Consider the following 57,671-nt stretch of genomic DNA (forward strand, 5'->3'; position numbering starts at 1 on the left):
ATTAGTGTCTGCATTAGCAGGACTAAAATGCTTTTTGTGGTTGTGTTGTGTCATATTTGACTAGGCTTCCTGAAAGGCGTTTCGTCAGTAATTGTGCAAGTGTAAGACAAACCCATCTTCAAGGTAAGTGTCCGCTCAGATTTAGACTATCCTTGAACCGTGCCATGCCTTTATTTATCGAGGTTTTGAGCCTGTCGTAAATAACCATTATTTTGACGCATTCTGAAATGTCGTCAAGCGGGGGTTTCCATAGTATCCATCCATGGTTTGTTTTTACCCTGGAGAGCGATATGTTTTACAAGTCAGATACAGTTGAAAGTTTCGATGCGGAATTATGGGCAGCGATGCAAAAAGAAGCCGTTCGTCAAGAAGAGCATATCGAGCTGATTGCTTCTGAGAACTACACAAGCCCACGCGTTATGCAGGCGCAAGGTTCAGTATTAACCAACAAATATGCTGAAGGCTACCCAGAAAAGCGTTACTACGGTGGTTGTGAATACGTTGACGTTGTAGAACAACTGGCGATTGATCGTGCCAAAGCATTGTTTGGCGCTGAGTATGTAAACGTACAGCCACACTCTGGCTCGCAAGCAAATGCTGCAGTATTCATGGCACTTTGTGCTCCAGGAGACACTGTGTTGGGTATGAGCCTGGCGCATGGTGGCCATTTAACTCACGGTGCCCACGTCAACTTTTCAGGCAAGATCTACAACGCAGTTCAGTACGGACTAAATGAAACCACTGGTGAAATTGATTACGACCAAGTTGAAGCGTTAGCGGTTGAACACAAGCCGAAAATGATTATCGCAGGCTTTTCTGCTTATTCTCGTATCGTCGACTGGGCGCGTTTCCGCGAGATTGCTGACAAAGTAGGTGCTTATTTATTTGTTGATATGGCGCATGTTGCTGGTCTGGTTGCAGCAGGCTTGTATCCGAACCCTGTTCCGTTCGCCGATGTTGTAACGACAACGACACATAAAACGCTTCGCGGCCCACGTGGTGGTTTGATTATCTCGCGTGATAATGAGCTAGAGAAGAAATTGAACTCCGCTGTTTTCCCTGGTGGTCAAGGTGGCCCATTGATGCACGTTATTGCTGCAAAAGCTGTAGCGTTCAAAGAAGCATTAAGCGACGAGTTCAAAAGCTACCAAGCACAAGTCGTGAAAAATGCTAATGCAATGGCTAAAGTCTTCGTGGCTCGTGGCTATGACGTTGTTTCAGGTGGAACGGATAATCACTTGTTCCTACTTAGTTTGATTAAGCAAGGGTTAACAGGTAAAGCCGCTGACGCAGCACTAGGCCGTGCAAACATCACGGTTAACAAAAATGCGGTACCTGGCGATCCACAATCACCTTTTGTTACATCAGGTCTACGCATTGGCTCACCAGTTATTACAACTCGTGGCTTCAAAGAAGAACAGTGCGAGCTGCTAGCGGGATGGATCGTTGATCTATTAGACGTACTAGAGCAGCCAGAAGCACTAGAAGAAAAAATCACCGCAGTGAAAGAGCAAGTAAAAGCGCTTTGCGCCGAATACCCAGTCTATCGCTAGTTTTACCACTTTGTGCAGCTCTATCAGAAAGTAGAGCTGCCACGATAAGGAGCTGACACAATGCAGCAATATTCCGGATTTGGCTTGTTAAAGCACAGTCTTAGCCATCATGAAAATTGGCAGCGAGTTTGGCGCAACCCAACACCGAAGAAAAAATATGATGTCATCATTATCGGTGGCGGTGGTCACGGCCTAGCAACGGCATATTACCTAGCGAAAGAGCATGGTATTACCAATGTAGCGGTCATTGAAAAAGGTTATCTAGGTGGTGGTAATACGGCACGTAACACCACCATTGTTCGTTCTAACTACTTGTGGGACGAATCCGCTCATTTATACGAGCATGCAATGAAACTATGGGAAGGTCTGTCTCAAGACCTGAACTACAACGTTATGTTCTCTCAGCGTGGCTGTTTGAACTTGGGTCATACATTGCAAGACATGCGTGACATTGAGCGCCGTGTGAATGCGAACCGTTTAAACGGCATCGACGGCGAAGTGTTGGATGCGAAGCAAGTAAGCGAAATTGTTCCAATCCTAGACTGCTCTGATAACGCGCGTTACCCAGTTATGGGCGCTTCTTGGCAGCCGCGTGCAGGCGTTGCTCGTCACGATGCGGTGGCATGGGGTTATGCTCGTGGTGCGGACATGCGTGGCGTGGATTTGATCCAGCAAACAGAAGTGGTGGATCTGATCATTGAAGACGGCACGATCCTAGGCGTTAAAACTGATCGTTACGGTGACATTATGGCGGACCGAGTAGGTTCTGTTGTCGCCGGTAACTCGTCTGTGGTTGCTGCAATGGCTGGGTTTGAATTGCCGTTAGAGTCACACCCGCTACAGGCGCTTGTTTCTGAACCGATCAAACCGATCCTAGATACAGTGGTGATGTCTAACCATGTACACGGATACGCGTCTCAATCAGACAAAGGTGATTTGGTTATCGGTGCGGGTATTGATAGCTACACAGGTTACGGTCAACGTGGTTCTTACCCAACGATCGAGCATACTGTGCAAGCTATAGTAGAGATGTTCCCGATCTTTAGTCGTGTTCGCATGAACCGCCAGTGGGGCGGTATCGTTGATACCTGTCCTGATGCATGTCCAATTATCTCTAAAACTCCGGTTAAGAATCTTTTCTTCAACTGTGGCTGGGGAACAGGTGGATTTAAAGCAACACCTGGGTCAGGTAATGTATTCGCTGCGTCGTTGGCGAAAGGTGAGATGCATGAGTTGGCAGAGCCATTCTCTATGTTCCGATTCCACAATGGCGCGCTGATTGATGAGCACGGCGCAGCTGGTGTAGCACACTAACGGGAGACTCGTTCATGTTTTATATTTATTGCCCTTACTGTGGTGAACACCGCGAAGAAGAAGAGTTCCATAACCACGGTCAAGCTCACATTGAGCGCCCGAAAGATCCTGACTCTTGTACTGATGAAGAGTGGGGTAACTACATGTTCTTCCGTAAAAACCCTAAAGGTCTACATCATGAGATCTGGGTACATGCGGCAGGCTGTCGTAAGTTCTTCAACGTTACTCGTCACACGGTAACGTATGAAATTAAAGAAGTTTACAAAATGGGTGAGCAACCGAAAGTGGTTGCAGAGTAAGGGAGCGGATCATGTCTCAGAAAAATCGTCTACAAAGCGGTGGCCGAATTGACCGTTCTAAGCCACTTACTTTTACTTACAATGGTAAGCAATATCAAGGCTTCGCCGGTGATACGTTAGCATCTGCTTTGCTTGCAAACGGCGTTGATCTAATCGGCCGTAGTTTCAAATACAGCCGTCCTCGCGGTATCGTTGCTGCGGGTGCTGAAGAGCCAAATGCCATTATGCAATTGGGCGCGACAGAAGCGACGCAAGTACCAAACGTTCGTGCAACGCAGCAAGAGCTTTTTGCAGGTCTTGTGTCAGGTTCAACGAATGGTTGGCCAAGTGTTGACACAGATATCATGGGGCTAGTGGGTAAAGTGGGTGGCAAGATGATGCCTCCAGGCTTTTACTACAAGACCTTCATGTACCCGCAATCGATGTGGGAAACGTACGAAAAAGTGATTCGTAAAGCGGCTGGTTTAGGTCGTTCTCCGCGTGAGTATGATGTCGATATTTACGACAAAATGAACCAGCATTGTGACGTTATGGTGGTTGGTGCAGGCCCTGCTGGTTTAACCGCAGCGTTAGCAGCAGCACGTGGCGGTGCGCGCGTAATCATTGCCGACGAGCAAAATGAATTCGGTGGCAGCTTATTAAGCAGCAAAGAAACGCTTGATGGCAAAGCGGCTTCTGCATGGGTAGCGGACGTCGTAAAAGAGCTTGAAGCTAATGAGAATGTCATTGTGCTTCCTCGCTCTACTGTGAACGGCTATCACGATCATAACTTCCTAACGATCCATGAGCGTCGCACCGAGCATCTTGCTGATCGCGCACCAAATGGTGCCGTTCGCGCGCGCTACCATCGGGTTCGTGCTAAATGGGTGGTTCTAGCGACGGGTGCCCATGAGCGTCCATTGGTATTCGGTAATAACGATGTACCAGGCTGCATGGTTGCAAATGCTGTTTCGACCTACATTTCTCGCTACGGTGTTGTGCCGGGTCGCGAATTGGTTCTTATGACAACGAATGACAGCGCATACCAAACGGCATTGGATTGGCATGATGCAGGTCGTAAGGTCCAAGCGATCGTTGATACACGTAAGAATCCAGCTGGCAAACTTATCGATGCGGCGCGCGAGCGTGGTATCACTGTAATGACGGGTTCCGCTGTCATTGATGTTCAAGGCAGTAAGCGTGTATCGGGTGTATCGGTTGCGCCAATTAGCGAAGATGGTACTAAGGTAACAGGTTCAGTTAAAAAACTAAGCGCTGATACGGTTGCGTCGTCAGGTGGCTGGAGTCCAGTTATTCACCTATCTTGCCATACAGGTTCTAAGCCTATTTGGAATGAAGAAGTGCTTGGCTTCCTACCTGGCAAAACAGTGCAGAAACAGCTGACTGCGGGTGCTATCAACGGCACGTTTACTACGGCTGGCGCGCTAGAAGAAGGTAAGAAAGCTGGCCTTGAGGCGCTAGAGAAGATGGGCAAAGACCTTCCAAGTATGGACGTTCCAGCAACGGAATCCGTGACATACGGCAAGTCTATGGCATTGTTCCATGTGCCGCACACGAAGCCAACGTCTCAAGCACCTAAGCAATTTGTAGACTACCAAAACGACGTAACGGCAGCAGGGATTGAACTTGCATGTCGCGAAGGTTTTGAGTCGATTGAACACGTTAAACGTTACACAGCAATGGGCTTTGGTACGGACCAAGGTAAATTGGGTAACATCAACGGTATGGCGGTAGCGGCAAAAGTTCTCAACCAGTCTATCCCTGAAACAGGTACAACGATCTTCCGTCCAAACTACACGCCAATTACATTTGGTGCGATAGCAGGTCGTGACTGTAAAGAGCTGTTTGATCCAGAGCGTTACAGTGCGATGCACAAGTGGCATTTGGAGCATGGCGCGAAGTTTGAGGATGTGGGCCAATGGAAACGTCCTTGGTACTTCCCTAAAGCGGGCGAATCCATGCAGCAGGCACTAGACCGCGAGTGCTTAGCAACACGTGAGTCGGTTGGTATTCTTGACGCTTCGACGTTAGGTAAGATCGATATTCAAGGTAAAGATGCGCGTGAATTCTTAGGCCGTGTGTATTCTAACGCTTGGGCTAAACTCGGGGTAGGTCGTTGTCGATACGGATTAATGCTTAAAGAAGACGGTATGATCTTCGATGACGGTGTAACGTCTTGCCTAGCGGAAAACCATTTCCTAATGACGACAACGTCTGGTGGGGCTGCAACCGTCCTAAATTGGTTAGAGCTATACCATCAAACTGAGTGGCCAGAACTGGATGTGTACTTCACATCGGTTACGGACCATTGGGCAACAATGACAATCTCTGGTCCAAACAGCCGTAAGCTGCTTGAGGAGCTAACCGACGCTGATGTGTCTAAAGAAAGCTTCAGCTTCATGGATTGGAAGCCTATGACAGTCGCTGGTGTGCCAGCTCGTGTATTCCGTATCTCGTTTACTGGTGAGCTGTCTTTCGAGATCAACGTACAAGCGAACTATGGCTTACATGTTTGGGAAAAACTGTTCGAACATGGTGAGAAGTACAACTTAACGCCTTACGGTACTGAAACTATGCACATCTTGCGTGCAGAGAAAGGGTTCATTATTGCAGGTCAAGACACAGATGGTTCTGTTCACCCGTACGATCTAGGTATGGGATGGGCGGTTTCGATGAACAAACCGTTTAGTTTTATCGGTAAGCGTGGTATGCAGCGTGAAGACTGTGTTCGTGCTGAGCGTAAGCAAATGGTGGGCATCAAAACTCTGGATCCAAACGTCGTACTGCCTGAAGGCGCTCAAGCTGTATTTGATCCAACTGCATCGATTCCAATGCCAATGGTGGGTCATATTTCTTCGAGCTACTGGAGTGCAACGCTGGGTCGTTCCATTGCATTAGGCTTTGTTAAGGGTGGCTTAGAGAAGATGGGTGAGAAAGTGTACTACCCACTTGCCGATGGCCGCGTTGTTGAAGCAGAGATCTGCAGCCCAATTTTCCTAGATCCAAAAGGGGAGCGTCAAAATGTCTGATGTTAATAGCGAAGCGCCAACTGTAGCCCTAATGGATCAGTTGCCAGATGCTTCAATTCAAGGCCAATCGCCATTGTTTCATGCCGACCTAGCGACTGTTGCTAAAAAAGGTCCGAAAACAGGTGGTGTCGTATTCAAAGAACAAGCATTAATGGGGCAAATCACCCTACGCTTGAATGCAGAAAATGCTGAGCAGTTGAAAGCGGCTGAAAAGGTATTGGGTGTGTCTCTGCCAACTCAACCTCTAACATCTGTTGAAAGTGGAGACGTTTCAGTTCGCTGGATCTCTCCTGACGAATGGTTGATCATCGTTCCGGGTTTGAAAGCCTTTGACGTTGAGTCTGCCTTACATGCAGCGCTAAGCGGTCACTACCAAGTGGTTAACGTTAGCGGTGGATGGACAGTGTTTATGCTGTCAGGCAAAAATGCCCGTGATGTGCTGCAAAAATCTGCACCCGTTGACGTTCATCCAGCGGCTTTCCCAGTGGGTAAAGTGGTCACGACTGTCTTTGCGAAAAGCAGTGCCATCATTCGTCGCGCTGGAGATGATCAGTATGAACTAGTCGTACGTCGTAGTTTTGCTGATTACTTGTGGTTATGGCTTCAAGATGCGAGCCGTGAATACGGCTTGGTTGTTGAAGCGTAAGCTCAATTTTCTACCCCTAGGGCTGGTCAATTAGATCAGCCCTCTTTTCTTGTGAGAATGTCCGATGAAATCAACTACAAAACCATGGATTTTTACGGCGAGCTGCCCGAGTGTTATTGGTACGGTAGATGTTGTAACGCGCTTTATGGCGGAATCAGGTAACTATGTCGATGAAATCCACTCATTTGATGACCGCGAGGCGAATCGATTTTTTATCCGCATAGAATTTTTTCCGCAGTCTACCGATTTTAGTGCGGACGAATTTCGCGCAGAGTTTGGACCGCGAGCGAAGCAGTTTGATATGGATTGGGAGCTGACAGCGCCAAATCATCGTCCGCGTGTGGCGATTATGGTGTCGAAATACGATCACTGTTTGAACGATTTACTCTACCGTTACCGTACGGGTCAGTTAAATATTGAAGTTCCTGTTATCATTTCCAATCACCCTGATTTGGAATCGTTGGCGCAATGGCACAATATTCCTTATCACCATTTGCCGATCACCGCAGATACGAAACCACAGCAAGAAGCGCAAGTACGTGAGTTAATTGAACAGTACGACGCTGAATTGGTTGTGTTAGCGCGCTATATGCAAGTGCTGTCGTCTGAAATGTGTCAGTACTTAGATGGTCGTGCGATCAATATTCATCACTCTTTGTTGCCTGGATTCAAAGGGGCTCGTCCTTATCACCAAGCTTGGGAAAAGGGTGTGAAGATGGTTGGAGCAACGGCTCATTATGTCAACGATGACCTAGATGAAGGTCCAATTATCTCTCAAGGCATTCAAACCGTCGACCATGCGCATTATCCCGAAGATTTAGTCGCAAAGGGGCAAGATGTCGAACGTGTAACCCTGTTTAATGCAGTGAAGAATCACGTAGAAAAGCGCGTCTTTTTGAATGGCAAGCGCACCGTGGTCTTCGGTCGCTAAAACGAAGTAGCGCTTCGGCGCTACTTTAATCAGGTCCTCCCCCCAAGGTAGTCCCGTCGTTTTATCGCCGAATTTGATATCCAAAATTTGCTGGATCCAAATTTGCGTGCAAGTACTTGTATTTATCATGGAATACGAGTATTTGTTTCCTAATGTTAAATTATGTTTCTAATAGGAAACTTTTTCTGGAGGCGTCATGTCTATCAGCGTGTTTGATCTTTTTAAAATCGGCATCGGTCCCTCAAGCTCCCATACAGTCGGTCCGATGGCCGCTGCAGCAGATTTTGCTGAGGCATTATCGACTAGTAAGCTTACGGTAGATGTGGTTCGTGTCTCTGTTGAGCTATATGGTTCACTTAGTGCAACAGGTAAAGGTCATGGTACAGATCACGCCATCATCATGGGATTAATGGGAGAACGCCCACACAGTATTGACCCTGAATGTGTGAATGCTCGGATAGAATCGTTGCTAGCAAATCAGCGGCTAATGTTGGCGCCAGAGCGAGAAATTGAGTTCATATGGGATCGTGATATGCAGTTGCTAGAAGAGGCACTACCGTATCACCCTAATGCGATGCGCTTAACGGCATACGATGCGTCGGGCTCTATTTTGTACCATAACACTTACTACTCTATTGGTGGTGGTTTTGTCATTGATGAATCAGAAGCGACAGCGGATGCTCACCTAGTACCACAAGTGGATGTGCCATATAACTTCAACAATGCCGTTGAGTTGCTGAACTTATGTAAAGAAAATGGCTTAAGCATTAGCCAACTTATGATGGAAAACGAGAAAGTTCTCCGTAGTGAGCGAGAAGTTCGAGATGGTCTTATGGACATTTGGGCTGCCATGAAAGACTGTATCGCCACAGGCTTGCATAAAGAAGGTGTATTGCCAGGTGGCCTCAATGTTCGACGTCGAGCTATGAGTCTCCATAAGTCACTAATTCGTGCGACACGCCCGAACATTATCAGCTCCACGCTTAGTGCAATGGATTGGGTAAATTTGTACGCACTGGCGGTGAATGAAGAAAATGCTGGTGGTGGTCGTATGGTGACTGCGCCAACGAATGGTGCGGCAGGCATTATTCCCGCTGTATTAATGTATTACATGGAGTTTACACCGAATCCCTGTGAAGAGAACGTTGTCGATTTCTTATTGGCAGCCGCAGCGATTGGTGCGCTATGTAAGAAAAATGCCTCTATTTCTGGTGCAGAAGTAGGGTGCCAAGGCGAAGTAGGTTCTGCGTGCGCAATGGCGGCAGCGGGGCTCGCCGAAATCATGGGAGCTTCCCCACAACAAGTAGAAAATGCAGCAGAAATAGGCTTGGAGCATAATTTAGGTCTGACGTGTGATCCGGTTGGCGGTCTCGTTCAAGTCCCATGCATTGAGCGAAATGCGATTGCAGCAATGAAAGCGATCAACGCAACGCAAATGGCATTGCGCGGTGATGGTGAACACTTTATCTCCCTAGATAAAGTGATTCGTACCATGCGAGACACAGGTAAGGACATGCAAGATAAGTATAAAGAGACCTCTCGTGGTGGCTTAGCCGTCAACGCGATCGAGTGTTAAAAGCTTTCTAGCAGACAATTAAAAAAGCCTCTTTTACTTTTGTAAAAGAGGCTTTTTGTTGAACGAGTCATCGTATTTGATTCGCCATCCGATACGTTCGCTAACATATAGCTAGTATGGTTTTAGCTTCAACAATTTTATCTAGCTAAGCGCTCGAGCGCTTCCAGCAGCCATTTTTTTTCGCTGTCATCGTTTAGGCGTTCGGCGGCCATTTTGTTTTCATAAGCCACGACGCGGTCACATAGAGTTTTGAAAAAAGTTTGGCCTTCGCTAGTCATAAACAGTGCATATGAGCGACGATCATTTTTTGCAGGCCGCCGTTCCAGTAGGTTTTTACTTTCTAGTTTATCGACGGCAGCCACCATTGCAGAGCGGTCATTACCTAACGCTTGAGCAACAGCGGTTTGAGTAAGGCCAGGGTTACGTTCTACTATCGCGAGTACGGCGAAGAGCCCGGGGCTAATACCCAAGTCAGCGCAGACTTCTCCGAATTTGTTAAAAAAGTTCATTTGAGCACGGCGCAAACGGTAGCCTAAAAATTCATTTAGAACACCAAAATCAACGTCTTGGTCATTACCCTTATTGGCGTCTTGCATGCGTGTCTTCCTAATTCTATGGCCTTGAGTATGGCGCGTTATTGTAATACAAGGAATTAAGTTGGTGAATCGTATAACAGTTAATGTTTTAACTAATCTGGGAATTAGGGGCCAACAGGCCCCTTTTTATTTCGCTTTATGGTCAGTGAGTACATCAACCTATGGCGTGTACTAGCCCCAGTGTGATTCCTGGGAAAATGAGCAACAGCGCGACCCGTACAAAGTCGGACAATAAGAATGGGACCACACCTTTGAAACACTCTTTTAAAGGCAAGGTTTTATCAAATGATTTGATGATAAATATATTCATTCCTACGGGCGGAGTAATCAGTCCCACCTCCACAACAACGAGTGCAATGATGCCGAACCAAATCCCTAAATCTTCAGTAGGCATGCCAAAGTCCATCGACATTATGATAGGGAAGTAAATCGGTATGGTTAGCAGAATCATCGCTAAACTATCGAGGAAACAACCCATGATCAAATACGTGATGAGCATGAGGACTAGAATCGTGTAAGGCGATAGGCCTGAATTTGTCAGAATATCGACACCGACATCAGGTAGTTTCGACAGCGCGATGAAGACACTGAATAGGTCGGCTCCAAGCACAATAAAAAAGATCATTGCTGAGGATACAGCGGTCTTGATTAAGCTGCTGAGAAACCCTTCAAGTCGCATTTTACCATGTGTGATCGCTAGGATTGCTGTCAGCACAACACCGACTGAAGCTGCTTCTGTCGGTGTGAAAATACCGAGGTAAATACCACCCAATACAATTAGAAATATTAGGGTTATGTGCCAGACATCGCGGGTTGATTTAAGCTTTTGAGCCCATGTTGTCTTTTCACCACGAGGACCTGTGTTAGGGAATAAACGCACATAGATCGCAATGGTGAGCATGTATCCACCTGCGGCTAAAAAGCCAGGGATAAATGCAGCGATGAACATTTTCGAAATATTTTGCTCAGTCAACACCGCAAAAATGATTAATACCATAGAAGGTGGTATTAGAATGCCAAGTGTGCCACCCGCAGCCAAAGCGCCTGCGGCTAAACTACCGGAGTATTTTAAGCGACGCATTTCAGGTAAAGCGACTTTACCCATTGTTGAGGCAGTGGCTAGAGAGGATCCACAAATCGCACCAAACGCTGCACAGCCCGCAACGGCGGCCATGGCGATGCCGCCTTTTTGGCGACCTACCCACGTATTACAGGTTCGGAACAGCTCGGTAGTGATGCCTGATCGAGTGGCGAGTTCGCCCATTAACAAAAACAGTGGAACAACGGATAGGTCGTACGTCGAAAATTTTGCGACAGGCGTTGTTCCTAAGTATTCCAATAGTGCTGGTAGTCCGCCAATCGAAACATAGCCAATGGAGCCACATAGCATCATTGCCAAAGCGATTGGAATACGGATGCTCATAAGGACGAGGAGCACCCCCATCAGCAGAAATGCGAGTTCAATATTACTCATCGTATTCTCCCGAATCGCGTGAAAGCAGCTGTGTGACGCCACACAATGCACATAAACTAAAGCTAATCACGCCCACAACATAAACCCACCAAATAGGTAGCGCGAGAATCATGGTTTGTTCGTAATAATCTTTGGATTCAATGCCACTAAGTGTCATTCGATAAGCGAACACAGCGGTGGCAAATGTAAATAAAAAATGCCCGACATTATCCAATAGTCTGATCGTTGCAGGGCGGCAGCCGGAGGTAAAAAGGTCCACGATGACGTGTCCACGGCGAAGATAACATTCAGGTAAGAATAGAAATACCGCAATGGCTAATCCCACTTCGGTTAACTCGTAATTACCTTCAATAGAGTGGCCGAAGAATGTTCTGCCGAGAATGCTGGCGACCGTAATGATCGCCAGCGTCAGCATGATTAGACCTCCAGCGAGAGCAAAGATTTGAGATAATCGTCTCAGTGCTCTCGATACTACTTGTGCCATTAATATAGTCATGCCAAATTACCTGAGTGACTTACATTGCTTCGTATTTATTAACTAAATTACGAGCTTTGTCCAGCAAGCGTTGACCGTCGTAATCGTCGTCATTCATATCTTCTACCCACTCGTCGACAATCGGAGCAAGCTTGGCTTTCCAGCGGTCATACTCGGCGCCTTCGATAGTGTCAAAGGTATTGCCTTCACCTACTGCGTGTTGGCGACCAACATACTCGTAGTTATCCCAAAGTGTTCCTAAGTGGCCAGCAAGAGACAACCCAGAGTTGTCATCAATAACTTTTTTGAGATCGTCAGGTAGGTCTGCATACACATCTTTGTTCATCGCAAAAATGAATGTGTTGGTATATAGGCCGCGGTCTCCTTTGAACTCTGTATGGTAATCAACTAATTCATCGATTTTCATCGGTAAAACGACTTCGTACGGTAACACTGCAACATCAAGTACACCCTTCGAAATAGCGCTTGGCATTTCTGTTACTGGCATAAAGGTGGTGTTGGCACCCAATGAGCGGAATGCGTCATTCATGATTTTATTCGGCGCGCGTACTTTCATACCGTCAAGGTCTTCAAGAGTCTTGATTTCTTTACTACGTGAATGAAGAGAGCCTGGAGCGTGGGTGTGCATGGACAGCAAATGAACGTCTTTCATTTCATCTTGCATTTCAGTTTCGGCGTATTCTTGCAGCGCCATACTAGTCGCTTTAGCGGAACCAGGAATGAATGGCAGCTCAAATACAGTCGATTTCGGGAAGCGACCTGGGGTGTAACCTGTGACAGTCCATGTGATATCAACGATACCTTTACGAACTTGGTCAAACAATTGATTCGGTTTACCGCCCAATTGCATTGCAGGGTAAATCTCAATTTCAATACGGCCATTTGATTCTGCTTCTACTTTTTCGACCCATGGCTCAATAAATTGGCTGTGAGCCATCGCCATTGGCGGAAGCATATGATGTAGCTTAAACGTGTATTCCGCGTCTGCCATGGCATTAGCAGACAGAATTGCACCAGCGATTAGGGAAAGACTTTTACGACCTACATATTTCATTATACGAGACTTTTTTTAACTGCGTTTGCGTTGAAACAGTATAAGTCTATTTCTGCATAAACTGTTTAGCATTTCAACAAACTTGGACATAGAATTTTTAAACGACCTTATTGTAAAAAGAGAACGCGGGTTTACTCATCGGCAGTGTGGCCGAGAAAATCGCTTCTATATTAGTAAAATTATTTGAAAATATAATTGTTGTGGTGTACAACAAAAAGAGAGTTTGAGATTAACTCAATTGTACTGAGTGGTAACGCGCCTCACAAAACTAACAATAGAAGGTGAATTATGAGTAAGGTGATTTCTTTAGAGCAAGCAGCGGACCTTATCAAGGATGGCGATAGCGTCGCTTGGTCAACGGTTGGCATGTCATATTTTCCCGAAGCGGTTGCAGACAAGTTAGAGCAACGTTTCTTAGCGACCGGGCATCCGCAAAACCTCACTCTAATCCATGACTGTGGATGTGGCGATGGTAAAGATGCTGGTATGTCTCACTTAGCTCATCCAGGGTTAGTGAAGCGCCTGATCTCTGGTCATACGGGGCAAGCTCCAAAGATGGCTGGCCTTGTTTCACAGGATGCGATTGAGGCTTACTTGCTGCCGCAGGGCGTACTCACGACTATGTGGCGTCAAATTGCAGGGAACAAGCCCGGCGTTATTACTAAGGTTGGAATGGGTACATATGTCGATCCCTTGGTTAGCGGCGGTAAAGTCACATCATTGGCGACAGAGGATCTAGTCAAGCGAATCCAAATCGAAGAGGAAGAATGGTTATTGTACAAAACCTTTCCTTTAGATGTGGTTGTCATTCGTGCGACAACGGCTGATGAAAACGGCAACCTTTCGGTAGAAGAAGAGGCTATGTTGGCCGAGATACTTCCGATGGCCCAAGCTGCTCGCAATCGTGGCGGTATTGTAATTGCGCAAGTGAAATATCTAGCAGAAGCAAAAACTTTGGCGCCTAAAGACGTTAAGGTGCCAGGGGTGATTGTTGATTACGTTACCGTCGCACCGCCAGAGCAGCACATGCAAACAATCGTGACCGATTACAACCCAGCGTTGGCAGGTAATTCTCGAGTGCCGTTGAATGCCATTCCTCCTGTTAAATTCGGTGAGCGTAAAGTGATAGCGCGTCGAGCAGCAATGGAGCTGAAAGCCAATGCAATTGTGAACCTCGGCATTGGTATGCCGGATGGTGTGGCGTCTATTGCGGCCGAAGAAAATGTCGCAGATAAGTTTATGTTGACGACAGAGTTGGGAACCTACGGTGGTATTCCCGCATCAGGTGGCGACTTTGGTGCAGCGTGGAATCCAGAAGCCATTATCGAGCATGAAGCACAGTTTGATTTCTATGATGGTGGTGGTCTTGATATTGCGTTTTTAGGGCTAGCGCAGGCGGATCAGTCCGGCAATTTAAACGTTAGTAAATTTGGGCCTAAGGTCGTAGGGCCAGGTGGATTTATTAATATTTCGCAGAGCGCAAAGAAAATTGTGTTCTGTGGCACGTTGGTGAACGGAGCTAAGTTGGCAATTAAAGATGGTCAACTCACTGTATTAGAAGAAGGGCGTACACGTAAGTTTGTGAAGCAGGTTGACCATATCACCTTTAGTGGTGAATTTGCTCAGGCCAATAATAAGCCAGTTTTGTTCATTACCGAACGTTGTGTATTGGAGCTGCGTCCAGAAGGGATGGTGTTGACAGAGATAGCGCCGGGTCTTGATTTAGAGAAAGATGTTCTAAGTATGATCGATTTTACTCCCATCATTGCTGACGATCTAAAAACCATGCCTCAAGAAATATTCCAAGAAGTTTGGGGTGGACTAAACGCGTACATGAACGTTTAAGCATCACTCAAACAGAACAACAATAATGGAGTAGTCATTTATGTCTATCAAAAACGTCGAGATCCCTTACGGTGCGTATTGGAGCACCCCATTTACCAAGTGGCAGGGCACTTTGCAGTACCTTCATTCAATGAAGTTTGCCGCGCACGTTGCGAAACAAGAATTAGCGAAACGCGAAATTGACCCTAAGGTATTTGATTCAGGTGTCTTGGGTATGACCATTAACCAGTATCAATCGTTTAACGGTGCTCCGTGGCCGTTATTTGATATTGGTGCAACGCACACGCCAGGTCACGCTGTGAATCAAGTGTGTGCGACCAGTGCGCGAGGCTTGTTTGCTGCGTCATCTGAAGTGATGTGTGGCATGGCAAATGTTTCATTGCTCCTGACCGCAGACCGTTGTTCGAATGGCCCGCATCTCTTCTATCCAAATCCAAAAGGGATTGGTGGTTCAGGTGAATCGGAAGATCAAGTGACCTACAACATGATGAACGATTGTGTAGGTGGTCACTCCATGATGCAAACAGGTGAAAATGTTGCACGGCGTTTTGATATTTCTCGTCAAGAGCTCGACGCGGTCACGTTGCGTCGATACGAGCAGTACCAAGAGGCGTTAAAAGATGATCAGGCTTTTCAAAAGCGTTACATGACTTTGCCGCTGTTCGTACCAACACCAAACTTTAAAAAGGAAGCCGCGGTTCTGACAGGGGATGAGGGAGTTTTTCCGACCACAGCCGAAGGTCTTGCTAAATTGAAGCCTGTTGTTGAGGGTGGAGTGATTACTTATGGCAACCAAACCCATCCTGCTGACGGCAATGCGGCCGTTATCGTGTGTCATAGCGATCAAGCGGCAGCCTTGTCCAGTGATGCTTCAATTAAAGTTGAGATACTAGGATTCGGTCAGGCTCGTGATGACTTGGCCTATATGCCAGCAGCGCCTATCGAAGCATCCAAACGAGCGATGCAGATGGCAGGTATCGATATTTCACAAATCGATGCAATCAAAACGCATAACCCGTTTGCAGTGAACGATGTTGCGCTGGCAAAAGCGTTCGATATCGATGTCATGCAAATGAATAACTATGGTTGTTCGTTAATTTGGGGGCATCCTCAAGGCCCAACAGGTATGCGTGCCATTATAGAAATGGTGGAAGAGCTCGCATTGCGAGGCGGAGGCTACGGCTTATTTACGGGCTGTGCAGCAGGTGACACAGGAATGGCAGTCGTGATTCGGGTATCCGATCGTTAAGGTTCGTTCATTAGTGCATTGGCCACACTTTGTGTGGCTTTTTTTTAAATTTTCACGATCGTTGGGTTTGACATTTGTTTAGTTGTACAACTATTATGAATTCATACTAATAGCCCATAAACATAACAATAGAGGCATGCATATAATGACCTACCAATACATTCAATTTACAAGCGAGGGTGGCATTGGTCATCTTAGACTTAACCGCCCAGAAAAGAAGAACGCGATCAATGACGCGTTGTGCTTAGAAATAGAACACGCCCTAATTAATCTATCTGATGACGTTAATGTCATCGTTTTTTCGGGTTCGGGTCCAGAGTTTTGTTCTGGGCTAGACCTGAGTGAGCATAAAGCTCGTGAACCATTTGAAGTGGTTAAGCACTCCAATATGTGGCACCGCGTATTCGGACTTATCCAAAATTCAGGCATTCCAGTTGTTGCTGCTATGCAAGGTGCAGTGATTGGTGGCGGACTGGAATTAGCTATCTGTGCGCATGTGCGAGTGACCGACACGAGTACATACTACCGCTTACCAGAAGGGCGCCACGGCATCTTCGTTGGCGGCGGTGCGTCGGTTAATGTTGCGCGAGTGATTGGCACAAGTCGCATGACGGAAATGATGTTGACAGGCCGCATTGTTGACGCTGAAGAAGGTTACCGTATTGGTTTAGCACACTACGTAGAAGAAGAAGGTAAAGCGCTTGAAAAGGCGATGGAGCTAGCGGCTGGCATTGCGAAAAACAGTAAATATTCGAACTGGGCTATGACTACTGGGTTACAGCGTATTAGCAGTATGGCGGCGGACGACGGCTTATATACTGAATCACTGATTTGTGGCATCACCCAAACCAGCGACGAAGTGAAAGCTCGTATAGAAGGTTTTTTAAATCGTAAGAAAAGTTCTTAAGTCATAGGAGTATCGAATATGCAGATTCAAGACCGTCATTTTGTTGTTACAGGATCCGCTTCAGGTATTGGTGAAGCCGTTGCACGTCGCTTGCACCGCCTTGGGGCCAGTGTCTCCTTAGCGGATATTAATGAGCAAGGTTTGCAGCGCGTTGCAGAAAGTTTGGGCGAACGAGTTCAGTACGCAGTGACAGATATTTCCGATGAAGCGTCAGTGCAAGCATCGCTCGATAAAGCTGTCGCGACCTTTGGTGAAATTAATGGCCTTGTTAACTGTGCTGGGATTCCAGGCGCAGAGCGTGTGGTTGGACGTGAGGGTCCTCATTCTCTCGCAGGGTTCGAGCATGCGCTAAAAGTCAATTTGCTTGGCACGTTCAATATGGTTCGGTTAGCAGCAGACAAAATGCAGCACAATGAGCAGCAGCTTAACCTAGAACGTGGCGTTATTATTAACACTGCATCCGTGGCAGCGTTTGATGGTCAAATTGGGCAGGCAGGTTATGCTGCATCCAAAGGTGGCGTGGTTGCAATGACACTGCCGATTGCTCGTGAATTAGCGCGTTTTGGTATTCGTGTCATGACGATCGCGCCGGGAATCTTTAAAACACCCATGATGGATGTGCTTCCAGAGGAAGTTCAGCAGTCGCTAGGGGCGTCGGTACCTTTCCCTCCTCGTTTGGGAGAGCCTGATGAGTTTGCACAACTAGCCCAACAAATTATCGAAAACAGCATGCTAAACGGAGAAGTCATTCGTTTAGATGGTGCCATTCGTATGGCTGCGAAGTAGAAGAGGGTGACGATGAGTTATTTGGCCCCTTATAGAGATATGCAGAGCCTGATGCGCCAAGCACACCAAGCGCTTGGATTATCTCAATTCTCCTCACTAGATGATTACGACCTGGATCTGGCCGACGCCATCATAGATGAAGCAAATAAGTTCGCCAGTCAAGTGCTAGCGCCGCTCAACCAAGTCGGTGATACCGTGGGGTGTCGTCTGGAAGACGGTCAGGTACTGACTCCGCCAGGTTGGAAAGAAGCGTACCAACAGTTCTGTGAAGCTGGATGGTTAGGGTTGGCGTTACCTGAAGAGTATGGGGGCCAAGGCCTGCCGAAGTACATTGCGCAACCTGTAAATGAAATGTGGCAGTCCAGCAACCTCGCATTTGTCATGTTCGCTGCGCTCGCTCAAGGCGGCACAGAAATTCTGCAGAAATTTGCTAATGATGACATTAAGGACCGTTATTTAAGCCGAATTGTGAGCGGTGAATGGACCGTTGCGATGGCGCTCACTGAACCCAATGCTGGCTCAGATTTAGGCGTGTTGACGACGAAGGCACTGCGTCAATCGGATGGTACTTATCAAATCAAAGGCCAGAAAATCTATATTACCTACGGTGAGCACGATATGGCTGAGAACATCGTCCATTTAGTTCTCGCTCGGACGCCCGACGCGCCTTCTGGTAGTCGAGGTTTGTCCTTATTTGCCGTGCCCAAATACCGCGTCCAAGACGACGGGCAGCTCAGTGAGTTTAACGATATTCGTTGTACGGGAATTGAACATAAAACTGGCCTGCACGGAAGCCCGACGTGTTCTATCAGTTACGGTGATAAGGACGCATGCATCGGCGAGTTGATTGGTGAAGAGAATCAGGGACTGAAAGCCATGTTCATATTGATGAACGAGGCTCGTCTCAGTTGTGGATTACAAGGTGTTGCGCTTGGGGAGTTAGCATTTCAAAAGTCTCTTACTTACGCGCATGAGCGTGTGCAAGGCTCCATTGCTGGACAAGGTCGTGTTGCTATTATTGAACACCCCGATGTACGACGTATGTTATTGGATATGCGCTCCCAAACCTACGCTCTTAGAGCGCTAGGTTATCGTATAGCGGCTATGATAGATGCCAAAGAAAACTCAGATGATCATCAGCATGTTAGCCGTGTTGCACAGCAGATCGCATTGTTAACGCCTATATTTAAAGGGTTTGCCACCGAGCAAGCTAATCTTACCGCAGGCTCTGCTATTCAAGTATTTGGAGGCATGGGATTTGTCGAAGAAACGGGCATTGCTCAGGTGATGAGAGATGCACGCATTACGACCATTTATGAAGGCACGACGGGTATTCAAGCGAAAGATTTGCTTCACCGAAAAGTGCGTTTGGATCAAGGCGCGGCGCTTGATGAGCTGCTAGCGAGTATGCGTACGGATGCTTCTTTAGCTCAAAGTAATGCAGACTTGGGCCTCTTGGCAGAGCGTTTCGAAGGTGTCTTGAATACCTTGGAAAAAGTGCAGCGACACATTTTGTCAGACCAAGCTGATATCACTGAATTAGATGCTGTTGCCGTGCCTTATTTGATGGCATTGGGCGGCATCTGTAGTGCCTGGCAACTGCTTACGAGCGCTTATCGTGCTGCAGAGCAACAAGATCAAGACAAAGAGTATTTTGGTAATGTGATGCTGTTAGCGTCATTTTATTTTAATAACCAGTTACCTAAATTCGAGGCTTCCCTCCATACCGTCTTACAAAGTGGATCTGAGGTTAGCCAATACCGATTCTAAACGAACTTTAATCAACTGAACCTAACCTTCTTTGAACCTATAAAAATAAGAAGTCTCAGGAGTACAAAATGACAAACGAATTCCATCCTATAAAAGTCACAAGCCATGCTGTATTGGTTGAAGACCGTGAGAATGGTGAGCAACTCATACACAGTGAAACCCCACTTAGTGATTACGCTCGATGCCTGACAGATCAGCTTGCTCACTGGGTTTCTAAAACGCCTGACGTTGTGTTTATTGCACAACGAAATGAACAGGATGAATGGGTCAAATACACCTACGCGGAAACCTACCAAAAAGTGAAGCAATTGGCTTCATGGTTACTGACGCAGCCTGTCTCAGAAGATCGCCCAATCGCATTTCTGTGTGGTAATAGCATTGAGCACCTTTTACTCGCATTGGCTGGATACTATATTGGAGTGCCTCATTCACCGGTTTCGCCCGCGTATTCTTTAGTCGCGAAAGACTATTCTAAGCTCAAGCACGTGATTGACTTGCTAAGTCCTGGTTTGGTGGTCGTAGATACCTTAGCGCCATACGAAACGGCGATCAGTGCGGTCTGCGATGAACAGACTCAAGTTGCCGTCATGAAAGGTACGACCGTACCTGAAAAGATTGCTAATCCGACGATAGCGTTTGATGAGTTTTGGGAACACGATGTTGATGAATCAATAGAAGCGCTTAACCAGAAAGTGAGCGGTGATACAGTTGCCAAAATACTGTTTACCTCTGGTACCACAGGTATGCCAAAAGGCGTTATGAATACGCAGCGTATGTTGTGTGCGAATGCAGTAATGATTCGCGATACCATGACATTTCTGAAAGACCAGCCGCCAGTCATGGTGGATTGGCTTCCGTGGAACCACACCTTTGGTGGCAACCATAATATTAGTATCGCGCTCTATAACGGCGGCACTCTATATCTGGATGATGGCAAGCCAACGGAAGCACACTTTGGCAAAACCTTGCGTAATCTCGCTGAAGTGGCTCCGACCGTCTATTTTAACGTGCCAAAAGGGTTTGAACTGCTGGTCGCTAAGTTGGAAAAAGATGAAGAGCTAGCGAAGAAATTCTTCTCTCGGTTGCAATTCACCTTCTTCGCAGCGGCGGGGATGGCACAGCATATTTGGGATGCACTGGATGCGCTAGCGATCAAATATACGGGCAAAAAAATTCCAATGCTTACAGGATTAGGAGCGACTGAAACAGCGCCGTCTGCCATGTTTGCATCGGTTGAAGAAAGTGCGTCCGGCGTGATTGGTACACCCGCACCAGGGGTTACACTGAAGCTAGTACCAAACTCAGGCAAATTGGAAGTGCGTGTCAAAGCGGTCACTGTCATGCCTGGCTACTGGCGCCAACCAGAATTGTCTAAGAAGGCATTTGATGAAGAAGGGTTCTATTGTTTGGGCGATGCAGTGGCTTACTTGGACCCCGCTGATCCAAATCGTGGCTTCCGCTTTGACGGTCGAGTATCTGAAGACTTTAAACTGGACAGTGGTACCTGGGTCAGCGCTGGAACATTGCGTGCGCGCTTTATTAGTGAATTCGCGCCACTGGTGCAAGACGTTGTGCTATGTGGTGCTGACCGTAGTGACATCAGTGCACTTGTATTTCCAGATATGTACCAATGCCAGCAACTTGTCGAAGGGCCGCTAACACCTGAGGAGCTGGTGAATCACCCTGTTGTACGCGCGACTTTTGAACAAAAACTTAAAGAGTTTGAAGCCAAGGGTACGGGCAGTTCTACGGTTGTGAAGCGTATTTTGTTGCAGCATGTAGCACCGAGTTTGGACGCTCATGAAGTCACCGATAAAGGGTCTTTAAACCAGCGAAATGTCCAACAAAATCGTGCGGATCAGGTTGAGATGCTCTATTCAGTGCCACAATCTGTCAGTGTAATTAGCGTTTAATGTTATTGAAGGAAGTCAGTATTCACGCGAATCTTATTGTGTATTTGGCGGTAATTGTTACAGAAAAGAATACTTAGGTGACGAACATGAAAATATTAGTTGGTGTAAAGCGCGTAATTGATTACAACGTTAAAGTTCGCGTAAAAGCAGACAACAGTGATGTAGACCTTAGCAATACTAAAATGGCGATCAATCCGTTTTGTGAAATTGCAGTTGAGGAAGCGATCCGACTAAAAGAGGCTGGCATTGCTAGTGAAGTGATCGCTGTGAGTGTCGGCACCAGCGCTTGCCAAGAGCAACTGCGCACAGCGCTGGCCTTGGGTGCAGACCGAGCTATTTTAGTTGAGAGTGATGCTGCGGTTGAACCACTGAATGTCGCGAAAGCATTTGCTAAGGTGATGGAACAGGAGCAGGCTGACCTAGTGATTTTGGGTAAGCAATCCATAGACTCGGACAACAACCAAGTGGGTCAGATGCTCGCGGCGTTAACTAAACGACCTCAAGGTACGTTTGCTTCCAAGGTTGATGTAGAAGGGCAGTCTGTTGCTGTGACACGTGAGATCGATGGCGGTCTGCGTACCGTTAAGCTAGCGTTACCTGCTATTGTTACTACGGATCTTCGACTAAATGAGCCGCGCTTCGCCAAGCTTCCTGACATCATGAAAGCTAAGCGTAAGCCGCTTGATACGACATCATTCGCGGATCTGGGGGTTAAAGCGAAGCAACATATTCAGCTTGATAAAGTTGAAGCGCCTGCGGCGCGTCAAGGTGGCGTGAAAGTCGCTTCGGTTGACGAGCTGATTCAAAAACTAAAAGATGAAGCAAAGGTGATTTAAATGGCTACTTTATTGATTGCAGAACATAACGGACAAGAATTGGCGCCTGCAACGTTGAGTGCTTTAACGGCTGCGCAACAGTTAGGCAGTGATATCACCATCTTAGTGGCAGGTAACGATGCACAAGCCGCAGCAGACCATGCTGCACAGTGTGAGGGGGTGAGTCGCGTATTACTGGCTCAGGGGGACAGCCTTGCCCATGATTTGGCTGAAAACTTGAGTGAGCTAATTGTTTCTCATGCCTCTGGTTTTTCCCACATCATGGCGCCTTCAAGCTCTGTCAGCAAAGATACTATGCCACGCGTCGCTGCGTTACTGGATGTGGGGCAATTGTCCGATATTATTGAAGTTGTGAACGACTCGCAATTTAAGCGACCTATCTACGCTGGTAACGCGATCGCGACGGTAACCTCAAGTGACGCTACCAAAATCATTACAGTGCGCGCGGCTGCGTTTGACAAAGCCGCAGCCAGTGGCGGATCAGCAACGGTCGAATCCATTGACGCTCCAGCAGATGCAGGGGTATCCAGTTGGGTAAGCGATGAGCTAACCAAATCAGAGCGACCAGAATTGACTGCGGCAGAGCGCATTGTCTCTGGCGGTCGAGGCGTCGGTAGTAGTGAGAACTTTGCGTTACTCGAAGCGCTAGCAGATAAACTAGGGGCGGCAGTTGGTGCTTCTCGTGCTGCAGTTGACTCTGGTTTCGTTCCAAATGACATGCAAGTTGGGCAAACAGGCAAAATCGTTGCGCCGGATCTATACATGGCGTTCGGTATTTCTGGAGCGATCCAGCATTTAGCGGGCATGAAGGATTCGAAGGTAATCGTTGCGGTGAATAAAGATGAAGAAGCGCCAATTTTTCAAGTTGCCGATTACGGTTTAGTTGGCGACTTGTTTGACGTCTTACCAGAGCTAACGGAAAAATTATAAGCAGAACTAAGGAGTGCCATTATGCGTGAATCGATGGAGTTTGATGTTGTCATCGTAGGGGCTGGGCCTTCTGGGTTATCAAGCGCAATTCGTTTAAAGCAATTAAACGCTGACTTGAACGTTTGTGTGCTTGAAAAGGGCTCAGAAGTCGGCGCGCATATTTTGTCAGGTGCCGTTGTTGAACCTAGAGCGTTAGAAGAGCTGTTCGAAAACTGGCAAGAGCTTGGAGCACCTTTGAACACGCCTGTCAGTAAGGATCAAGTTTTTCTGTTAAAAGATGGGCAGTTGAGCAAGGAGCTGCCGCATGCTTTGGTCCCTAACTCCATGCGCAATGATGGCAACTATATTGTTAGTCTTGGTAACTTATGTCGCTGGCTTGCTGAACAGGCAGAGGGCTTAGGAGTTGAAGTATTCCCAGGTTTTGCGGCGGCAGAGATTCTTTATCATGACGACGGTAGCGTTAAAGGTGTTGCGACGGGGGACATGGGAGTGTCTGCTTCTGGCGAGCAGCTTTCTACCTATATGGAAGGCATGGAGTTGCATGCTAAATACACGGTATTTTCAGAAGGTTGTCGCGGTCATCTCGGTAAACAGCTGATTAAAAAATTTGCTCTGGACTCAGGTGCCGACCCACAGCACTATGCGCTTGGCATAAAGGAGCTATGGCAAATCCCTGCAGAGAAGCATCAGCCAGGTTTGGTATTACATGGTGCTGGTTGGCCACTGGAAGAGGCGAGTGGCGGCTTCTTTTTGTACCACGGTGATAATCAGCAGGTCGTAGTCGGATTGATCGTCGATCTAAACTATAAAAATCCTTGGCTCAGTCCTTATGAGGAATTTCAGCGACTTAAACATCATCCCGTGATTGCACAATACCTTGAAGGTGGGGAGCGTGTTTCCTACGGTGCGCGAGCGATTACAAAAGGTGGTTGGAATGCGCTACCAACTATGTCCATGCCTGGCGCAATGTTGATCGGCTGTGATGCCGGAACCCTCAATGTCGCAAAAATTAAGGGTACGCACACTGCGATGAAATCCGGTATGTTAGCAGCGGAAGCGATGGCTAAAGTATTTGCGGATGCATCGTTACCCTTGGGCGAGACGTTTAACGAGTTGTTTGATCGCTCATGGTTGCGTAGTGAGCTATATGGCACTCGTAATTTTGCGCCTGCGATGCATAAATTTGGCACCTTTTGGGGTGGCGCATTTAATTTTATAGATCAAAATATTTTGGGTGGAAGAATGCCGGTGACGCTGCATGACACGTCGCTGGATCATGCTCAGATGGCAAACGCCTCTGCATCCCCAAAAATTGACTATCCAAAGCCTGATGGGAAGTTAAGCTTTGATCGCTTATCGTCGGTTTTCCTTTCTAATACCAATCATGAAGAGGATCAGCCTTGCCATTTAACGTTAGCGGATAGCAGTATCCCAACGGGCAGCAATTTAGAGAAGTTTGCTGAGCCTGCACAGCGTTATTGCCCAGCAGGTGTTTATGAGATTATCGAGCAAACTGACGGTCCAAAATTTCAGATCAATGCGCAAAACTGCTTGCACTGTAAAACGTGTGATATTAAAGATCCAGCACAGAATATTACCTGGGTAACTCCAGAAGGGACTGGCGGCCCCAATTACCCAAATATGTAATGTCTTTACCTTGATCGCTTCAAAAGCCAGCGTAAATGCTGGCTTTTTTGTGGTGCTAGCTCATGGTTTGGTCATGACGTCTAATACATCCCAGCATGCGCCAAGTGTGTGATAGTCCACTTTCCCCATGGGTGATTTCTCATTGCTGATTTTGGCACCCTTGCGGGATACGACTCGGTACCAGGCGCCATGTTGATGGTCAATTAAGTGGTCCCAGCTGTATTGCCATAGCCTCTTATACCAGTCCAAATACTCTGTGTTTTGGGTGAGATCATATAAACGGTACGCTGCGGCAATGGCCTCAGCTTGTACCCAAAAGTACTTTTGGTCATCAGCGAATTCACCGCTTGGTGCAAAGCCGTATACTAATCCTCCAAATTGCGAGTCCCAACCTTTCATCATTGCTTGATCAAACAGACTTTTTGCGCGTTCTCGATACCAGTTGTCGGGGCTAAGTTGATCTAGTTGCAGTAGTAACTTGGTCCATTCGACTTGGTGTCCAGGTTGAAACCCCCAAGGTTTGAATAAATCATCAGGCTTATCGATGTTGTATTGCCAGTCAGGTTGCCAATCTTGTGTGTAATGTTCCCAGACAAGGCCATCTGAGGCATCGCATAATTCTCCCGCAAAACGCCTAGCAAGTTGCTGAGCACGAGTTAGAAAACGTTCATCGCCAGTGGCTTGATAAGCGGCGATAAAAGCCTCGCACATATGCATGTTGGCATTTTGTCCTCGGTAAGGTGCGAGTTCTGATAAGGTTGCATCACACTCGTCGGCGTAGGCTTGGTAATTGGGCTGGTAAAAATGACATTCGAGCAAATCGTAGAGGTGATTAAGCTTCTCTGTGGCATCGGTTAACCCTGCCATATGAGCGTGAGCGTAGGCAAGCACAACAAAGGCTTGACCGTAGGCCATAGCGGTGTTGTCTGACGTATCACCTAGCATCCAAGCATAATGGCCAGTTTCACTGCGATAGTGATGGGTTTCTAAGTAACGTAATGCGTGGAGCGCCCACTGCTGATAGTGCGAACCGTACCCACGTCGATAGGCTTCAGCGTAATTAAAAACGAAGCGTGCAGAAGACACAAGGTGGCGAGATGTTGTGTCGAATACGTACCCATCGTCAAGAAAGTTTTGAAAGAACCCTCCTTGTGGATCTTTGGCAACGTCTTCATAGAATGACAAAATTGATTGTGTGTGCTGAGTAAGGAACTCAGGGGAAGTAAATGCTTGAGCCATAAAGTGAATCCTTATATAAGCCGTAATGTTTTACTGTATATCTTGTGACATATGCAACCTGCGGTATACGTCCTTCAGCAAAGATGTAATAGAATGATCAGCGTCGATACTGTTGTTATCGTTGACAAAGCTTTGACGATATAATTATCTATCATTATTCTGGTCAGTAGCTTCATTGGATGACGATTAGAGGTACCCATTCGGCTTGGACTGGCATTAAGTTTAAAACGTGCAAGGACTCACTGTGTCTTTTTTTGATGGACTATCCTCTTTATTTATATCAGACGTATCCAATATTTCATTGGTTCAAGGCCAATATGATAGTTGGCTGGTTGTGCTTTCGGTCCTGGTGGCGGCCAGTGCATCATTCTTTGCCTTACGGCTAGCTGAAACTGCCCGAAATATAACACTTGATCGGTATCGGTATGTGGCTCAGTTTTCTGGAGCTGTTATTCTCGCTGGTGGAATCTGGAGCATGCATTTCATAGGCATGCTCGCGTTTACTATGCCGCATCCTATGGCTTACGATCTAAGTCTTACCATTCTGTCTTTATTTCCCGCATTGATTGCAGGCTTCATCGTCATTAAGTCTCTTGCCCGCAATGAGAGCACCTTTCCTGCGATACTCCGAAGTGGCATTTTTGTTGGCGTTGGAATCGGCGCAATGCATTACATTGGTATGGCAGCAATGGATATGCCGCTAACGCTTAAATACAATCCCTATCTATTTCTAATATCGATTTTTGTCGCCGTATGCCTCGCCGTAGTGGCGCTGGTCTCACGCTCAGCGATGCGGAAGTACTTTCCTAATATGTCATCCATTAGAATCAAGATGATCGCCGCTGTGATCATGGGCTGTGCGATCGCGGGGATGCATTACACAGGAATGGCCGCTGCCTACTTTATAGACTCTGCCCCTAATTCTACCGTCCATATTGATGTTGATGATCGTTATATCGGGTATGTCGTTGCGGCCTTCTCGATGATTATCTTTGTGATGGCTGTGAGTGTTAGTGCACAGCTGCGCTATCGTCAGATGTTGGTCGATATTAGATCCAGTGAAGGCCGGCTTAAGGCAATTCTAGAGACGGCAACAGATGGTCTTTTGACGATTAATGGGTGTGGCATCATTCAAGAAGTGAATCCTGCAGCGCTAAGAATATTTGGTTGGAGTCAAGCTGAGCTCTTGGGACAGAGCATAAAGGTATTGATGTTGGATGAATCAGATCCTAACTACGACAGTTTGCTATCTGACTATTTCAATCCTGCAAAATCGACCGTGCTAGGTCATACAAATGAAACTTGGGTGAAACATAAGTCGGGTCGTTTGTTTCCCATTCAGTTAGGGGTAGGGCGAATCGAATCAGATGATGGTGAACCCCTTTATATCGCTTATGTGTCCGACATAAGTGCCCGTAAAGAAATGGAAGAGCGGGTTTTAAAAAGTGAAGAGCGCCTAAGTTCACTGATTAGAAATATGCCTGGTGTTTCGTTCCGTTGTATGCTGGATCAAAACTGGACGCCGCTTTTTGTCAGTGAAGCTATCCATGAATTACATGGCTACAGCGCGTCGGAGTTTTTAGAGCAGGGGCATGATTTCGGCGGATGGATTCACCCCGATGATAAATAATATGTCCAAGAGTTTTTTGATGATGCGGTAGGGACAAAGAGTACTTACTCCCTAGAGTATCGAACGTTGCATCGTGATGGACGCACAGTGTGGGTTTTGGAGAGTGGCACCATCGTTTACGACGACTCTCAGGAGCCGCAATGGATAGATGGCGTAATGCTGGATATTTCAGATCGTAAAGCGATGGAGCAAGCGTTACGAGAGGCAAAGGTTCAAGCAGAAGACGCGGCCGAATCGAAGGCATCGTTTTTGGCAAATATGAGCCATGAAATTCGCACACCTATGAATGCCATTATCGGCTTTAGCGATATCTTACTGGATTCGGATCTGCCGATCGATGCGCAAAAGCACTTAGAAACAATCAATCGATCAGCGCAGTCATTATTGCACCTGCTGAATGATATTTTGGACAGCGCTAAGTTAGATAAAAGTAAACTTGAAATAGACTGTGTGCCTTTCCGGATTTCGACCTGTGTTGATACTGTTGTGTCTACCTTGTGGCTCCAGGCAAAAAATAAAGGCATCGCTCTTAACCTTAAAATGGATCACGAATTACCTACCGTTGTTATGGGCGCAGAAGACAGAATCCGCCAAGTGCTGATGAATTTGGTCGGTAATGCGATTAAGTTTACCGAGCAGGGAGCGGTTGACCTTCATTTGATGGCAACCCCCAATAAAAATGGGTGGTTGCGTTTTGGGGTGTCTGATACGGGAATAGGGATTGAGGAGCATCGTCTTGCGGCGATCTTTGAGCCGTTTACTCAGGCCGATGCATCAATGAGTCGACGTTTTGGGGGATCCGGATTAGGAACAACAATCTCGAAGCAGCTAGTAGAGCTGATGGGCGGTGAAATACACGCGACTAGCGAGGTTGGGCGGGGCAGCTATTTTTACTTTGACTTGCCCCTCAATACTGCGGATGAGTCAGAGCTTGTGATCAGCGATGTGACTTTGAAACTTCCTTCTCAGCGTGTCTTGGTTGCAGATGATATAGAAGAAAATATCGAACTACTAACGTTACTGCTAGCTAAACAGGGGCATGTCGTGTTGCAGGCGAAGGATGGACAAGCTGCTATCGATACTTATCAAGCTGAACACCCTGATATCGTGCTAATGGACATTCAAATGCCAATAATGGATGGGTTAGAAGCGAGTCGTCAGATACGCCAATATGAGCGGGCGCACGAGTTGTCAGAAGTTCCCATCATTGCACTAACCGCGAGTGTATTGTTAGAAGACAGGATGCAAGCAAAAGCAGCTGGCATGTCTGGCTTTGCGAATAAACCAGTGAACTTTGCCCAGTTAACACAAGAAATGGCACGGGCACTAAAGTTAGACGCGAGCGAGTTTGTGATCACTGAATCACGTGAGACTAACACTTCATACAAAGTGCTAAATATCCAGAAAGGTATCGAGCTGTGGGGAGATTACACTGTCTACATAGAGGAAGTGGCTAAGTTTTACCAAAAATATGACGTGATGATCGAAGAGCTGAATGTGGAGGTGGAGCAAGCTGATTGGCATCAACTGGAGCAGCGGGCGCATGCCTTACGAGGGCTAACCGGAAATCTAGCGTTATTACCTCTGTTACAGTTGTTTAATCAAATGGATCATGTGGCTAAGCTTCAAGATAAAAGGGGAGCACAGGCGTTGGTTCAGCAAATACAGGATTGTTGGCAACTGCTGGGTGTGGATATCGAGCAAATACAAAGTACAGACTATCATCAAGAAGAGTTAATGCCAGTGGGTGACGTCTTGAGTGATTCTGATATGGCCACGCTATTAGAACAGTGGGCACAATCAATCGAACGTGGGGAAGTCGACGATATGCTGGCACAGGAAATACGACAGGGTGCAAATGCAACGTTAGCTCCGTTGATCCGAAAAGCGTTGATTGCCATCGATGATTTTGAGTTCGAGGCCGCTCTAGTGAATATTCGCGATGCGCAAGAATTCCTGTCTGGAGGACAATAGGATGTCATTATTAATCAAACAGTTACCAAGAATTCTTGTGGTTGATGATGAGCCTGCAAACCTTAAGGTGCTGCGTCAGATATTACAGGATGATTATCGGTTATCTTTCGCGCGTTCAGGTATGGCCGCATTGGAGTTGTTAGCAAAAGAGGTTGTTGATCTGGTCCTGCTGGATGTCATGATGCCAGGAATGACGGGCTTTGAAGTGTGTCAGAAAATTAAAAATACGGAATCACTTGCGAACATCCCCGTGATATTTGTGACGGCGCTAAAAGACACCATAGATGAGGAAAACGGTTTCGAAACCGGTGCAGTTGACTATATCACTAAGCCGATTGTTCCGACGATTGTGAAAGCGAGGGTTAAGGCACATCTATCTCTAGTGCAGGCCGATGTTTTACGTGCGACTCAAGTCGATCTTATTCAGCGCTTAGGCCGTGCAGCAGAATACAAAGATAATGAGACGGGGATGCACGTACAGCGTATGAGTCGCTATTCCTATGTTCTTGCAATAGCGGCTGGGATTGATAAAGAGGCAGCAAGTGAATTACAGCTGGCGGCACAAATGCATGATTTAGGAAAAATAGCGATTCCAGATCATATTCTGCTTAAGCCGGGCCGTTTGGATCCGGATGAATTTGCGCAAATGAAAGCGCATGCTCAGATCGGCGCCGATATACTTGCCCGCCCTAAATCACAATTAGTTGCCTTGGCTCGCTCCATTGCCATAACGCATCATGAAAAGTGGGATGGCACAGGTTATCCAAATGGCCTGAAGGGAGAAGAGATTCCAATCGAAGGGCGCATTGCTGCCGTGGCGGATGTTTTTGATGCCTTGACGAGCGAACGGCCCTATAAAAAAGCATGGTCTGTTGAAGAAGCAATTGCGTTGTTGGAAGAGCAATCAGGTCAACATTTTGATCCTGAATTGGTGACCCTATTTGTTCGAGAATTACCAAAGATATTAGCGATTAAAGCTCAATTTGCAGAAGAGATGGGGACGAGAGATTAACGCTTAGATCACCACCTTAGGCCGTTTGTTCGTAGGATTCATGCTGTTAAACCAAAAAAGCCCCTTTATGTTTAAGTTAAAGGGGCTTTCTTGATTGGATCTTCGCTACTACGACGTTACGCGCTTATCTTGGCTGATAAACGTTCAGCTGCTAATTTAGCTGCAGGCTCGAATGTCTCGGAACCTTTTGCTAATTGCTCTGATAAGATCTTTTTCATGCGTCGTGACCAAAACTTGGTGATATGGTTTTCCACAATATCCGCCACGTCAGATTCAGATCCGGCACTCACATTGTTTTGAGCAATGTGGTTAATCATCGTTACGATGCTTTCTTCTTCAGTATGAAACATAGTGCTCTCTCAATACCTACTTATTTAACAGCATCAGCGGAAGACGCTGCGCCACGCAAGAACTTATTTTGACGTTCGTGGTTGTCTTGGAAGTTCTTCTGCCATTCGGATGGCTGAGACACTTTCTCAACTTGCACTGCCGTAACCTTGTACTCAGGACAGTTTGTTGCCCAGTCTGAGTTGTTGGTCGTGATCACATTTGCACCACTACCAGGATGGTGGAACGTGGTGTACACCACGCCTGGCTGCATGCGTTCAGCAACCCGAGCACGAAGAACGGTTTGCCCTGCGCGACTGGTAATGCCTAGCCAATCACCTGTCTTGATACCGCGTTCTTCAGCATCGTGTGGATGGATATCTAGGATATCTTCGTCGTGCCACGCTTGGTTGTCTGTACGACGTGTTTGAGCACCTACGTTGTATTGGCTCAAAATACGGCCGGTTGTTAGCAACAGAGGGAAGCGGCTGTTTGCGCGTTCCGTTGTTGGTACAAATTCCGTTACAGCAAACAGTGCTTTTCCTTCGTCACCGATAGGGAAACTTTCAGTGTGCATGATCGGTGAGCCCATAGGGAACTCATCATTACATGGCCACTGTAAGCTACCGTGTTTTTCTAGCATTTCGTAGCTAACGTTGGCGAAGCTTGGCGTTAATTGCGCAATCTCATCCATGATCTCGGATGGATGTGAGTAGTTCATTGGATAGCCTAAAGCATTTGAAAGCTCGACGGTTACTTCCCAATCTTCTTTACCTGCCACAGGTGGCATCACTTTACGAACGCGGTTGATACGACGTTCTGCGTTGGTGAAGGTACCGTTTTTCTCTAGGAAAGTAGAACCTGGTAGCAATACATGAGCGAATTTCGCTGTTTCGTTCAAGAAAATGTCTTGTACGATCAAGCAATCAAGCGCAGATAGGGCCGCTTCAACGTGTTGTGTGTTCGGGTCAGACTGAGCGATGTCTTCGCCTTGGACGTACATAGCTCGGAATTCACCAGACAAGGCCGCATCAAACATGTTCGGGATACGCAGTCCTGGTTCATCATCCAGCGTAACGCCCCATACTTTCTCGAAGCGAGCACGAGCAACGGAGTCAGACACGTGTTGGTAACCCGGTAGCTCATGTGGGAAAGAACCCATGTCACAGGAACCCTGAACATTGTTCTGACCGCGTAGAGGGTTAACGCCCACTCCTTCGCGTCCCATATTCCCCGTGGCTAAAGCGAGGTTAGCGATGCCCATTACCATGGTTGAACCTTGGCTATGTTCGGTAACACCTAAACCGTAATAGATTGCAGCGTTTTTGGCGGTCGCAAACATACGTGCCGCTTCGCGTACTTTTTCGGCTTTAACGCCAGTAATGTCTTCTACGTTTTCAGGTGCATGACGCTCTTCAATAATGAACTCGCGCCATTTCGCGTAGGCATTGCCTTCACAACGTGCCGCGATAAACTCTTTGTCTTCGTAGCCTTCTGTCACGACTACATGTGCTAAGGCGTTTACCAACGCAACGTTGGTTCCTGGGCGAAGTGGCAAGTGTGTTGCTGTACCCAAGTGAGGCGTGCTCAAAAGATCAATCTCACGCGGATCCGCTACGATCAAGCTTGCGCCTTCACGAAGACGGCGACGCATTAGCGAGCCGAATACAGGGTGAGCATCGGTTGGGTTCGCACCGATAACAAGTATGCAGTCAGAGAACATGACTGAGTCAAATGTTTGTGTACCAGCAGACTCACCGAGTGTTTGTTTTAGGCCGTAGCCAGTTGGGCTATGGCAGACTCGGGCACAGGTATCGGTGTTATTGTTACCAAAGGCTGCACGAATTAATTTCTGAACCAAGTAGGTTTCTTCGTTGGTACAACGAGAAGAGGTGATACCGCCGATACTTTCACGACCGTATTGTGCTTGGATGTCTTTCAAGCGTTTTGCTGCAAAACCGATCGCCTCTTCCCAGCTGACTTCTTTCCAAGGCTGGTCGATGGAATCACGAATCATTGGCGCTTTGATACGGTCTTTATGTGTTGCATAACCGAATGCGAAACGACCTTTAACACACGAGTGACCGTGGTTGGCGTCGCCTTCTTTTGCTGGCACCATTCGTACTAGCTGATCGCCCTTCATTTCTGCTTTGAAGGAACAACCGACACCACAGTATGCACATGTCGTTGTGACGCTGTGTTCAGGTGTGCCCATGTCAATGACAGAGTTTTCCATCAGTGTCGCAGTTGGACACGCTTGTACGCACGCACCACATGAGACACAGTCAGAATCTAGGAATTGGTCGTTTTGACCCGCAGCAACTTTAGAGTCGAAGCCGCGGCCATCGATGGTCAGTGCAAACGTGCCTTGTACTTCTTCACATGCGCGGACACAACGTGAACAAACGATACATTTGCTCGCATCGAAGGTGAAATAAGGATTTGATTGGTCTTTCGGAGCGTCTAGATGGTTATTGCCATCAAATCCGTAACGTACTTCGCGAAGACCGACTGCACCGGCCATGTCCTGTAGCTCACAGTCACCGTTTGCTGGACAAGTCAGACAGTCAAGCGGGTGATCGGAAATATACAACTCCATGATGTTACGACGAAGCTTCGCAAGCTTGTCGTTTTGCGTGGTCACTTTCATACCCGCATCAACAGGTGTTGTGCAGGAAGCAGGTGTCCCACGGCGGCCTTCAATTTGAACCGCACAAATTCGACAAGAACCAAAGGCTTCGAGGTTATCGCTGGCACATAATTTTGGAATGTTGATGTCATGAAGTGCGGCTGCACGCATCACTGATGTACCTTCTGGTACGGTGATTTCCACACCATCGATTTCCAGTGTCACCATCTTCTCACTCAGAGAAGCGGGTGTACCGTAGTCTTTATTTGGGTCAAAATGTTGCAACATAATCAGACCTCCTTCGCTTGGGTCGCTGAAGCCGCGTTCTTAACGAAGTCCTCAGTAAAGTGTTTCATGGCGCTTTGTACCGGGAAGGGGGTCATACCGCCCATAGCACAAAGAGAACCGTCTAGCATGGTCTCACATAGGTCAGACAACAACTCCATATTGGCGTCGACGTTCTTACCTTCGCGAATACGGTCAATGACCTCGACACCACGGGTAGAACCAATACGACATGGCGTACATTTACCGCAAGACTCAGCAACACAGAACTCCATAGAGAAGCGTGCTTGCTCACTCATATCAACCGTGTCATCAAACATGACCACACCGCCGTGACCCAATACGGCATCTTTTTGGCTAAACTCTTCATACCCTAATGGTGTATCCCACTGACTTTCGTGCAGATAGGCTCCTAAAGGACCGCCAACTTGCACAGCACGTAACGGACGACCACTGCGTGTGCCACCACCGAATTCAAACATTAGTTCATTCAGTGTAGGTCCGAATGCTAATTCCACCAAACCACCGTACTTAACATTACCCGCGACTTGGAATGGTAAAGTGCCGCGAGAGCGACCAACACCGACATCGGCATAGGCTTTCGCGCCTTTGTCCAAAATGAATGGCACAGCCGCTAAAGACAATACGTTGTTAACCACGGTAGGTTGACCGAATAGGCCGACAATCGCTGGCAATGGTGGCTTCGCGCGCACTAGGCCGCGTTTGCCTTCTAAACTCTCAAGTAGTGACGTTTCTTCACCACAGATGTAGGCACCGGCTCCCATGCGTACTTCTAGATCGAAGTGGTTACCGCTGCCTAGGATGTCAGCACCTAATAGATTGTTTTCGTATGCGGTATTGATCGCTTTATTCAAGTTTTCGATTGAAAGCGGGTATTCAGAACGACAGTATATGTAACCCTGCGTTGCGCCAACCGCTAAACCTGCAATGGTCATACCCTCAATCAGCATGTAAGGATCACATTCCATGACTAAGCGGTCTGCGAATGTACCGGAGTCACCTTCGTCGGCGTTACAAACGATGTATTTTTGATTCTTCGGGGATTCTACATCCAGCACGGTTTGCCACTTGATGCCAGTTGGGAAGGCTGCACCACCACGGCCCCGTAGGCCTGACTCTTTTACGGCATCAACGATTTGTTGAGAGGAAAGTTTGATGGCGTTTTCTAGACCTTTAAAACCGTCGTTTGCTTGGTAATCTTCAAGCGAAACTGGATCTGTGATACCGAGACGAGAGAAGGTAAAGCGCTCTTGGCGTTTTAGGTAAGGGATTTCTTCTACTAAGCCCAGTGCTAAATCATGTTCAACATTGCCTTTCCAAAACTCTGCGGCAAATAAGGATTCAACATCACTATCTTTAACTGGGCCAAAACCGTATCGACCTTCAGCTGTATCGACTTCAACCAGTGGTTCGATCCAGTACAAACCGCGCGTGCCGTTGCGACGCACGTCGACGTCGATTTTATGCTCTTCAGCAACGATTTCAATGAGACGAGCAAGGCGATCTGCACCGCGTGCTTTGGCAGTCGTGTCTGAAGGAACGTGAATGCGAAATGTCATGACAGAATCTCCACTCGATCAGTTTTAAGCCCTTCTACTAACTCGTCAAATCGTGTTGCATCGACGTCTGCATGAATGTCGTTACCCACGCGGATAGAAGGACCGCAGGAACAGTTACCTAAACAGTAGACCGGCTCTAAAGTGATGTTACGGTCGGCCGTCGTTTGGTGATAATCCACCTCGAGAACAGATTTGGCGTGTGCTTCGAGTGCGCGGGATCCTTGCGCTTGACAAGCTTCTGCACGGCAGATTTCGACAACATGTCGACCTGGTTGATGCGTGCGAAAATGGTGATAGAAGCTGATCACACCGTGAACTTCTGCACGAGTTAACTTTAGCGCCTGAGCGATCAAGGAAACCGCTTCTTCAGGGACGTAAGAAAAGCGGTCCTGAATAGCGTGAAGTATAGGTAATAGAGCTCCTGGTTTACACTTGAGCTCATCAATGATGGCCTGGGCAGTTACTGGCTCCCATGCAACTGCTTTAGATGTAGTCATTGTATTTCCTCCTATCGCCCAGTGACAAAGTTGTCAGTAAAATCTGGCGGAAGTGTTGCTTATTATTGTAACGGTTGAAATCGAGTAGGGCAGAGTTGTACGTGTACAGTTCTCACGAAGAGCCTTAACTGCCGCTATCAAAAGTTTAAAACTGAAGCGCACATTAGCATAGGTACATTGCTCTAATTTATCTTATTGCGACACATTCAAGTGCTTTGACGCATATGTTTTTAAAATCGCTACTAAGAAATGTGGCCTAACTTTTATATGAAGCACTGCTGCAAATCAACACTTGTGCAAAATCTTCTGCCAATCCCATTCCAACTCTACAGATATGAATAAAAACATTACAAAAGTATAAATTTCGTCGCAATCGCAACCTGTACTGACGCTTGTGTGCAAGATCGCTTGGGGGAGCTGGTTTCTAATTGGCTTTATCGCTAATAATGTAGAGTGATAGTCGATATGGGTTGTATTCACATGACTTATATTGGGTGGTAGTCTACTTAAGTGGTTATGTAAGAAAACTTCTGCTTAAACTCGAACAAAAATAAGTACGGCATCATTATGAAAATTGGAATACCGAAAGAGATAGAAGACGGCGAGTTGCGGGTGGCGATGACCCCAGCTGTTGCGGAAAGGGTCAAAAAGCTAGGTTTCGACTTGGTGATTGAGAGTGGCGCAGGAGCGGCGGCGTCTTATTCAGACGAGGCGTATATAGCTGCGGGCGTTGAAGTCACCAGTGATACCAAAGCACTGTGGCACGATTCAGACGTGTTGATCAAAGTTCGCCCACCTATTGAACACCCAGAGCTAGGCTTTTATGGCATTGAGCTTTTGGGTCAAAATCAGACGTTAATTAGTACCCTTTATCCAGCGCAGAACTCAGTGAAGCTAAATCAATTAGCAGAACGAGGCACAAATGCTGTCGCTTTGGATGCCGTACCACGTATTTCACGTGCGCAAAAGATGGACGTATTGAGCTCGATGGCAAACATCGCAGGTTATCGTGCGGTCGTTGAAGCAGCACAACATTTCGGACGTTTCTTCACGGGACAAATCACCGCAGCAGGTAAAGTACCGCCAGCGAAAGTGCTTGTTATCGGTGCCGGCGTTGCAGGTCTTGCCGCCATTGGTGCGGCGAAAAGCATGGGTGCCATTGTACGCGCATTCGATACGCGCCCTGAAGTAAAAGAACAAGTCGAAAGTATGGATGCGGAATTCCTAGAGTTGGATTTCGATGACGAAGACGGTAGTGGCGAAGGTGGTTACGCCAAGGTCATGAGTCCTGAGTTCATTGCCGCAGAAATGGCGTTATTCGCTGAACAAGCCAAAGACGTCGACATTATCATAACGACAGCCCTTATTCCGGGTAAACCTGCCCCAGAACTGATCACCGAAGAGATGGTCCGTACCATGAAACCGGGCAGTGTGATCGTGGACTTGGCGGCTGAAACAGGCGGTAACTGCAAGCTGACCCAAGCCAACGACGTAGTGAATGTTCACGGTGTGACACTGATTGGCTATACCAACTTGCCAAGCCGAATGGCGGCGCAATCTAGTCAGTTGTTCGCCACCAACATTTACCACCTGCTCACTGAGTTGTGTCCAAACAAAGACGGTCAGATTGACCTGAATATGGAAGATGAAGTCATCCGTGGTGCCACCGTTGTGAAACAGGGCAACATCACTTGGCCACCACCGGCGCCACGTTTATCTGCGGCGCCAAAGACTGATGTAAGTGAGCCGCTACCGGAGGCCAAAGAGTCTGCGAAGAAAGAAGAGAAGAAGCCAAGTGCCTTTGGTTTCCTTGTGCCAGTATTGATCGTAGGTGCCTTGCTAATGGGGGTGGGCAGTGTTGCGCCTGCTGAATTTATGGGGCATTTAACCGTGTTTGTATTGTCGTGCTTCGTCGGTTATATGGTGGTGTGGGGTGTCAGTCACTCTTTGCATACGCCGCTCATGAGTGTGACCAATGCCATCAGCAGTATCATCGTCGTTGGTGCGTTAACTCAGATTTCGAACGACAGTGTAATCGTTTCGATTTTAGCGGCCTTGGCCATCTTTATCACCAGCATCAACATCGTCGGTGGCTTTGCCGTGACGCATCGCATGCTGAAAATGTTCCGTAAGTAGGAGACGACAATGAACTTTGGAGTAATGACGGCTGCCTACATCGGAGCCAGCGCCTTATTCATCATGGCACTGGGTGGCTTAAGCCACCAAGAAAGCGCACGCCGCGGTAATATCTACGGCATCCTAGGGATGGCGCTAGCGATGGTTGTGACCATTGCGGGTGCAGTGACTGATAATTATGGCCTTTTGCTACTCGGCTTGGTGCCGGGCGGTATCATTGGTTATGTCTTAGCCAAACGTGTAGAAATGACATCGATGCCTGAACTGGTGGCGATTCTACACAGCTTAGTAGGCTTAGCTGCCGTGTTCGTTGGTTTTGCCAACGCGTTAGGTCACGGTGAATCCGCTTCTGTTGTGGCGCAGCGTATTCATGATGTGGAAACCTCGTTAGGTATTTTCATCGGTGCGGTGACGTTTACTGGCTCTTTAGTTGCTTATCTTAAATTAAGCGGCAAAGTATCGGGTAACCCACTGCAACTACCTGGTCGTCACATGATCAACCTTGCGATCGTATTAGTGTCCTTGTACCTAATCGTTCAATTCGCAGCGGTAGGCGCAGCGGATGGTATGGTTTACCTATACATCATCACTATCCTAGCGTTGGTATTCGGTGCTCACCTAGTCGTAGCAATCGGTGGTGCAGATATGCCAGTGGTTGTCTCGATGCTGAACTCGTACTCGGGATGGGCTGCAGCGGCCATGGGCTTCATGCTTGGTAATGACCTATTGATCGTAGTGGGGGCGCTCGTTGGTAGCTCTGGTGCGATCCTGTCTTACATCATGTGTCGTGCGATGAACCGTAAATTCTTGAACGTTATCCTTGGTGGTATCGGTACTAAGAAGAAAAAATCTGCTCCTGCAGTGGGTGCTGCCGCTGAAGAGCAAGGCGAAATCGTTGAAATTCAGTCTGAAGAAGCAGCACACATGCTTGAGTCAGCGAAAGAAGTCATGATCATCCCAGGTTACGGTATGGCCGTTGCGCAAGCACAGCACACGGTATTCGAGATCACTAAGAAACTGCGTGAAAAAGGGGTAAATGTACGCTTCGGTATTCACCCCGTAGCGGGCCGTATGCCGGGTCACATGAACGTATTGCTGGCCGAAGCCAAAGTGCCTTATGACATCGTGTACGAAATGGATGAAATCAACGATGATTTCCCGAAAATAGACGTGTCCGTAGTCATCGGTGCGAACGATATCGTCAACCCAGCTGCAAACGACGTAGAAGACAGCCCAATTGCGGGGATGCCTGTACTTGAGCCATGGAAAGGTAAGCACACCATCGTACTGAAACGTGGTATGAGCCGTGGTTACGCAGGTGTAGAAAACCCACTGTTCTTCAAAGACAACACTCGCATGTTGTTCGGCGATGCGAAACAAACGGTAGATGCCCTGTTGAAGCATTTGTCAGCTGATTAGTTAGCTGGCGATATAAAGAAGCCCGAGGCATCCCCTTACGCCTCGGGCTTTTTCTGTTTTGAGTGGTTGGTGTTAACTTTCTAAATACGCACGCCATCCACCGAATTCAGTGATGTCCTTGGCGTCCTCCAATGCGTACCCCTCACAGATAAAACCACTGACAAAACTGCCATCTTCTAGTTGCAACTTCCCAATCCCTAATGGCGCAGGAATGCCTGCAACAAAGCTGCCAAATTCTGCACTGGGAACACGCCAAACTTCGACTTCGATAGCTGTACCGTTTTGTTTGTCGTAGCTCATACCGGGGCGCATAGGTGGGCCTCCGGCCAATGCATACAAGCGATACACGGGGGCACTGAAGGTTTTCTGTTTGAGCGTTGCCCCTCGCTCAACCAATTGCCAGTTAAGTGGCTGACCTTCTAAGTGAGCGCCGCAAACCGCCACATCAATCGTCGTTGCGTTGCCCACCGGAGTGGAGGTATTTGGCGTTGCGTTTTCTGCCAGCGCGCCTTTAGGTAGTGGAAGAGCTTGCTGAATACGGTTGGCGATCGACAATAGCATTCTGTCACTGAAGGTCGGACCGACTAACGTAATACCAAACGGCATGCCTTGTTGGGTGAACAGGGTAGGTACCGCAATCGAAGCGAGGTCAATTAAGTTCATAAAATTGGTGTAATAACCAAGCTCACTGTTGCGTTTGATCGGCTCTGCCAACATTTCCTCAATGGTAAAGTGGCGGCCAGCCGTTGGCGTTAACAGGCAGTCCACTTCGGCTAATTGCGCTAGGCACACTTGCTGCAAATCTTTGATTCGATACTGAGCCTTGAAGTAATCGGTAGCGGGCGGTTTGCCCCCTGGTGCGATAATCTCTCGCACGACTGGAAACACGGCTTCTGGGTTCGTATCGATCAAAGGTTGCGCGGCAATATAGCGCTCCGATACCCATGGGCCTTCATAGAGCAGCTTAGCAATTTCGTCGAACGGAGCATAGTCAATGTCTTTGAATTCAAATCCCGCATCCGCCAGCTTTTGAAGGGTCTCTTGGTAGGCTTGGGCATAATGTTCATCGCCAAAAAACTTCAACTGAGACGGAGGAATCACGCCAACCGTTAGCGGACCTTGTCTTAGACCATATTGGCGCGCTTGATTGCCGAAGGGGTTGTGTCGGCTGTAGCCATCGCGAGGGTCAAATCCTTCCGCCACCGCCAGTGCGGTATTGGCGTCATCGGTGTTGTAAGTAAACAACGAGATGCAGTCTAAGCTGCGACACGCCGGCACCAAACCGGTCGCGGATAAGAGACCAATACTGGGTTTCACACCAATCAGATTATTAAAGCACGCTGGAACACGCCCAGATCCAGCGGTATCGGTACCTAAACTAAAGCTCGCCAATCCGAGCGCCACAGCAACTGCAGACCCAGCGCTGGACCCGCCGCTCAGATAATCGAAATCAAAGGCGTTGTGGCATGCACCATAAGGCGAGCGTGTGCCATTCAAGCCGGTTGCAAACTGATCCAGATTGGTTTTGCCCACCGGGATCGCACCAGCGTCGATGAGCTGTTGAACCACTTGTGCCGACTCACTGGGCGTGTAAGCAAACTCAGGGCAGGCGGCCGTTGTCGGAATTCCAGCTAGGTCGATGTTGTCTTTAATTGCAAACGGAATGCCCCATAGGGGATGGCTGGCAGGGTCTTTATCCTGTAAAGCCTCCAGCCACACCGCTTGTTCCTTTTCGCTAAGTAGGTGAATCCAGATATTGTGTGATTCATAAGCCTTAGCGCGTTCGCGAATATCAGACATCAGCTCTGCGGGTGTAAAACGTTGTGATTGATAGGCGGCTCGCAGCGCTTCAAACCCCATATCTAAGGTGCCTTTTAGTGGTGCAATAATACTCATGCTGACTCTCCTGTTACGGGTTCCTCAAGGACGACGACGGCCTGTCCGGCACTGACTCGACTGCCATTTTTTAACAACACATCTGAAACCACGCCATCGCTTGGCGCATGCAGTGGGATTTCCATTTTCATCGATTCTAAAATCACCAAGAGTTGGCCGGCTTTCACATGCTCTCCGGATGACACCTGGGTTTGCCAAACGCTGCCAGACACGGGGCTATCGACCACGACTGCGTCTTCGCTCCATGTCACATCGGTCTCGGTGTGCTCGGCTTCGTCTTGGTCGAAATGGAACTGGCCGTTGGCATGCCAGCGAGCGAGTTCATCCGCAAACGCTTGGTTACGAGTGGTCTTGAATTGATCAATATCGCTTTGATGACGGTCAACAAACGCTTCGTATTCCGATAGTGAGAAGCTACTTTCCTCGATGCGTATTGGGTAGTTGTCATGGGGGAAGTCCTTGCGAATCTGCTGCAGCTCATCATGGCTGACTTCGTAAAAACGAATCTGATCAAAGAAACGTAACAACCAAGGTTTGTTGAAAGCGGATGTTTGGCGATAGCGATTCCACATTTGCAGCGTCCGCCCTACAAATTGATATCCCCCTGGGCCTTCCATGCCGTAGACACATAAATATGAGCCGCCGATACCGACGGAGTTTTCCGCGGTCCATGTTCGCGCAGGGTTGTATTTGGTCGTCACTAAACGATGGCGAGGATCGACGGGTGTCGCAACGGGGGCACCCAAGTAGACATCCCCCAGTCCCATGACTAAGTAGCTGGCGTTGAAGACGATGTCTTTCACTTGGTCGATGCTGTCCAAACCATTAATTCGACGAATAAACTCAAGGTTACTCGGGCACCAAGGGGCGTTGGATCGTACCGATTGGGCGTACTTATCAATCGCTTCTTGGCAGGCTCTATCATCCCAAGAAAGCGGCAGGTAGACAGTACGCGACGGTACGCTCAGCTCGGCCAATTTCTCGCCTAACGCACGCTCAGCGTGTTCGAGCAGCTCAAGCAATGCTGTGTGTCGGGTCTGCTGGCTATCGTAGTGGATTTGCAGAGATCGAATCCCAGGCGTGAGTTCTTTCATACCCGCAAACGGATGCTGTTCCAGCCACTGCATCAAAGCATGAGCACGGAAACGCAGACGGATGTCGAGCACTTGCTCGCCGTATTCCACGAGCAGGAAGTGATCGCCTGCCGCGCGATACACGATGTCGTCACCGAATTGCTCTGCGGACAGTGTTTTCAAAATAGGAGACGTAATACCGCAGCTTTCTACAGTTAACTCTGGTGAAGAGAGCGTTGCGATCGACGCGCTTTGCTCGGCTTCTAAGGCCACGGCATCATCCAGTGTCACTGGCACGAAACGTACGGTATCGCCGGCGCGCAGTTGGCCGAGCTTCCACAGGTCTGCGGTGATCACCGTTGCAGGGCAGACGAAGCCCCCCAATGATGGGCCATCAGGGCCGAGAATCACCGGCATGTCGCCAGTGAAATCGACGCTGCCAAAGGCGTAGGCGTTATCATGAATATTCGAAGGGTGTAACCCTGCTTCGCCACCGTTTTGGCGCGCCCACTTAGGTTTCGGACCAATCAAACGTACGCCTGTGCGGCTGGAGTTGTAGTGGATTTCCCAATCGGTAGTGAAGAACATGTCGATGTCTTCATCGGTAAAAAAGTCTGGGCAGCCATGCGGCCCGTAGATCACGCGTAGCGTATGGTGATGCGCGAGTTCTGGAATCAAGGCGCTGGGTAATTGCGTGCCAGCCGCGGGTGCCTTGGTATCTAGAGTGGTCAGGACATCGCCCGTTTGCAGCGCGCGTCCATTGTGCCCGCCGAACTGCCCCAGTGTGAAGGTCGATTTTGATCCAAGGTAGTCAGGGCAGTTAAAGCCTCCGGCCACGGCGAGATAAGCGCGTGCGCCGCTTTCTTTTATGCGGCCCAGCGTCAAGGTCTGACCGGGCTTTACCATGACGACCTCGTGGCGAGGCAGCGCGACGTCATCGAGCTTCGCATCAATGCTAGCGCCCGCGAGTGTGATCGCTGTTTCGAAGCTGAATTTTAGGGTTGGGCCTTGCAAGGTAATTTCCATGGTAGCGGCATCGTCGCTGTTTTCCAGTAGGCGATTCGCCAAGCGACTATGGTAACGATCAAACGGCCCAGACGGCGGTACGCCCACGTTCCAATGATGTTGACGACCTGGGAAATCTTGTAATGTGGTTTGTGTCCCGCCGCTTAATACGTCAATGCGTTTTGGTGAGTAAACAAAGCTGTTGAGATAGCGCGTGCTGACTTCACCATTAAGTAACGTTTTATCTTCGAGCAGTTGTTTTAGGTAATCAAGGTTGGTTTGGGTACCGTATAACGTGCAGTGTTCCAGTGTGGATTGAAGGAGCGCAAGCGCTGCGGTGCGATCTGTATCATGCACAATGACTTTGGCGATCATTGGGTCGAAATACGGGGAGATCTCGATGCCACTTTCTACCCAATGGTCGATGCGGATGCGTTGCTCTGATGCGGGGGCATCCGACTCGGTATAGCTTGCTGGCAAGTTTACATAGCTCAATAAACCTGGGCTTGGCTGAAAATCTTTGTAAGGGTCTTCGGCGTACAGTCGTACTTGGATTGAGTGGCCTTTAGGGGTCAACGTCTCGCGCTTTTCATTGAGGTTCAGCGCTTCGCCCGCCGCTAAGCGTACCATCCATTCAACTAGATCAACGCCGTATACTTCTTCGGTGACACCATGCTCTACTTGTAAGCGAGTATTCACTTCCAAAAAGTAAAACAGATCCGTATCCATGTCGTAGATAAATTCGACGGTGCCAGCGTTGCGATAACTGACCGACGCCAATAAAGATTCGGCGGTCTGGTGAAGTTGTTTACGTACGGCGTCGGTTAGATTCGGTGCGGGACATTCTTCAACCACTTTTTGATTACGACGTTGGCTGGAGCAGTCGCGCTCGCCCAGTGCGAGAGCGGAGCCTTGTCCATCCGCAAAGACTTGGACTTCGATGTGTCGCGCACGCGCGATAAATTTTTCTAAAAATACGCCATCGTCGGCAAAGTTGCTGGCGCCTAGGCGTTTGACCGAGGCAAAGTTCTCTTGTAGCTCTTTGTCATCGTGACACAGATGCATCCCGATACCACCCCCTCCAGCGGTACTTTTCAGCATCACGGGGTAGCCAATTTTTTGCGCGATGTCGAGCGCACTGTCGAGGTCAGTGAGAAGCTCAGATCCGGGCAATAATGGCACTTCGGCTTGTTCGGCGAGCGCTCTTGCGCGATGTTTTAAACCAAACGCCAACATGTGTTCATCCGTCGGGCCGATGAAGGCGATGCCTTCGGCTTCGCAGCGGCGTACGAAATTCGCGTTTTCACTTAAAAAACCATAACCAGGGTGGATCGCTTGAGCGCCGGACGCTTTCGCGATGCGCAGTATTGTGTCGACATTTAAATAGGTGTCACTCGCCGCACCTTCGCCTAATGGGTAGGCTTCATCGGCTAATTTTACGTGACGGCTTTTGGCGTCGGATTCGGCGTAGACTGCGACCGCTTTGATGTTCATGCGTTGGAGCGTACGAATGATTCGGGCAGCGATTGCTCCACGGTTAGCGATTAAGACAGTGTGAAACATGATTCAACCTTCACCGGGTCGTCCCGGTCTCATAAATACGACAGTGGTCGTCCACTGAATTGACTAGAAAAGTCGAGGGTGAGTGTTACGCTTCCCAGACCAAAACATCGATTGGTGTTGGGTTGTAGCCATTACAAGGGTTATTCAATTGCGGGCAATTGGAAATCAGCACAATCAGATCCATTTCAGCTTTCATTTCTACGTATTTGCCAGGCGCTGAGATGCCGTCTTCAAACGTGAGCCCGCCTGTTTCCGTGACAGGAACGTTCATAAAGAAGTTAATGTTGTGGCTGATATCGCGCTTGTCCAAGCCAAACTCTGGGTTCTCTGCGATGGCGAGCATCCAGCTATCACGGCAAGCGTGCATACAACGCTTTTCAAGGTCGTAACGGACGGTATTGCTCTCGGTGGCGCAGGCACCGCCAAGGGTGTCATGTCGGCCACAGGTATCAGCCACAATTTCCAACATGATGTTGTTTTCGTTGGAGCGCAGTTGTGAGCCGGCGGTTAAATAGACATTGCCTTGCTCGCGGATAGTGTCAGTGGCACTGTAGCGTTCGGCTGGGTTGTGGGCGTTATAAAATAGAGTATCCGCCGCTTGGTTGCCTTCTAAATCAACAAAACGAAAGGTCGCCCCAGCTGGAATATAGCGAATGAAGTAATCGCCAGCGTCGACGGTGTACTTTTGGTTCGCTTGGTTTGCGTGTAATAAGCTTTCTTTAATCATGAGTTAGGCCTCCAGTCCGAAATGGTACAAGGCATTGTTAGCAAAGCCGCGTTGGTTCTCTGGGCGAGAGTTTTTACATAAGTCGTCTTCAGTCACTGGCGCGGCTTTTTCCAGTAATAGCTTCACTGGTTTACGTGGGTATTGCTCGGCTTGGCTGAGTGGGTGAGGGCAGGTGTGTAAGATCACTAGCGTGTCCATCTCAAAGCGCAGCGTGATGTGACTGCCAGCGGGGCTGTTGTGTTGGGCGAGTGTCATATTGCCGTCCGCATCGGTCTGCACCTTGCTGAAAAGATTGAGGTTGGCGGTTAAATCCGCTTGGGTGAGACCGTATTTAGCCATTTCTACCAGCATCGCATCATGGCCATTTTGGTGCCAATCATTACGGTCTGATTGGTAGTCTCGAGCCCCCCATTTGGCTTCGATATGGCTCGCATGGCTATTGCCGCTGACCGTTTCGTGCCAGCCCACCGAGTCTTTAATAATGGAAGCAAAGACGCGGCCCATGTCGGAGTAGAGGCAATGTCCTTCGGTTAATTTGAAGGTATGCTGACCTTTTAAAGTATCGGGAGCGTTGTAACGCTCTAATAGGTTTTCTGGGTTGTAAAATACCATGCCCACGTTGGCGTCGCCTTCGACGTCGGTCAGGGTGATTTGTGTTCCGCGACGCACGCGCAAAGACCAATGGCTTGCGGGTGGGATAAGCGTTTCATAATGTGTCATGTTTGTCTCTCCGTGAGATCTGCTGTCATAGTGGTGCTTTTTGTTGGGCGAAGCTGATCGTCAATTTCTTGATAAAGACTGTCTTGTGTGGCATCCACAGGTAAGTCGTAAGTGATCGATGCTCCGTAGGCGTTGGGGGCATGTGGGTCATGACGTAGTTTGTCAAATACCCATAAACGGGTGCCGAGATAGAAGCCTTCTTTCAGGTCATGCGTCACCATAAAAATGGTGAGTTTATGAGTGCGCCACAAATCGAGAATGAGCCGATGCATGTCAGCTCGAATGCCAGGGTCAAGCGCGCCAAAGGGCTCATCTAGAAGTAAAATGCGAGGTTTACAGATGACCGCCTGAGCGATGGCTAAGCGCTGTTTCATACCTCCAGAAAGCTCATGTGGGTAACGGTTTAGGGCATGACTCAAGCCAACTTGCGTCAGCATCTCAGCGGCTTCTTGGCGTGCTTGGCGCTTCTCGTTTCCAAATAAATAACCAGTCAAAGACGCTTTTTGAAAGCCCTTTGCTGCGACGACGTTTTCCAATACGGTCATATGAGGGAAGACCGAGTATTGTTGGAAGACAATGCCGCGCTCAGGGCCTGGCTCGTTTGGCATGGGCTCGCCATTCAGCAACAACTCACCTGAGGAGGGTTGTTCAGTGCCTAGGATCATTTTTAGAAAAGTGCTCTTGCCGCAACCGGAAGCGCCGACTAGTGTAATGAATTCCCCTTCTTCAACAGTCGTGGTGACGTTTTCCAAGATAATGTCTTGGCCGTATTGCTTACCGATATTACGCGCTTCAATAAAAGGCTGGCTCATGATTTGCCCTCCGCATTCCAAGGGTACAGTCGAGAATTGATGGCGCTTAAGAGGTAATCAATCAAGAAGGCCAAGAGCGTAATCCAAGCCACATACGGTAAGATCACGTCCATCGACATGTAGCGTCGTACTAGGAATATGCGATAGCCCAAACCGTCGGTTGAAGAGATTGCTTCTGCGGCGATTAAAAACAACCAGCCAGCGCCAAGTGACAAGCGTATGGCGTCGATCAATTTCGGCATAACCTGAGGAAGTAATACTCGAATCAAGATTTGAGGCGTACTCGCCCCTAAAGTTTGAGCTTTAACCAGTTGTTCGCTCGGAATCTCTTGTGTGCGGCGCTGAATATCTCGTGCAATAAACGGCGCTACACCTATGGCAATGAGTGTAATTTTGGAGGCTTCTCCCAGACCAATCACGATAAACAGAATTGGCAGTATTGCGAGAGGCGGAATCAAGGAAATGACCGTTAGCAACGGAGCAAAGCTGGCAAATAGTACGGGTAATGCTCCAGTCAAGACGCCAATGCATAACCCAAAGATAGCGGCAATACCCACCCCAGCAAACAGGCGTAACAGACTGCTGAGTGTATCCTGCCAAAATACCAGCTCTCCCGTACGACGGCTGGGTTCAAAAGCTAAGCGATACATCGCTTCACCCATTTGTCCAAACGAAGGCAGTAACTTATCGCTTGGGTTGATGGCCAAGCGCGCCTCGGATCCAATCATATATATCACCAAAAGCACGGCAAAAGGCAACAGACCCAGCAAAACTTGATTAGCCGACGAGGGGGTATAGTTAATTAATTTTTTCATACAAGCGCCTTCATGCAAAAATTCTTAGGAACGCGCTGGGCCTAAATCGGCACAGCGCGCCTTAGAGGAGCTTACAGCTGACCGTCCGCTGCCATTTGCATGTAGGTGTTGTCAAAGCGAAGCTTGATGTTGTTTGGATCTCCGTAAGTGCCTGCTGGCATTTCAATGCCCACTATATCGGCACCGGGAGCGCCTTCACCTAATAGACCATGCTCGAATGAAAACTCTGCCACGTTGGTCATAGTTTCAACCAATTTAGGACTATTGACTAACTCAAGGGCCGCTTCTGGGGTGTAATACATGTGGGTTTTGGCAAGTTGTGCATCGTAGCCTTCTAGGTCTGTTTCAGCCGCCTCAGCCATAATGGTACGGATTTCTTTAGCGCTATCGCTGTCGCCTGACATTTCGGCCATGATTTCAAACCATGCTCCCGTTAGCGCTTTGCCTAAGGCTGGGTTCGCGTTCAAGGTGTCTGTATTCACGATCAAAGCATCAATGATTTCACCTGGGATTTGTGATGAATTAAATACATCGTAGGTGTTTGGCATGGAAAGGATTTCGCTGGCTAATGGATTCCATGTGACGGTTGCAGAGACATCGCCTGAACCAAACACAGACACGAGATCCGCATCAGATGTATTGACTACTTGAACGTCGCGCTCACTCATTCCGACTGATTCTAAGCCGCGCGCTAGTAGGTAATGAGAGACACTGTATTCCACCAAGTTGACGCGCTGGCCTTTGATGTCTTCGAGCGAGTCTTTGCCCAATAGAATGACGGAATCATTACCATTAGAGTAGTCACCAGCGATCAGAACGGTACTGTCGACGCCGCCTACGGCCGGAATGGTTAGAGCATCCATTTGTGCCATGGTACATGCGTCAAATTGACCTGCGGTGTATTGGTTCATTGATTCGACGTAGTCATTGATCTGGACAACATCGATAGAAATATCGTACTTATCTGCCCACTTATCGATAATGCCTGATTGGCTAGCGTAGGCCCACGGCATCCAGCCTGCGTAGATTGACCAGCAGACTTTGAAGTTATCTTGCGCAAGAGTTGGGGTAGACGCGGCGAGAGCAAACAGTAGAGCGGAAACTTTTTTCGTGGGGAATTTCATAGGAAGTCACCTTTTCAGTTTGTTTAATTACACATGGAGTACCCTTGGCAATAATCGCCATGCGGTCTCCCGGGCTTTTGTCCCGCCGTGTAACCTTGAAACTTCAAGGTCGAAAGCTCTCGGACCAGTCACGCCACTAATAAATGACATCGGAACCCTAGCTCTCTATTTTCTAAATTGTGATGTTCGACTTTCCAAGGGTACGAACATGAATTATGAAAGCACTTACTGTGCCAAGCTTGAAATTTTCTTGCTCAATTGCGATGTTAAGTCCGAATAGAAAAATTATACTGCTGTTTTTATTGTTATAACTATCAATGACTTACATGAAATTCGTAACATTAAATAATTAATAGAATAATGTGTAACGAAATTCACCTAAGAATGTTTGGATCCTAATTATTATGTTGATTTTTTGGGGTGCGGTAAATTGAGTGCTCACTTTAAGTGCGTCTGACGCAGTTTGGTGCAATGCGTATTGAAATACTAGGTTTGGTTGAATCAATCTATCTCTAACTGCCATCAAATATACGTCGCCCTTGTTGTATGAATATGTCCCTCAGGCATGTCGCAGCGGGTGAGAGATAGCCTTCTTTACGGCTTATGACGTTGTAATGCCTTTCCATACATAACTCCGGAATAGGTACTTCTTTAAGGTGTTTTTTAGATGTGTCGACACCCTCTAGGTTTCGTCTAGAGATGAAGCTTAGCAACTCGGTTTTCATAATCACGGAAGGGATCATAAGTAATAAATTGGTTTCGATTTGTACATCGGGTTTCGTCAAGCCATGCATCTCAAACGTTCGGTCAAGCCATTGGCGGCTCATAACTGAAGTAGGTGCTAATACCCACTTAAAATTCACTAAGTGGCTCAGGTTGATTTTGCCTTTGAAGACGTCGTGGGAGCTATTGGCGACAACAACCATGGTGTCTTGATAAAAGGGAACCCATTTGAAATCGGGGTCTAAATCGCCATTTAAGCCAATGACAAGGTCGAGCTCTCGTTCTTTGAGCTTGTCATACAGTAAGTCTGTTTGCCCGATGGTCGTTTTGAGTTTAATGCTAGGAAAGTCTTGGGTGAGAATGTTTACGATCGGCAGTAATATATGGTGTGCAGCGGTCGGCACGAGGCCTAATTTTACCTGTCCCTTAACGCCGGATTCCAGCTCTTTGATTTCTAAAGCGACGTCATGGACGGTTCCGAGTATGGTATGAGATCGTTGTAATAAAAGTTCTCCAGCAGTTGTCAGCTGAATATTGCGCCCATCTTTCTCGAATAAGCGTGTATCGAGGGCGCGTTCTATGCGGCGTATGGCCCCCGTTAAAGCGGGTTGAGTTTTGTGAAGTTGCTCAGCGGCTTTGCCGACATGTCCCAAAGTAGCGACGCGTTGGAAGTAAATGAGATCACGTAATTCAAATTGATCATTCATATTTATTGTTTTTCAAAAAAATACTATTGGAATTTATCGATTGTATACCTTAATAATTCTGTTATGTAGACATTCCTTCAAATTGTCGCACACGCACTGTTTTAGTTGATGTCTCTACAAATAAGAATAAACACTATGCGAGAACCTAAATGATGAAACTATCTAGCTCAAAATTGATTAAATGTTCCGCCTTGGCTTTGTTAGTTGGTATTTCAAGTGCCTATGCTAATGACTTTCCGACTAAGCCTATTACTGTCGTCGTTCCATATGGCGCTGGCGGTACCACTGATATTTCGGCGCGTAAACTGTCTAGTCTAGCCGAAGCTGAACTGGGGCAACCGATTGTTGTAGAGAACCGCCCAGGTGCAAGTGGTACAAATGCAATGCGTTCAGTAGCGAATGCAAGAGCGGACGGCTATACACTTATTGCAACGACATCCTCTCCACTATTTGTTACGCCAGCTGTTCGCCCTGTCGGCTACGATTCTGTAAAAGACTTTACTCCAATCCTAAATTACTCAGGCCCTTACCATGGTGTTTTGGTACCTGCTGATAGCCCTTACAAAACGTTTGATGGGTTAATAAAAGCGGCCAAATCAGGCACTTCTATTAGCTACGGTACAGCCGGTGCAATGGGCGGTCCACACTTATCGTTTGAACTGATTGCACGTCAAACTGGCGCAAAACTAAAACATGTGCCATTTAATGGCGCGGGTTCCGCCACGGCTGCTGTACTAGGTAAACACGTTGATGTCGCTCTTGTGCCAGCGTATCGCGATCTGGTTTTGGATTCGAAATTGAGATTGTTAGGTGTTTTAGATGACAGTCGTGACCCTGACTTTGAGTCGGTTCCGACCCTAAAAGAAGCTGGATATGACGTAGAGTTTCCGTCTGTTGTAGGTGTTATGGCACCTGCGGGAACGGACCCAGAGATTGTTGAGCAGCTTGAAATGACCTTTACAAAGGTCGCTAAGTCCGATGAATTTAAAGCATTCATGACGAAGTTGAATCAACCAGTAAGGGTGATGACGGGCGAGAAGTTGGGCGGAATCATCCAATCTAACCTTGAGACTTACCGCAACGTTGCGAAAGAGTTGAGCCAGAAGTAATGAGTGGTAATCTTTCAAAGCTATGGGCAAACAGTGGCCTCCAGTCACTCGTTTGCCTAATGCTAGCTGTGTTTGCGGGTTTAGGGCTCTGGACATTAGATACGCAAGTACAAGTGTTTAGTTTTGGAGATTCTTTGTTCGATGCGCGGTTTTTTCCGCGTATCGTGCTTGGTCTTATCATTGTGACCGCTATTTTGTGTTGCGTAGCACGTATCAAAAAAGCAGATGACCCCGTGGGGCCGTTGACAGGATGGATACGAGTTTTGCTCGTGGTAGGGACACTAATTTGGGCATTGTGGTTTATGCCAAGCGTAGGCTTCTTAATCAGTTCGTTTATTGCAGCCAGTGCAACAGCGCTTGTTTTGGGCGAACGAAATATTCTTTTATATATAGGCCTTCCATTTCTTGTTGCAACGCTTGTAACGCTTGGTGCCCAGTACGGTCTTAACATCCCTCTACCATAATCCTGTCGTTGGAGATTCATAACATGTTGCTTGATGCGTTTAATGCATTAATGGATATCTGGGTACTGGTTGCCGCAGTATCTGGGATCGTAACGGGTATTATTATTGGCGCTATTCCAGGGTTAGGGCCGACCATGGCTATAGCGCTGCTAATTCCTGTTACGTTTACGATGTCTCCTATTCCCGCGATTACGCTGCTATTAGGTGTGTATCAAGGTGCCATTTTTGGTGGTTCAATCTCAGCCATTTTGTTAAACGTACCAGGAACACCTTCGTCGGCTGCCACCGCAATTGATGGCTACGCTATGGCGAGAAAAGGTGAAGGTGGCCGGGCATTGCGGGTGGCACTGTATGCAAGTGTTGCGGGTAATATTTTTAGTTGTCTTGTGTTGATTGTGCTTGCTGAGCCTCTTGCTTCATTTGCTTTAAACTTCGGTCCAGCTGAAATGGCGGCGCTGATGTTGTTTGCACTTCTTGTGATTGTTTTATTTGGTGGCGGCGTCCGACTTGATGCGGCACTAATGGTGTTGTTGGGGGTGTTCGCAAGCATTATTGGGCTTGACCCAATAGAAGGTACCCCACGGTTTACGTTTAATAGTTTTGCTATGGAGAATGGCTTACAACTTATTCCTGTGCTCGTAGGTTTGTTCGCTATGTCAGAGGTGTTTTTGAAGCTATTTCAGAAGCAATCCTCGATTAAAGAGCCAGTTGATTTGCCCAAAATTGTTCCGAGTAAGGTGCGCTTTGTAGATATGTGGCGTATGCGTGCGACGCTATTATGGTCATCTCTTATTGGAACATTTGTTGGAATTTTGCCCGGTATTGGTTCGACCGTGCCTGCATTCATGAGCTATGGTTTAGCTCGCGCTCGCTCAAAGCAAGCACACAAGTTTGGTCAAGGCGCTGATGAAGGTGTTGCAGCACCTGAGGCCGCAAATAATGCCGTTACGGGTGGTGCGTTGATACCCACTTTGGCATTAGGTATCCCCGGAGATGCGGTGACGGCAGTCATTCTAGGGGCGTTTATGCTGCAAGGACTTGCACCAGGCCCATTTCTATTCCGGGATTATGGCGTAGAAGTTTATGCGATCTTTGAAGCGCTTATTTTATCTTCGATTCCAACCATCATCTTTGGATTGTTACTGTTTAAAGTAGCTGTTCACGTAATACGTATCCAGCCACGTCACTTGTTTCCAACCATTACGGTTTTAGCATTGCTTGGGGCATTTTCTGTCAATAATAGCCTTGTTGATGTTTGGGTGATGTTGGGGGCAGGTTTTGTCGGCTTTCTTTTACGTCGTGCAGATTTTCCATTACCTCCACTGTTAATCGGCTTGATCCTAGGTACACCGCTTGAACAAAGCGTTCGTCAGGCAATGTTAACGAGTAATGGTAGCTTGGATATTTTCTGGAACTCAGGTATCGCGTTGGCATTACTCGGTTTAACTGCTATCAGCATACTGATCAGTTTATGCATTCCTTTATTGCGGAAACAGCGTCAACAAAAAGGTTCGTCCAATGTCTAAGTCTGATTTCATTCTGTGTGATAGTCACATGCATGTCTTTAGTCGACATGAAGTGATTCAGTCGTCTAAGTACGTTGCGCCAGCTAAAGATTTGAGTGACTTTATTACTGAAGCGACAACCAAAGATATTGGTAGAGCGGTGGTGATTCAAGCCTCAATTGATGGAACGGATAATTCTCGTTTGTTGGATACACTGTTACATCAAGACGAATTGATGCTGCGCGGTGTCGCTATGATCGATGAGCACAGTGTGGGTCTGGAAGAGCTTGCGAATGCGGGCGTGCGAGCACTTCGTATTCAAGACCGTTCAAGACTTGGTATCAATGATCTAGAGCGTTTGCCCGAGCTTGCAGCAAAGGGTGCTGAGGTGGATTGGCATGTTGAAATCAATACCGAGCCTGCGCGATACGAACGCCTGAGATGCTTACTAAGCAAGCTCCCAGAAGGGCAATCTGTAGTGCTTGACCACTTTGGTCATTGTGACCCCTCAGATCTAGAGCAACGTAATCAGTTGTGCCGTTTGCTCGATACAGGGCGAGTTTGGATCAAGTTGGCCCCTACGCGAGTGAGTCAAAAAGTGGGGAGTTACGCAGATCTAACCGACATTGTAGAGAGTCTAGCGGGGCGTTACACCGAGCGTTGCCTTTGGGGGAGTGACTGGCCTCACGTTATGACCTCTGAACCTCTACCTAAAACAATCGATATGCTGTCATTCTATAAAAATGTGCTGACGACCAAGCAATTTATTGCTTGCTTCAGTGGTAATCCTGCAACGCTTTATCGATTTTAGTTTGTTGAGCACATAACCGAGTAAAAAGGGAACCTAATGTCTCGCGCCTCTAATCAGCCAGACCAACGGATTACATTGCCGTCATGGCAACAAAGAATGGTGGTTTCGTCGCCTAATCCCAACCCAAATTCAGAATGGCTTGCTCAGGTAGTAGAGGATCCACTGCTGCCTGAGTTGGAGATTGTGGACGCGCACCATCATTTATGGGATCGCTCAGGCTTTCGATATTTGCTTGAAGAATACGCTGATGACATTGGCTTCAGTGGTCGTAATGTGGTTGCTTCCGTCTTTGTACAGTGTCGTTCCATGTATCGCCAACATGGAGCGGAGGAGATGAAGCCAGTCGGTGAGGTCGAATTCGTACGAGGTGTAGCAGCGCAGGCTAACAGTGGATACTACGGAAAAACAAGCGTATCCGCAGCTATCGTGGGCGGTGCTAATTTATTGTTAGGAAGTAAAGTGGCAACCGTACTCGACGCTATGCAGGAAGCCGGAGGCGGACTGTTTAAGGGAGTGCGTACGCCCGTCGCTGCACACGCGGAAGATGTGATCCGATCAAACCCTGTTCCGGTTCCCGAAGGGCTGATGCTCACAAAAGAATTCATAGCAGGAGCAGAACAGTTAGTTCAGCGTGACTTGCTGTTGGATTTATGGGTGTATCAAAGCCAACTGCATGAAGTCACACAGCTTGCTCGTGCCCTACCATCGTTACGGATAGTTATCAATCATGCGGGCGGCCCGTTAGGGGTAGGTACGTATAGTATTAACCGCGAACGACATTTCTCAGAATGGCGCGTGGCACTGTCAGAGCTTGCCAATTGTCCTAACGTGTCCATCAAATTGGGTGGATTCGGAATGCCGATAATGGGCTTCGAGTTTTCGAAAAAACCAATGCCGCCCTCTTCTAAAGAGTTAGCCCAACACATTGCTCCCTACATCAATGTTTGTATTGAGCTATTTGGACATGAACGATGCATGTTTGAAAGCAATTTTCCCGTAGATAAAGGTAGTTATTCATATGGCGTTCTATGGAATGCCTTTTGTCGCGTATCAGAGCATTGGAGTGCCCATGAACGCGATCTGGTTTTCCAAGGTACTGCCCGTTCCATATATCAAATAAAGAGAGGGTAGTGCGTAGAGAAACATTGTGTCTTTTTAAAGATGCTTTGCAGGAAGAAGAGGCGGCATTTGATGTCATTTGCTGCTGTGTTGCTCACATACAATAAATCTAAAAGGTGAAACATGAAAAAACTGGGATGTACTTCGATCATATCTGCTTTAGTGCTTACGACCTCAATGTCTGCGCAACTGAGTTTCGCTAATGACTACCCCGAAAAAACAGTGGAGGTGGTAGTAGGGTATTCGGCTGGTGGTGGAACGGATGTGATGGCTCGAACCATTGCCTCCCACCTAGAAGCGTATTTAGGAAAAGACGCTGCAATGGTCGTAAAAAACTATCCCGGAGCGGGAGGTCAAATAGGGTTCACAAAAGTCGCGACCTCCGATGCAGATGGCTATACCTTAGGTACAATGAATCTGCCGGCGGCATTGGCATTGACCTACGATCGACAAGCAGATTACAGCGCAGACAGTTACACGTGGTTGGCAAACTTTGTGTCTGATCCAAACACCTTAGTGGTAAGTAAAAAATCGGGTATTACCAGTGTTGAAGAGCTGATTGAAGTTGCGAAGGAAAAACAGGGGGCTTGGACTGTTGGTTTGGCGTCTCTAGGAGGAAATGACCATTTTTCGGCTATTCAATTTGCCAACGCCGCGAATATTAAGCTAACGCACGTACCATTTAAAGGTGCTGCTATGGCGCGTACTTCTATTTTGGGTGGTCACGTCAATATGGGAACAATGGCGTTTAGTCAAACGGTTGGTTTTGACGACGAGTTACAGGTATTAGCCGTATTGTCTGATAAACGTTTACCTCAAGCGCCAAACATTCCTACGGCGAAAGAGCTGGGCTACGATGTTGAAATGGGCTCATACCGAGGTTTAGTTGCCCCAGCTGGGTTGCCTGAGGCAACGCTAAAAACACTTAAAGTCGCGCTCGATAACCTTTCAATGGATCCAGATTTTCTAGCGGATATGAAGAGTCGTGGCACACCAGTCCAATATAGGAGTGGCATGTCATATGAATCTCTAGCCAAAGAGCAAAATGACATTGCTGCACAGATTTGGCAGGAGACACCTTGGAAGTAAAACGCTTGTAAACATGAGATGCATACGAGAACAAGGCTATGGCTTGTTCTCGTTCTCCCCAGACAAATACGCTCTAGTCAACCTTAGCTTCAGCTCGCGCAATGCCATGTGTACCACTTTGCTCCGCCAAATGGTTGTGTAGCTCTTCGATGATCACTTTTCTCGGATTGTTTATTCGTTCGACGATCCCAATCTTTCGCGACAATTGGGGGGTCCCAAACTCGATTTTTACTAGATTAGTCATTTCTGATTCTACTAGAAACATGTGTGGAACGACTGTAATACCTAAGCCACTTCGTACGCAGGTTATCAGAGCATTGATGGTATCCACCTCTGCGACATCATTGGTGATTACACCCATTGATGAGAGTTCGGCATCAATAACATTGGCTAGTGGTACGGCACTTTTAAAACGAATAAATGGATATTCATTTAGCATGTCTTTTAGTGGTCGTATCGCCATGTTGCTGGGCAGTATCAGCCATAGAGGTTCATCTAAAAAAGGCTGCCAAGTTAAATGTTGAGGAATACTGATATGCTCCGCGATGATGGCAGCATCTAGGTGGCCCGAAGCGACATCTGACACAAGCTGTGCAGAAAGTCCTATGCGAAGGTTGGTTTTCAAATCTGGGTATTTAGATCGCATTTTGACCATGGCCCCTGGCACAACATTGACGGCGCTAGAGCGAACAGAACCAATCATTAAAGTGCCAGTGATCAAATCTCCGCGTAAAGATAGCTTGGTGTCTTCTTCTAAACGAATGATCTTGCTCGCCATTTCAATGACTTGTAACCCTTGAGGGGTAAAAGTGGGTGGTCGAGTGGTTCGG

The 57,671-nt window shown here is 47.7% G+C and carries 46 protein-coding genes, 1 pseudogene and 1 riboswitch (2 of these 48 only partly in view); of the genes and pseudogenes, 28 read left to right on the forward strand and 19 right to left on the reverse strand.

Features of this window, described 5'->3' with window-relative positions; translation table 11 throughout:
• Positions 1-54 carry the start of a GlxA family transcriptional regulator gene (locus DN730_RS08600; RefSeq protein ID WP_115467711.1) on the reverse strand. 1,005 nt of this gene lie to the left of the window's left edge, so only the first 54 of its 1,059 coding nucleotides appear in the window; its start codon is at positions 52-54; its stop codon lies beyond the left edge, outside the window.
• A 236-nt stretch (positions 55-290) separates the two neighbouring features.
• On the opposite strand from DN730_RS08600, the gene glyA reads away from it, so the two are divergent.
• The 7 genes from glyA to DN730_RS08635 all read left to right on the forward strand — a co-directional run bounded on the left by glyA (position 291) and on the right by DN730_RS08635 (position 9,348).
• Positions 291-1,553, forward strand: a complete 1,263-nt coding sequence (gene glyA, locus DN730_RS08605; RefSeq protein WP_115467712.1) for a serine hydroxymethyltransferase — start codon at positions 291-293, stop codon at positions 1,551-1,553.
• Positions 1,554-1,613: 60 nt separating this feature from the next.
• Positions 1,614-2,867 (forward strand): sarcosine oxidase subunit beta family protein, encoded by a 1,254-nt coding sequence (locus DN730_RS08610; protein ID WP_115467713.1) that lies wholly within the window; start codon positions 1,614-1,616, stop codon positions 2,865-2,867.
• A 14-nt stretch (positions 2,868-2,881) separates the two neighbouring features.
• Positions 2,882-3,166: a sarcosine oxidase subunit delta gene (locus DN730_RS08615; protein WP_115467714.1), complete on the forward strand. Its 285-nt coding sequence runs from the start codon at positions 2,882-2,884 to the stop codon at positions 3,164-3,166.
• Between the two features lie 11 nt (positions 3,167-3,177).
• Positions 3,178-6,195 (forward strand): sarcosine oxidase subunit alpha, encoded by a 3,018-nt coding sequence (locus DN730_RS08620; RefSeq protein ID WP_115467715.1) that lies wholly within the window; start codon positions 3,178-3,180, stop codon positions 6,193-6,195.
• On the forward strand, positions 6,188-6,841 hold the full coding sequence (locus tag DN730_RS08625; protein ID WP_115467716.1) for a sarcosine oxidase subunit gamma: 654 nt from the start codon (positions 6,188-6,190) through the stop codon (positions 6,839-6,841). The genes DN730_RS08620 and DN730_RS08625 overlap by 8 nt, the downstream gene beginning before the upstream one ends.
• A gap of 64 nt (positions 6,842-6,905) precedes the next feature.
• The gene (gene purU, locus DN730_RS08630) at positions 6,906-7,772 is read left to right on the forward strand and encodes a formyltetrahydrofolate deformylase (RefSeq protein WP_115467717.1); all 867 of its coding nucleotides are present in this window, start codon (positions 6,906-6,908) and stop codon (positions 7,770-7,772) included.
• A gap of 196 nt (positions 7,773-7,968) precedes the next feature.
• Positions 7,969-9,348, forward strand: a complete 1,380-nt coding sequence (locus tag DN730_RS08635) for an L-serine ammonia-lyase (protein ID WP_115467718.1) — start codon at positions 7,969-7,971, stop codon at positions 9,346-9,348.
• 137 nt (positions 9,349-9,485) lie between these two features.
• Here DN730_RS08635 and DN730_RS08640 read toward each other — a convergent pair whose 3' ends face one another.
• The 4 genes from DN730_RS08640 to DN730_RS08655 all read right to left on the reverse strand — a co-directional run bounded on the left by DN730_RS08640 (position 9,486) and on the right by DN730_RS08655 (position 12,968).
• Complete coding sequence (locus tag DN730_RS08640) at positions 9,486-9,944, reverse strand: MarR family winged helix-turn-helix transcriptional regulator (protein WP_115467719.1); 459 nt, start codon at positions 9,942-9,944, stop codon at positions 9,486-9,488.
• Positions 9,945-10,098: 154 nt separating this feature from the next.
• Positions 10,099-11,418 (reverse strand): TRAP transporter large permease, encoded by a 1,320-nt coding sequence (locus DN730_RS08645; RefSeq protein ID WP_115467720.1) that lies wholly within the window; start codon positions 11,416-11,418, stop codon positions 10,099-10,101.
• The gene (locus DN730_RS08650; RefSeq protein ID WP_245957929.1) at positions 11,411-11,914 is read right to left on the reverse strand and encodes a TRAP transporter small permease; all 504 of its coding nucleotides are present in this window, start codon (positions 11,912-11,914) and stop codon (positions 11,411-11,413) included. The genes DN730_RS08645 and DN730_RS08650 overlap by 8 nt, the downstream gene beginning before the upstream one ends.
• A 19-nt stretch (positions 11,915-11,933) precedes the next feature.
• The gene (locus DN730_RS08655) at positions 11,934-12,968 is read right to left on the reverse strand and encodes a TRAP transporter substrate-binding protein (protein WP_115467721.1); all 1,035 of its coding nucleotides are present in this window, start codon (positions 12,966-12,968) and stop codon (positions 11,934-11,936) included.
• A 288-nt stretch (positions 12,969-13,256) separates the two neighbouring features.
• Between DN730_RS08655 and DN730_RS08660 the strand changes: the two genes are divergently transcribed.
• The 9 genes from DN730_RS08660 (at position 13,257) to DN730_RS08700 (ending at position 24,851) form a co-directional block, all read left to right on the forward strand.
• The gene (locus tag DN730_RS08660) at positions 13,257-14,813 is read left to right on the forward strand and encodes an acyl CoA:acetate/3-ketoacid CoA transferase (RefSeq protein ID WP_115467722.1); all 1,557 of its coding nucleotides are present in this window, start codon (positions 13,257-13,259) and stop codon (positions 14,811-14,813) included.
• A gap of 40 nt (positions 14,814-14,853) precedes the next feature.
• Complete coding sequence (locus tag DN730_RS08665) at positions 14,854-16,062, forward strand: thiolase family protein (RefSeq protein WP_115467723.1); 1,209 nt, start codon at positions 14,854-14,856, stop codon at positions 16,060-16,062.
• Between the two features lie 145 nt (positions 16,063-16,207).
• Entirely contained in the window at positions 16,208-16,969 is a 762-nt protein-coding gene (locus DN730_RS08670; RefSeq protein WP_115467724.1) for a crotonase/enoyl-CoA hydratase family protein, read from the forward strand.
• 18 nt (positions 16,970-16,987) lie between these two features.
• A complete protein-coding gene (locus tag DN730_RS08675; protein ID WP_115467725.1) occupies positions 16,988-17,755 on the forward strand; it encodes a 3-hydroxyacyl-CoA dehydrogenase in 768 nt (255 codons plus the stop codon).
• A gap of 12 nt (positions 17,756-17,767) precedes the next feature.
• Entirely contained in the window at positions 17,768-19,525 is a 1,758-nt protein-coding gene (locus tag DN730_RS08680; RefSeq protein WP_115467726.1) for an acyl-CoA dehydrogenase family protein, read from the forward strand.
• A 68-nt stretch (positions 19,526-19,593) separates the two neighbouring features.
• Positions 19,594-21,438 (forward strand): feruloyl-CoA synthase, encoded by a 1,845-nt coding sequence (locus tag DN730_RS08685; protein ID WP_115467727.1) that lies wholly within the window; start codon positions 19,594-19,596, stop codon positions 21,436-21,438.
• Between the two features lie 86 nt (positions 21,439-21,524).
• Positions 21,525-22,274 carry an electron transfer flavoprotein subunit beta/FixA family protein gene (locus tag DN730_RS08690; RefSeq protein ID WP_115467728.1) on the forward strand — a complete coding sequence of 250 codons (750 nt, stop codon included), beginning with the start codon at positions 21,525-21,527 and terminating at the stop codon, positions 22,272-22,274.
• Positions 22,275-23,204 (forward strand): electron transfer flavoprotein subunit alpha/FixB family protein, encoded by a 930-nt coding sequence (locus DN730_RS08695; protein WP_115467729.1) that lies wholly within the window; start codon positions 22,275-22,277, stop codon positions 23,202-23,204.
• A gap of 21 nt (positions 23,205-23,225) precedes the next feature.
• Complete coding sequence (locus DN730_RS08700; RefSeq protein WP_115467730.1) at positions 23,226-24,851, forward strand: electron transfer flavoprotein-ubiquinone oxidoreductase; 1,626 nt, start codon at positions 23,226-23,228, stop codon at positions 24,849-24,851.
• Between the two features lie 60 nt (positions 24,852-24,911).
• On the opposite strand, the gene DN730_RS08705 is transcribed toward DN730_RS08700, so the two are convergent.
• Positions 24,912-26,090: an AGE family epimerase/isomerase gene (locus DN730_RS08705; RefSeq protein WP_115467731.1), complete on the reverse strand. Its 1,179-nt coding sequence runs from the start codon at positions 26,088-26,090 to the stop codon at positions 24,912-24,914.
• Between the two features lie 244 nt (positions 26,091-26,334).
• On the opposite strand from DN730_RS08705, the gene DN730_RS08710 reads away from it, so the two are divergent.
• From DN730_RS08710 to DN730_RS08720, 4 genes and pseudogenes are all read left to right on the forward strand, one after another.
• Positions 26,335-27,720: an MHYT domain-containing protein gene (locus tag DN730_RS08710; RefSeq protein WP_115467732.1), complete on the forward strand. Its 1,386-nt coding sequence runs from the start codon at positions 26,335-26,337 to the stop codon at positions 27,718-27,720.
• Positions 27,721-27,735: 15 nt separating this feature from the next.
• A pseudogene (locus DN730_RS19390) lies at positions 27,736-27,906 on the forward strand (PAS domain-containing protein); the annotation flags it as partial.
• Positions 27,904-29,694: an ATP-binding protein gene (locus DN730_RS19395; protein ID WP_342768178.1), complete on the forward strand. Its 1,791-nt coding sequence runs from the start codon at positions 27,904-27,906 to the stop codon at positions 29,692-29,694. The pseudogene DN730_RS19390 and the gene DN730_RS19395, both read left to right, overlap by 3 nt.
• A gap of 1 nt (position 29,695) precedes the next feature.
• Positions 29,696-30,706 carry a response regulator gene (locus DN730_RS08720; RefSeq protein WP_115467734.1) on the forward strand — a complete coding sequence of 337 codons (1,011 nt, stop codon included), beginning with the start codon at positions 29,696-29,698 and terminating at the stop codon, positions 30,704-30,706.
• A 116-nt stretch (positions 30,707-30,822) separates the two neighbouring features.
• On the opposite strand, the gene DN730_RS08725 is transcribed toward DN730_RS08720, so the two are convergent.
• The 4 genes from DN730_RS08725 to DN730_RS08740 are packed head-to-tail and all read right to left on the reverse strand — an operon-like array spanning position 30,823 to position 36,024.
• Entirely contained in the window at positions 30,823-31,056 is a 234-nt protein-coding gene (locus DN730_RS08725; RefSeq protein WP_115467735.1) for a formate dehydrogenase subunit delta, read from the reverse strand.
• Positions 31,057-31,076: 20 nt separating this feature from the next.
• Positions 31,077-33,950, reverse strand: coding sequence for a formate dehydrogenase subunit alpha (fdhF, locus tag DN730_RS08730; RefSeq protein WP_115467736.1), 2,874 nt, complete (start codon positions 33,948-33,950; stop codon positions 31,077-31,079).
• Positions 33,951-33,952: 2 nt separating this feature from the next.
• On the reverse strand, positions 33,953-35,527 hold the full coding sequence (locus DN730_RS08735) for a formate dehydrogenase beta subunit (RefSeq protein WP_115467737.1): 1,575 nt from the start codon (positions 35,525-35,527) through the stop codon (positions 33,953-33,955).
• The gene (locus DN730_RS08740; protein ID WP_115467738.1) at positions 35,524-36,024 is read right to left on the reverse strand and encodes a formate dehydrogenase subunit gamma; all 501 of its coding nucleotides are present in this window, start codon (positions 36,022-36,024) and stop codon (positions 35,524-35,526) included. Before DN730_RS08740 ends, DN730_RS08735 begins: the two co-directional genes overlap by 4 nt.
• Before the next feature lie 567 nt (positions 36,025-36,591).
• On the opposite strand from DN730_RS08740, the gene DN730_RS08745 reads away from it, so the two are divergent.
• Positions 36,592-38,160: a Re/Si-specific NAD(P)(+) transhydrogenase subunit alpha gene (locus DN730_RS08745; protein WP_115467739.1), complete on the forward strand. Its 1,569-nt coding sequence runs from the start codon at positions 36,592-36,594 to the stop codon at positions 38,158-38,160.
• 9 nt (positions 38,161-38,169) lie between these two features.
• Complete coding sequence (gene pntB, locus DN730_RS08750) at positions 38,170-39,579, forward strand: Re/Si-specific NAD(P)(+) transhydrogenase subunit beta (protein ID WP_115467740.1); 1,410 nt, start codon at positions 38,170-38,172, stop codon at positions 39,577-39,579.
• Between the two features lie 72 nt (positions 39,580-39,651).
• Here pntB and atzF read toward each other — a convergent pair whose 3' ends face one another.
• The 8 genes from atzF to DN730_RS08790 form a co-directional block, all read right to left on the reverse strand.
• On the reverse strand, positions 39,652-41,475 hold the full coding sequence (atzF, locus tag DN730_RS08755; RefSeq protein WP_115467741.1) for an allophanate hydrolase: 1,824 nt from the start codon (positions 41,473-41,475) through the stop codon (positions 39,652-39,654).
• On the reverse strand, positions 41,472-45,116 hold the full coding sequence (uca, locus tag DN730_RS08760; RefSeq protein ID WP_115467742.1) for an urea carboxylase: 3,645 nt from the start codon (positions 45,114-45,116) through the stop codon (positions 41,472-41,474). Before uca ends, atzF begins: the two co-directional genes overlap by 4 nt.
• A gap of 85 nt (positions 45,117-45,201) precedes the next feature.
• Positions 45,202-45,843, reverse strand: a complete 642-nt coding sequence (locus DN730_RS08765) for an urea amidolyase associated protein UAAP2 (protein ID WP_115467743.1) — start codon at positions 45,841-45,843, stop codon at positions 45,202-45,204.
• A gap of 3 nt (positions 45,844-45,846) precedes the next feature.
• On the reverse strand, positions 45,847-46,563 hold the full coding sequence (locus DN730_RS08770) for an urea amidolyase associated protein UAAP1 (protein WP_115467744.1): 717 nt from the start codon (positions 46,561-46,563) through the stop codon (positions 45,847-45,849).
• A complete protein-coding gene (locus tag DN730_RS08775; RefSeq protein WP_115467745.1) occupies positions 46,560-47,375 on the reverse strand; it encodes an ABC transporter ATP-binding protein in 816 nt (271 codons plus the stop codon). The genes DN730_RS08770 and DN730_RS08775 overlap by 4 nt, the downstream gene beginning before the upstream one ends.
• Complete coding sequence (locus DN730_RS08780) at positions 47,372-48,190, reverse strand: ABC transporter permease (RefSeq protein ID WP_115467746.1); 819 nt, start codon at positions 48,188-48,190, stop codon at positions 47,372-47,374. The genes DN730_RS08775 and DN730_RS08780 overlap by 4 nt, the downstream gene beginning before the upstream one ends.
• Positions 48,191-48,261: 71 nt before the next feature.
• Entirely contained in the window at positions 48,262-49,314 is a 1,053-nt protein-coding gene (locus tag DN730_RS08785; RefSeq protein WP_115467747.1) for a putative urea ABC transporter substrate-binding protein, read from the reverse strand.
• 64 nt (positions 49,315-49,378) lie between these two features.
• Positions 49,379-49,486, reverse strand: a riboswitch (guanidine-I (ykkC/yxkD leader).
• Between the two features lie 340 nt (positions 49,487-49,826).
• Positions 49,827-50,744, reverse strand: a complete 918-nt coding sequence (locus tag DN730_RS08790; RefSeq protein WP_115467748.1) for a LysR family transcriptional regulator — start codon at positions 50,742-50,744, stop codon at positions 49,827-49,829.
• A gap of 149 nt (positions 50,745-50,893) precedes the next feature.
• Between DN730_RS08790 and DN730_RS08795 the strand changes: the two genes are divergently transcribed.
• From DN730_RS08795 to DN730_RS08820, 6 genes are all read left to right on the forward strand, one after another.
• Positions 50,894-51,853, forward strand: a complete 960-nt coding sequence (locus DN730_RS08795) for a Bug family tripartite tricarboxylate transporter substrate binding protein (RefSeq protein ID WP_211313855.1) — start codon at positions 50,894-50,896, stop codon at positions 51,851-51,853.
• Positions 51,853-52,317 (forward strand): tripartite tricarboxylate transporter TctB family protein, encoded by a 465-nt coding sequence (locus DN730_RS08800; RefSeq protein ID WP_211313856.1) that lies wholly within the window; start codon positions 51,853-51,855, stop codon positions 52,315-52,317. Before DN730_RS08795 ends, DN730_RS08800 begins: the two co-directional genes overlap by 1 nt.
• A 23-nt stretch (positions 52,318-52,340) precedes the next feature.
• Positions 52,341-53,843 (forward strand): tripartite tricarboxylate transporter permease, encoded by a 1,503-nt coding sequence (locus tag DN730_RS08805; protein WP_115467749.1) that lies wholly within the window; start codon positions 52,341-52,343, stop codon positions 53,841-53,843.
• Positions 53,836-54,633, forward strand: a complete 798-nt coding sequence (locus tag DN730_RS08810) for an amidohydrolase family protein (protein ID WP_115467750.1) — start codon at positions 53,836-53,838, stop codon at positions 54,631-54,633. The genes DN730_RS08805 and DN730_RS08810 overlap by 8 nt, the downstream gene beginning before the upstream one ends.
• Positions 54,634-54,669: 36 nt before the next feature.
• Entirely contained in the window at positions 54,670-55,764 is a 1,095-nt protein-coding gene (locus DN730_RS08815; RefSeq protein ID WP_211313857.1) for an amidohydrolase family protein, read from the forward strand.
• Between the two features lie 111 nt (positions 55,765-55,875).
• Positions 55,876-56,841, forward strand: a complete 966-nt coding sequence (locus tag DN730_RS08820) for a Bug family tripartite tricarboxylate transporter substrate binding protein (protein ID WP_115467751.1) — start codon at positions 55,876-55,878, stop codon at positions 56,839-56,841.
• A 73-nt stretch (positions 56,842-56,914) separates the two neighbouring features.
• Here the strand turns inward: DN730_RS08820 and DN730_RS08825 are convergent, their stop codons facing one another.
• A protein-coding gene (locus tag DN730_RS08825) for a LysR family transcriptional regulator (protein WP_115467752.1) crosses the window boundary here: on the reverse strand, positions 56,915-57,671 show its 3' portion. Its footprint extends 146 nt past the window's final position; the window shows 757 of its 903 coding nt (coding positions 147-903); its start codon lies off the right edge, out of view — the gene reads right to left on this strand; it ends in the stop codon at positions 56,915-56,917.

The organism is Marinomonas piezotolerans (assembly GCF_003362755.1).
Lineage (GTDB): Bacteria > Pseudomonadota > Gammaproteobacteria > Pseudomonadales > Marinomonadaceae > Marinomonas > Marinomonas piezotolerans.

What these genes read in the sequence shown, in the direction of transcription:
- glyA (WP_115467712.1), top strand. Translation starts at nt 291, where the DNA reads ATGTTTTACAAGTCAGATACAGTTGAAAGTTTCGATGCGGAATTATGG.
- DN730_RS08610 (WP_115467713.1), top strand. Translation starts at nt 1,614, where the DNA reads ATGCAGCAATATTCCGGATTTGGCTTGTTAAAGCACAGTCTTAGCCAT.
- DN730_RS08615 (WP_115467714.1), top strand. Translation starts at nt 2,882, where the DNA reads ATGTTTTATATTTATTGCCCTTACTGTGGTGAACACCGCGAAGAAGAA.
- DN730_RS08620 (WP_115467715.1), top strand. Translation starts at nt 3,178, where the DNA reads ATGTCTCAGAAAAATCGTCTACAAAGCGGTGGCCGAATTGACCGTTCT.
- DN730_RS08625 (WP_115467716.1), top strand. Translation starts at nt 6,188, where the DNA reads ATGTCTGATGTTAATAGCGAAGCGCCAACTGTAGCCCTAATGGATCAG.
- purU (WP_115467717.1), top strand. Translation starts at nt 6,906, where the DNA reads ATGAAATCAACTACAAAACCATGGATTTTTACGGCGAGCTGCCCGAGT.
- DN730_RS08635 (WP_115467718.1), top strand. Translation starts at nt 7,969, where the DNA reads ATGTCTATCAGCGTGTTTGATCTTTTTAAAATCGGCATCGGTCCCTCA.
- DN730_RS08640 (WP_115467719.1), bottom strand. Translation starts at nt 9,944, where the DNA reads ATGCAAGACGCCAATAAGGGTAATGACCAAGACGTTGATTTTGGTGTT.
- DN730_RS08645 (WP_115467720.1), bottom strand. Translation starts at nt 11,418, where the DNA reads ATGAGTAATATTGAACTCGCATTTCTGCTGATGGGGGTGCTCCTCGTC.
- DN730_RS08650 (WP_245957929.1), bottom strand. Translation starts at nt 11,914, where the DNA reads ATGACTATATTAATGGCACAAGTAGTATCGAGAGCACTGAGACGATTA.
- DN730_RS08655 (WP_115467721.1), bottom strand. Translation starts at nt 12,968, where the DNA reads ATGAAATATGTAGGTCGTAAAAGTCTTTCCCTAATCGCTGGTGCAATT.
- DN730_RS08660 (WP_115467722.1), top strand. Translation starts at nt 13,257, where the DNA reads ATGAGTAAGGTGATTTCTTTAGAGCAAGCAGCGGACCTTATCAAGGAT.
- DN730_RS08665 (WP_115467723.1), top strand. Translation starts at nt 14,854, where the DNA reads ATGTCTATCAAAAACGTCGAGATCCCTTACGGTGCGTATTGGAGCACC.
- DN730_RS08670 (WP_115467724.1), top strand. Translation starts at nt 16,208, where the DNA reads ATGACCTACCAATACATTCAATTTACAAGCGAGGGTGGCATTGGTCAT.
- DN730_RS08675 (WP_115467725.1), top strand. Translation starts at nt 16,988, where the DNA reads ATGCAGATTCAAGACCGTCATTTTGTTGTTACAGGATCCGCTTCAGGT.
- DN730_RS08680 (WP_115467726.1), top strand. Translation starts at nt 17,768, where the DNA reads ATGAGTTATTTGGCCCCTTATAGAGATATGCAGAGCCTGATGCGCCAA.
- DN730_RS08685 (WP_115467727.1), top strand. Translation starts at nt 19,594, where the DNA reads ATGACAAACGAATTCCATCCTATAAAAGTCACAAGCCATGCTGTATTG.
- DN730_RS08690 (WP_115467728.1), top strand. Translation starts at nt 21,525, where the DNA reads ATGAAAATATTAGTTGGTGTAAAGCGCGTAATTGATTACAACGTTAAA.
- DN730_RS08695 (WP_115467729.1), top strand. Translation starts at nt 22,275, where the DNA reads ATGGCTACTTTATTGATTGCAGAACATAACGGACAAGAATTGGCGCCT.
- DN730_RS08700 (WP_115467730.1), top strand. Translation starts at nt 23,226, where the DNA reads ATGCGTGAATCGATGGAGTTTGATGTTGTCATCGTAGGGGCTGGGCCT.
- DN730_RS08705 (WP_115467731.1), bottom strand. Translation starts at nt 26,090, where the DNA reads ATGGCTCAAGCATTTACTTCCCCTGAGTTCCTTACTCAGCACACACAA.
- DN730_RS19395 (WP_342768178.1), top strand. Translation starts at nt 27,904, where the DNA reads ATGGAGCAAGCGTTACGAGAGGCAAAGGTTCAAGCAGAAGACGCGGCC.
- DN730_RS08720 (WP_115467734.1), top strand. Translation starts at nt 29,696, where the DNA reads ATGTCATTATTAATCAAACAGTTACCAAGAATTCTTGTGGTTGATGAT.
- DN730_RS08725 (WP_115467735.1), bottom strand. Translation starts at nt 31,056, where the DNA reads ATGTTTCATACTGAAGAAGAAAGCATCGTAACGATGATTAACCACATT.
- fdhF (WP_115467736.1), bottom strand. Translation starts at nt 33,950, where the DNA reads ATGTTGCAACATTTTGACCCAAATAAAGACTACGGTACACCCGCTTCT.
- DN730_RS08735 (WP_115467737.1), bottom strand. Translation starts at nt 35,527, where the DNA reads ATGACATTTCGCATTCACGTTCCTTCAGACACGACTGCCAAAGCACGC.
- DN730_RS08740 (WP_115467738.1), bottom strand. Translation starts at nt 36,024, where the DNA reads ATGACTACATCTAAAGCAGTTGCATGGGAGCCAGTAACTGCCCAGGCC.
- DN730_RS08745 (WP_115467739.1), top strand. Translation starts at nt 36,592, where the DNA reads ATGAAAATTGGAATACCGAAAGAGATAGAAGACGGCGAGTTGCGGGTG.
- pntB (WP_115467740.1), top strand. Translation starts at nt 38,170, where the DNA reads ATGAACTTTGGAGTAATGACGGCTGCCTACATCGGAGCCAGCGCCTTA.
- atzF (WP_115467741.1), bottom strand. Translation starts at nt 41,475, where the DNA reads ATGAGTATTATTGCACCACTAAAAGGCACCTTAGATATGGGGTTTGAA.
- uca (WP_115467742.1), bottom strand. Translation starts at nt 45,116, where the DNA reads ATGTTTCACACTGTCTTAATCGCTAACCGTGGAGCAATCGCTGCCCGA.
- DN730_RS08765 (WP_115467743.1), bottom strand. Translation starts at nt 45,843, where the DNA reads ATGATTAAAGAAAGCTTATTACACGCAAACCAAGCGAACCAAAAGTAC.
- DN730_RS08770 (WP_115467744.1), bottom strand. Translation starts at nt 46,563, where the DNA reads ATGACACATTATGAAACGCTTATCCCACCCGCAAGCCATTGGTCTTTG.
- DN730_RS08775 (WP_115467745.1), bottom strand. Translation starts at nt 47,375, where the DNA reads ATGAGCCAGCCTTTTATTGAAGCGCGTAATATCGGTAAGCAATACGGC.
- DN730_RS08780 (WP_115467746.1), bottom strand. Translation starts at nt 48,190, where the DNA reads ATGAAAAAATTAATTAACTATACCCCCTCGTCGGCTAATCAAGTTTTG.
- DN730_RS08785 (WP_115467747.1), bottom strand. Translation starts at nt 49,314, where the DNA reads ATGAAATTCCCCACGAAAAAAGTTTCCGCTCTACTGTTTGCTCTCGCC.
- DN730_RS08790 (WP_115467748.1), bottom strand. Translation starts at nt 50,744, where the DNA reads ATGAATGATCAATTTGAATTACGTGATCTCATTTACTTCCAACGCGTC.
- DN730_RS08795 (WP_211313855.1), top strand. Translation starts at nt 50,894, where the DNA reads ATGATGAAACTATCTAGCTCAAAATTGATTAAATGTTCCGCCTTGGCT.
- DN730_RS08800 (WP_211313856.1), top strand. Translation starts at nt 51,853, where the DNA reads ATGAGTGGTAATCTTTCAAAGCTATGGGCAAACAGTGGCCTCCAGTCA.
- DN730_RS08805 (WP_115467749.1), top strand. Translation starts at nt 52,341, where the DNA reads ATGTTGCTTGATGCGTTTAATGCATTAATGGATATCTGGGTACTGGTT.
- DN730_RS08810 (WP_115467750.1), top strand. Translation starts at nt 53,836, where the DNA reads ATGTCTAAGTCTGATTTCATTCTGTGTGATAGTCACATGCATGTCTTT.
- DN730_RS08815 (WP_211313857.1), top strand. Translation starts at nt 54,670, where the DNA reads ATGTCTCGCGCCTCTAATCAGCCAGACCAACGGATTACATTGCCGTCA.
- DN730_RS08820 (WP_115467751.1), top strand. Translation starts at nt 55,876, where the DNA reads ATGAAAAAACTGGGATGTACTTCGATCATATCTGCTTTAGTGCTTACG.